Source organism: Sphingobium sp. RS1 (assembly GCF_056156825.1).
Genome location: NZ_JBLZXE010000002.1, coordinates 3,244,639 through 3,301,039, shown reverse-complemented (window position 1 = coordinate 3,301,039; position 56,401 = coordinate 3,244,639). Strand labels below are relative to the sequence as shown.

Sequence of the window (56,401 nt, the reverse complement as noted above, 5' to 3'; positions counted from 1 at the left end):
CAGTTGGGCCGCGGCACGGGTGAAGCTGCGTGCCTGCGCGACCGCCAGGAACGCCTGAAGATCGGCCATCCTGTCTCGCGCCATTACTGAATCCTTCTCACAAACTCTTGCCGATTATCGCATCTAATACAGGTAGTGGGCAATGCCTTATATCCAGCCGGTAACGAAGGCTGGCCCGCATGTGCAGCTTATGGCCGGCCTGACAGAATAGGGAGCCCGACCATGACCCTTTCTCTCATCCTGGCAGCCATGGCGGGGACGACGCCCGCCGCCACGAACAGCCATGTGACCGAGATTGTTCGCGTGGAGGACAGCGCAAGCGAGGTCGGATCGCCCGACTATTTCACCGGTGCCGTGACAATTTCCGGCCGGTTCGAGCGTCCCGGCCCGTCGCGCGTCAACGGTGCCATCGTGCGGTTCGAGCCGGGCGCGCGTACGGCCTGGCACCGGCATCCGCAGGGCCAGACGCTGATCGTGACGGAAGGAGTGGGCTGGACGCAGATATTGGGCGGTCCGGTGCTGGAGTTCCGGGCGGGCGACATATTGTGGTGCCCGCCCAACCGCGCCCATTGGCATGGCGCCACGCCGCAATCGGCCATGACCCATATCGCGGTGCAGGAACGACAGGGCGGCATGACCGCAACCTGGCTGAACCATGTGACCGACGCGGAATATCGGGCCGGGCCACAGCGGGACTGATCGCATTATATTGGAGATATATCATGCAAACACGTGAACTGGGCCGCAGCGGCCTGCAGATGTCCGCTTTGGGACTGGGCTGCATGGGCATCAGCTTCGGCTATGCGCATCGACTGGACAAGGCGGAGGGCATGGCCCTGATCCGCGCCGCCCATGACCGGGGCGTCACCTTCTTCGACACGGCCGAGGTCTATGGCCCGTTCGTCAATGAGGAGATTGTCGGCGAGGCGCTGGCGCCGGTGCGCGACAAGGTGGTGATCGCCACCAAGTTCGGCTTCGATATCGATCCGGCCACCGGCGAAAATCGCGGCATCACCAGCCGGCCGGAGCGCATCCGCGCAGCCGTGGAAGGATCGCTGAAGCGTCTGGGCGTCGAGACGATCGACCTGCTCTACCAGCATCGCGTCGATCCCGCCGTGCCGATCGAGGACGTCGCCGGCACCGTCCGCGACCTGATCGCGCAGGGCAAGGTCAAGCATTTCGGCCTGTCGGAACCGGGCGTGGACACGCTGCGCCGCGCCCATGCGGTTCAGCCGGTCACCGCCGTGCAGAATGAATATAGCCTCTGGACGCGCGGCCCCGAAAGCAACGGCATATTGGATGCCTGCGATGAACTGGGGATCGGCTTCGTACCCTACAGCCCGCTGGGCAAGGGATTCCTGACCGGCACGATGGGCAGCGACACGAAGATCGGGAACGGCGATTTCCGCGCCAGCGTGCCGCGCTTCACCCCGGAGGCGATGGCCAAGAATCAAGCGCTGGTCGACCTGCTGCGCGCCGTGGCCGAGCGCAAGGCAGCGACGCCCGCCCAGATCGCACTCGCCTGGCTGATGGCGCAGCGGCCCTATATCGTGCCGATCCCCGGCACGACCAAGCTGCACCGGCTGGAGGAGAATATCGGCGCGGCGGCGGTCGTGCTGACCGAGGCGGAGCGGCGCGAGATCGATGCGGCGGCGGCGCTGATCCCGATCGAGGGCGATCGCTATGCACCGGCCCAACTGGCGATGGTGGGCCGGGACGCCCCTGTACGCGTGGGCTGAACAAGGATGGGAGTGCGGTGGGGATCAACCGACCGCGCCCCTCTCTATCCTCATAGGTCGCAAAGCAAATCTTGTGGCGGCAGGGGTGCTGGGCCTGTTGCTTCGGTAACATAAGCCCCGCTAAAGCCGTCGGCATGACGGCCTCTGAATCCCCCCGCCACCCGCTTCATTTCAGCAATTTCCGCGCCTATCTGGTGGGGCGCCTGTGCGCCGTGCTGGCGCAGTATAGCATGATGATCGTGCTGGCCTGGCAAGCCTATAATATCGCGCGCGAGACGATGACGACGGCGGGCGCCTCCGCACAGCTCGGCCTGATCGGGCTGGCGCAGTTCCTGCCGCTCTTCTTCCTGACGCCCATCACCGGCTGGGTCGCCGATCATTATGACCGGCGGGTCATCACCCGGCTGACGCTGACGCTGCTGACGACGGCGTCGGCGCTGCTGGCCTTTGCCACCTATGAAGGCTGGGTCAGCCTGCCGCTGATCTTCGGCATCGCGGTCATCGTCGGCATCGCCCGCGCCTTCAACGGGCCGGCCTATGGCGCGCTGGCGCCCAATCTGGTGCCCCCCGCCGTGCTGCCCAACGCCATCGCCATTTCCAGCGTGGTGTGGCAGGCTGGCATGATCGCCGGGCCGGCGCTGGGCGGCTATGCCTATGCGGCAACGCCCTGGGGCGCCTATGCGCTGGCGGCGATCCTCTATGGCGTGGCGCTGGTCGCGATGCTGCTGATCGGCCCGGTGCCGCAGCCGGCGCGCGACACGAGCCGCCATCCCGTGCGCCAGATGATCGACGGTTTCACCTATGTGAAGGGCAACCGGCTGGTGCTGGCGACGATCACGCTGGACCTGTTTGCGGTGCTGCTGGCCGGGGCGACCGCGCTGCTGCCCGTCTATGCCCGCGACATATTGCATGTCGGATCGGCGGGCCTCGGCCATCTGGCCGCCGCCCCCGGTGTCGGCGCCGCGCTCACCGCGCTCTGGTTCTCCTTCCGCCCGATGAAGACCGAGGTGGGGTTGAAGATGCTGGCATCGGTCATCCTGTTCGGCCTGTCCACCATCGCCTTTGGCTGCACCGCCTTCCTGCCGCGCGACATCGCGGTGGAGGCGGGCATTGCCGCGCTGGTGGTGCTGGGCGGTGCGGACATGGTGTCGGTGTTCGTCCGTCAGTCGCTGGTGCAACTCCATACCCCCGATGCGATGCGCGGCCGCGTGTCCAGCCTGTCGCAACTGACCATCTCCGCCTCCAACGAACTGGGCGAAGCGGAATCCGGTTTCCTGGCCGCCATGGTCGGGCCGATCGCGGCGGTGATCGGCGGCGGCATCGGTGCTATCATCATCACGATCATCTGGGCGCGACTCTTTCCCGAATTGCGCCTTGCACGTAGCTTCGATCCACCCGACATCGGGCGAGCGGAAAACAGCCAGGAGAAGCCTTCATGAAAGCTGCCACGATATTAGAAACCATCGGCAATACGCCGCATGTCCGCATCAACCGGCTGTTCGGTGATGCCGAAGTGTGGGTGAAGTCGGAACGGTCCAACCCCGGCGGGTCGATCAAGGACCGCATTGCGCTGGCCATGATCGAGGCGGCCGAGGCCAGCGGCGAATTGCAGCCCGGCGGCACGATCATCGAACCGACGTCGGGCAATACCGGCGTGGGTCTGGCCATGGTCGCGGCGGTCAAGGGCTACAAGCTGATCCTCGTCATGCCCGAAAGCATGTCGATCGAGCGGCGCCGGCTGATGCTGGCCTATGGCGCCAGTTTCGACCTGACCCCGCGCGAAAAGGGCATGAAGGGCGCGATCGAGCGTGCGCTGGAACTGGTGTCGCAGACGCCGGGCAGCTGGATGCCGCAGCAGTTCGAGAACCCGGCCAATATCGACGTGCATGTCCGTACCACGGCGCAGGAAATCCTGGCCGACTTCGCCGACACGCCGATCGACGCGCTGATTACCGGCGTGGGTACGGGCGGGCATATCACCGGCGTCGCCGAAGTGCTCAAGAAGCAATGGCCTGCCTTAAAGGTCTATGCGGTCGAACCGACCCTGTCGCCGGTCATCAGCGGCGGCCAGCCCGGCCCGCACCCGATCCAGGGCATCGGCGCCGGCTTCATCCCGGCCAACCTGCACACCCAGTTGCTCGACGGCGTGATCCAGGTCGATCCGGCCGATGCCAAGGATTATGCCCGCCGCGCCGCGACGCAGGAAGGGCTGCTGGTCGGCATCTCGTCCGGCGGCACTCTGGCGGCGATCGCGCAGAAGCTGAAGGAACTGCCCGCAGGCAGCCGCGTGCTGGGCTTCAACTATGATACCGGCGAACGCTATCTGTCGGTGCCGGACTTCCTGCCGGAATAAGGCTGGACGCTTCAGAGCTTGTCGAAGCGCGCTCGGCCCCTATGACGGGACCGCGCCCTTCGACAGGCTCAGGGCGAACGGATATTGGGAAACCAGTCGCTCGTGATCCGAATGCAGTCTTCCTCCCTCGCGGGCCGGCCTGCCCTGCTATCCTGGCCTGCCCTGCTGTCCTGGATCGTCTGGGCCTTGCTGTTCGTCGGCCTGCCCATGGGTGTCGCATCATGGGAAAGCCGGCAGCGATCGGGTGATATGCCGGAGCGTTTTTCCGCCGTTGCGGCGGCGCGGATGACGCGCCCGCCCACGCCCCCTCCCGCGGTCGAGCCGGTGCAGGTCTATGCACTGGAACGGGAGCAGGCGGTCGCGTTGAACAGCGCCGTCCCCTTCTCCCGCGATCCCAATCCGGCGGCCCGACCTTTCCTCTTTTCAGGGTCCGAGACGGATCTTGCCCGCGCGGTCGATTGCCTCGCGGCGGCGGAAATCTATGAGGCGGGTGACGATGCGGTCGGCGAAGAGGCGGTGGCGCAAGTGGTGCTGAACCGGGTCCGCCACCCCGCCTTCCCCAAGACGGTGTGCGGCGTGGTGTTTCAGGGACAGGAACGCAGCACCGGTTGCCAGTTCACCTTCAGCTGCGACGGGGCGCTGGCGCGCATGCCCGGTCAGGCGGCCTGGGCACGCGCGCAGGAAATTGCGCGCGGGGCGCTGGCGGGCAAGGTCTACCGGCCGGTCGGCCATGCCACCCATTATCATACCGACTGGGTCGTACCCTATTGGAGCGATAGCCTGGACAAGATCACGGCGGTCGGCACCCACCTCTTCTTCCGCTGGCGCGGCTGGTGGGGCACACCGCCCGCCTTTCGCCAGAGCGTAGACAAGGGGGAGCCGCTCATCAGCCGGATCGCGCGCTTTTCGCCTGCGCATCAGGGTGGCCCCGATGCGCCGCTGACGCCGCCGCCGGTGCTGGCGGCAGAAGCCGCTGCCGCGCTGGCTGCGAAACCGCAGCAGGCAATCGGCGCGGATTCACTGGGCAAGACGGTGGCCGGGGTACGCCTGATCGCGATCGCGCCGGGAGCCAAGAGCTTTCTGGTCGAACTACCGGGCAGCGGCGCCGCAGACAGCTGGCCGAATATGGCGCAGACCTTTTGCGCGGGCCGCACCGAATGCCGGATCATGGCCTGGCGCCCCGGCACCGCACCCGCCCGCCTGCCGCTCAATGACGCGCAGATGGCGGCGATGAGCTTTGCCTATATCCACAATGCCGGCAGCGGGTTGCAGCGCGCGCTGTGGAATTGCGCGCAGACCCCGCGCATGGCAAAGGCCGAGTGCATGCGCCAGCGCATCCCGACCGTGGCGCCGCCCGCCGCCGCAGCCGAACCGGGCCTGTCGGGTGTCCGCCGCAAGGAACGGTTCGAGACGGTGAAGATCGCGCCGGTTTCACCGGCTACCAAGCCGGCGCCGGCCTCTGACCCCTGACCCCTGACGGTCAGCCTTCCTCTCGCGTCAGGCGCGGCAAGCGGGCGAAGCGGGCGACCAGTTCCGACTGACGACGACAATCTGTCTTTGAATAGATGGCCTTCATCTGCGTGCGGACCGTGGCCATCGCGACGCCCCGCTCCTGCGACACATCTTCCAGCGCCTTGCCCTCGCACAGGGCGACCACGATCTCCGCTTCGGCACGGGTCAGGCCGTGCAACGCCCGCAAGCGGCTGGCGAGGCTGGCGTCATGGATGCCAGGATCGGTCGCGATAAGGACGATCTGCCGCTCGTCATCGGACCAGATCGCCGAAACCGACAGCATATAGGGCAGACCGCGCGCGCGTTGAACGAACAAGGCGCCGGCCTGTGTCCCTTCCCGCGCGGCGGCCGCGCGCAGAGCGGTTTGCAGCGCGGCGTCGCTCTGGCCATCTCGGGCAAAAAGATGGCGCTGGCGCAGGAGCAGCGCATCCTGCCGCCGCAGCATGCTTTCCCCCTGCGCATTGCAATGGATAAGCCGGCCAGCCATGTTCAGCGTGAAAATGGCATGTTCGACCAGGTCGAGCGTCGCCTGAAGCGATCGTTCCTGACGGCTGGCCCGGTCAAGCCGGTGCCGGATGTCGAACATGCGGCCGATATGGTCGATACATTGCTGGACGGCCGCCCGTTCGCGATCATCGAAGGATTTTTGCGCACGGCCGCGATGCAGGCCGATATGCCCGATCGTGTCGCCGCGCTGGATCACCCCGCCGAGGCAGCGGAATGTGTCGTCCCCCATCGGCCGGGTCCATTCATTATAGATCCGGCTGCATTCATAGGTGCGTTCCGGCACCAGTGCTTCGAAATCCCAGACGCGGTTGACCGCGCAGCCATCGAGCGCCGCCCCCCACAGATCGTCATGGACGAATTCCTGCCCGTAGAGTGCCATCTGCTCATCAGAGAAATAGCCGGAATAGCTGATTTCCGACACTTGCGCCGCACCCTGCCCCCAATGGAGGACAGCGGACCGCGCGCCGACGGCCGCCGCCAGCCGCGACGCCAGCTGATCGAAGGCGGCATCGTCGGTCGCCGCGTCGTAAATTTCCTCCGTGCGGATCACAGCCCCCCTCCCCAGCGCGCAGCGCACATGCCTACCCGTCCCGTCATCGCATATCAGCGCAACGGCATGAAAGCCCGTGAAAAAGATGTCGCCTGCATCCGCCCGATAGCGGGTTCGTCGCCGCCGGCCGTCATGATATGATGTAACACAGCGAAATTCGGAGCAGCATATGGTGTCGCGGCGGGCCTTTCTGGGCAATGGTGGTGCGTTGGGGCTGGCGCTGGCCGGCAGCGCCGGTGCGGCCACACGATCCACATCATCCGGGGCCGCGTCATCCGGGGCATGGCCGGAGGATGCCCCCTTCGCCTTCCCTGCGGACATGGCCGATTTCGCCACCGCGCAGGCGGCCCTGATGCCGCTCTATAAGGTGAACCGGGATTTCGCGACCTTCGACGCGGCCTATTATGGCGCGATGACGCTGCCGGTGCAGGCGGCCTATGACGCCCGGTCGCGCTGGGTGAACCAGAATCATGCATTGTTCCTGCGCAACGCGGCGCCCGGCCATCCGCGCGATGTCGAGCTGGACAAATCGCGGGCGGCGGTTGCGAAACTGCTTGGCGCATCAACCGAGGAAATTGCGCTGGCGGGCGGCGGAACCGAGGCGCTCTATGCGCTGATCGCCAATTATGCGCTGCTGCAACCGGGCGACGCTGTGATTTATGCCGATGTCGATTATGACGAGATGCAGTTCGCCTGCGATTATCTGGAGAGGAGCCGGGGTGCGCGGATCGTGCGCTTCTCGCTGCCGGAGCCGCATACGGAGGCAAATATCCTGGCCGCCTATGAGAAAGTGCTGAAGGAGACGCCGCGCGCGAAGCTGTTGCTGCTGACGCATCTGTCGAACCGCAACGGGCTGGTCCCGCCGGTCAAGGCGATCGTGGCGATGGCGCGGGCACGCGGAGTGGACACGATCCTGGATAGCGCACAGGCGGTCGGCCACCTGCCCTTCAGCGTCGATGACACCGGCGCCGACTTCATCGGCTTTTCGCTGCATAAATGGCTCGCCGCGCCGCTGGGCACTGGGGGCATCTATATCCGCAAGAACCGGTTGCAGGATATCAGCCCCTGGCTGGGCAATCGCATCCATGGGCCGGAGGATATCCGCGCGCGCATCCCCACCGGCACGGTCGATTTCGCCGCGCGGCTGACCGTGCCACAGGCAATCGCGGTGCATGATGCGATCGGCGGCGCGGCCAAGCACCGCCACCTGTTGCGACTGCGCGACTATTGGGTGGATCGGGTCCGCGACATTGCCGGTCTGGACATATTGGTGCCCGACGAACCCGGCCGATATGGGGCCGTGACCGGATTTCGCCTGCCCGGCATGAAGGGACCGGACGATGCGAAGAAAGCGACAGCGCTTTTCCTGGAAAAATATCGGCTGCTGGTCGTGGCGAAGGCTGGCCTCGCATCCGGTCCGGTGTTGCGGGTAACCCCTGCTTTGTTCAACAGCAGCGCCGAACTGGACCGGCTGGTCGCCGCCATCCGGGCGGAGCGCCATCTCTTCGCCTGACCCCCTTCACAAACAGCGCCATAACCCCTATATCGGCGGCAATCCGGTCGTCCGCTGGCGCTATGCGCTGATGGTCGGCCGTCCCCCGGATCGCTCGGGGTCCGGCTTCGAATAGCGCGCGAAGCTGGCGGAATTGGGCGAATTCTGGTGGGTCATCAGGTGCTGACAGTGCGGATCGGACAGTCCCGGCCCGCACTTTTTTGCGTGGAATGAAGGGTGCGAATCACCCGGCATTTCATGGCGCTTCGACTGAATTTTCGCTGTGATGCGAAAAAACACGACGAACCGATACAGGCAGGAACCGCATGGCGACCAAGGCTCTCCCCCCCATCAGCAACACCGGCGCAAAGAAGCGCATCCGCAAGGTGTTCGGCGACATCCACGAAGTTGTGCAGATGCCGAACCTGATCGAGGTTCAGAGGGAGAGTTACGAACAGTTCCTGCGTTCCGACCCGTCGATCGGCTATGTATCTGGTCTGGAAAAGACGCTGCGCAGCGTCTTCCCGATCCGCGACTTTGCCGGCACCGCCGAAATGGACTTCGTCCATTACGAACTGGAAGATCCGAAGTACGACGTGGAAGAATGCCGCCAGCGCGGCATCACCTACGCCGCGCCGATGCGCGTTACGCTGCGCCTGATCGTGTTCGAAGTCGACCAGGACACCGAAACCCGCTCGGTCCTGGATATCAAGGAGCAGGACGTCTACATGGGCGACATGCCCTTGATGACGGGCAACGGCACCTTCATCGTCAACGGCACCGAGCGCGTCATCGTGTCGCAGATGCACCGCTCGCCGGGTGTCCTGTTCGACCATGACCGCGGCAAGACCCACTCGTCGGGCAAATATCTGTTCGCCGCGCGCGTCATTCCGTACCGTGGTTCGTGGCTGGACTTCGAATTCGACGCCAAGGACATCGTCAACGTCCGTATCGACCGCAAGCGCAAGCTGCCGGTCACGGCGCTGCTGTTCGCGCTGGGCCTGACGCCGGAAGAAATTCTGGGCGAATTTTATAACAAGGTCACTTTCCTGCGCGGCGAAGGCGGCTGGCAGATCCCCTACACCGCCGAAGCATGGCGCGGTCTGAAGCCGGCGTTCGACATTGTCGACGCCGCGTCGGGCGAAGTCGTGTTCGCCGCCGGCCACAAGATCAGCCCCCGCGCCGCCAACAAGGCGGAAAAGGATGGCCTCGCCACCCTGCTGATCCCGACCGAGGAAGTCTATGGCCGCTACAGCGCCTATGACCTCATCAACGAGAGCACCGGCGAAATCTACATCGAGGCTGGTGACGAAGTGTCGCCTGAGAATCTCGAAAAGCTGGACAAGGCGGGCATCGACCGCCTCGAACTGCTCGACATCGACCATGTCGGCACCGGCCCGTGGATCCGCAATACGCTCAAGGCCGACAAGGCCGAGGACCGCGACCAGGCTCTGAGCGATATCTATCGCGTCATGCGTCCCGGCGAACCGCCGACGAAGGAAACCGCCGAAGCGCTGTTCGCCGGCCTGTTCTTCGATCCGGAACGCTACGACCTGTCGGCCGTGGGCCGCGTCAAGCTGAACATGCGCCTCGACCTCGACGCCGAGGACACGGTCACCACCCTGCGTACCGAGGATATCCTCGCGGTCGTCAAGGAACTGGTGAACCTGAAGGACGGCAAGGGTGAAATCGACGATATCGATAACCTCGGCAACCGTCGCGTCCGCTCCGTTGGCGAATTGCTGGAAAACCAGTATCGCGTCGGCCTGCTGCGCATGGAACGCGCGGTGAAGGAACGCATGTCGTCCGTCGACGTGTCGACGGTGATGCCGAACGACCTCATCAACGCGAAGCCCGCCGTGGCCGCCGTGCGTGAATTCTTCGGCTCCTCGCAGCTGTCGCAGTTCATGGACCAGACCAACCCGCTGTCGGAAGTCACCCACAAGCGCCGCGTGTCGGCGCTTGGGCCGGGCGGTCTGACGCGTGAGCGCGCCGGTTTCGAAGTCCGCGACGTGCATCCGACCCATTATGGTCGTATCTGCCCGATCGAAACGCCCGAAGGCCCGAACATCGGCCTTATCAACTCGCTGGCCACCTTCAGCCGCGTCAACAAATATGGCTTCATCGAAACGCCGTACCGCAAGGTCGTGGACAATAAGGTGACGGACGACGTCGTCTATCTGTCGGCGATGGAAGAAGCCAAGCACACGATCGCGCAGGCCAACGCCGAAGTGAATGCCGACGGCAGCTTCGTGGAAGACCTGATCTCCGCGCGTGAAGCCGGCGAATTCCTGATGGCGCCCAAGGATCACATCACCCTGATGGACGTCAGCCCCAAGCAGCTGGTGTCGGTCGCGGCCTCGCTCATTCCGTTCCTGGAAAACGACGACGCCAACCGCGCGCTGATGGGATCGAACATGCAGCGTCAGGCCGTGCCTCTGGTACGGGCCGAAGCGCCGTTCGTGGGCACCGGCATGGAAGGCACGGTCGCCCGTGACTCCGGCGCCGCCGTGGCCGCCAAGCGTTCGGGCATCGTCGATCAGGTCGACGCGACCCGTATCGTCATCCGCGCGACCGGCGACATCGAAGCCGGCCAGTCGGGCGTCGACATCTACACGCTCCAGAAGTTCCAGCGTTCGAATCAGGACACCTGCATCAACCAGCGTCCGCTGGTGAAGGTGGGCGACCTGATCGAAGCCGGCGACGTCATCGCCGATGGCCCGTCGACCGAGTTCGGCGAACTGGCGCTGGGCCGCAACACGCTCGTCGCGTTCATGCCCTGGAACGGCTACAACTACGAAGACTCCATCCTGATCTCCGAGCGGATCGTGAAGGATGACGTCTTCACCTCGATCCATATCGAGGAGTTCGAGGTCATGGCCCGCGACACCAAGCTGGGGCCGGAAGACATCACCCGCGACATCCCGAACGTCGGTGAAGAAGCGCTGCGCAACCTCGACGAGGCGGGCATCGTGTATATCGGCGCGGAAGTGGAGCCAGGCGACATCCTGGTCGGCAAGATCACCCCCAAGGGTGAATCGCCGATGACCCCGGAAGAAAAGCTGCTGCGCGCGATCTTCGGTGAAAAGGCCAGCGACGTGCGCGACACGTCCCTGCGTCTGCCGCCGGGCGTGGCCGGTACGGTCGTGGAAGTCCGCGTGTTCAACCGTCACGGTATCGACAAGGACGAACGCGCCATGGCGATCGAGCGGGAGGAAATCGACCGTCTCGCCAAGGATCGTGAAGACGAACGCGCCATCCTCAACCGCGCAACCTTCAACCGCCTCCAGGAAATGCTGCTGGGCCAGACGGCTTCGGCCGCACCCAAGGGCGTCAAGAAGGGCGTGGTCATCGACGAGGCTCTGCTGGGCGAAGTCGAGCGTCACGAATGGTGGAAGTTCGCGGTCGAGGACGACAGCCGTCAGGCCCAGATCGAAGCGGTCAAGGGTCAGTATGACGAAGCCGTCAAGCTGATCGTCGAGAAGTTTGAGGATCGCGTCGACAAGCTGCAGCGTGGCGACGAACTGCCACCGGGCGTGCTGAAGATGGTCAAGGTGTTCGTCGCGGTGAAGCGCAAGCTGCAACCGGGCGACAAGATGGCCGGCCGTCACGGGAACAAGGGTGTCATTTCGCGCATCCTGCCGATCGAGGACATGCCGTTCCTGGAAGATGGCACCCATGTCGACATCGTGCTGAACCCGCTGGGCGTGCCGTCGCGCATGAACGTCGGTCAGATCTTCGAAACGCATCTGGGCTGGGCTGCCCGCGGCCTTGGCCAGCAGCTCAAGCACGCGCTGGAAGACTGGCGCGAGGCCAATCCGAACCCGCAGGCCGGCGACATGCCCGACGCGGTCAAGGAACGGCTGCTGACCTCCTATGGTGAGCGCTATGCCGAGCAGATCGAAGCCCGTACGCCCGAACAGATCATCGATCTGGCCGAGCATCTCCAGCGGGGCATCCCGATGGCAACTCCGGTGTTCGACGGTGCCCGCGAAGCGGACGTTTCGGACATGCTGGAACGGGCAGGCCTGCATAGCTCGGGTCAGTCGGACCTATTCGACGGGCGGACCGGCGACAAGTTCGACCGCAAGGTGACTGTCGGCATCATCTACATGCTGAAGCTGCATCACCTGGTCGACGACAAGATCCACGCCCGTTCGATCGGGCCGTACTCGCTCGTTACCCAGCAGCCGCTGGGTGGTAAGGCGCAGTTCGGTGGCCAGCGCTTCGGTGAAATGGAAGTGTGGGCGCTCCAGGCCTATGGCGCTGCCTACACCTTGCAGGAAATGCTGACGGTGAAGTCGGACGACGTGGTCGGCCGTACCAAGGTCTATGAAGCGATCGTCAAGGGCGACGACACGTTCGAGGCCGGTATCCCCGAAAGCTTCAACGTGCTCGTCAAGGAAATGCGCTCGCTGGGCCTCAACGTCGAACTCGCGTCCATGGACGAAGCCGAGGACGACGACGGCATGGCGCAGGCGGCGGAGTAAGGGGATCGGGCGAGATATCGATCTGGCAAGGGTAATGAAATGAAGCTTTTTCAAAACCAGTTTGTGTTCGCAATTTTGACTGTTGCTTTCTTCATTCTGGCCATGACGAACTTCATTTATCTGCTTGCTTATCCGAACGATCCCATCTCGCCTGCCCTTCGCATCGGCACCGTCATCGGTAGCTTTGTGATGTGTTGGGCCGGCATCGCCCGTTTCCGCGCTGCACAAAGCCGCTGAACAAGTTTTTACCCTCCAGAGGGACTGAAAAATGAACGAACTGACCAACTTCGCCAACCCGGTCGCCAAGCCGGAAACCTTCGACCAGATCCAGATCGGCCTTGCCTCGCCCGAGCGCATCCGCAGCTGGTCCTTCGGCGAGATCAAGAAGCCGGAAACCATCAACTACCGCACGTTCAAGCCCGAGCGTGACGGCCTGTTCTGCGCGCGCATCTTCGGTCCGATCAAGGACTATGAATGCCTGTGCGGCAAGTATAAGCGCATGAAATATAAGGGCATCGTGTGCGAAAAGTGCGGCGTCGAGGTTACTGTCTCGAAGGTTCGCCGCGAGCGCATGGGCCATATCGAACTGGCCGCCCCTGTCGCGCATATCTGGTTCCTGAAGTCGCTGCCGTCGCGCATCGGCCTGCTGCTCGACATGCAGCTCAAGCAGCTGGAGCGCGTCCTCTACTTCGAATCCTACATCGTCACCGAACCGGGCCTGACCCCGCTCGAAAAGTTCCAGCTTCTGACCGAAGACGAACTGCTCGACGCGCAGGACGAATATGGTGAAGACGCCTTCTCCGCCGGCATCGGCGCCGAGGCTGTCAAGCAGATGCTGATGGACCTCGACCTTGAGGGCGAGAAGCAGGCGCTGCTGGACGAACTGGCCGTCACCAAGTCGGAACTGAAGCCCAAGAAGATCATCAAGCGCCTGAAGGTGGTTGAAAGCTTCCTGGAATCGGGCAACCGCCCGGAATGGATGATCCTGGACGTCGTGCCGGTCATCCCGCCGGAACTGCGCCCGCTGGTGCCGCTGGACGGCGGCCGCTTCGCGACGTCGGACCTTAACGACCTGTATCGCCGCGTCATCAATCGTAACAACCGCCTGAAGCGGCTGATGGAACTGCGCGCGCCCGACATCATCGTCCGCAACGAAAAGCGCATGTTGCAGGAAGCCGTCGACGCCCTGTTCGACAATGGCCGTCGCGGCCGCGTCATCACTGGCGCCAACAAGCGTCCGCTCAAGTCGCTGTCCGACATGCTCAAGGGCAAGCAGGGCCGCTTCCGCCAGAACCTGCTCGGCAAGCGCGTCGACTATTCGGGTCGTTCGGTCATCGTGACCGGCCCGGAACTCAAGCTGCACCAGTGCGGCCTGCCCAAGAAGATGGCGCTCGAACTGTTCAAGCCGTTCATCTACGCCCGCCTCGACGCCAAGGGTCTGTCCATGACCCTGAAGCAGGCGAAGAAGTGGGTCGAAAAGGAACGCAAGGAAGTCTGGGACATCCTGGACGAGGTGATCCGCGAACATCCGGTCATGCTGAACCGCGCGCCGACGCTGCACCGCCTCGGCATCCAGGCGTTCGAACCCGTGCTGATCGAAGGCAAGGCGATCCAGCTGCACCCGCTCGTCTGCTCGGCCTTCAACGCCGACTTCGACGGTGACCAGATGGCCGTCCACGTGCCGCTCTCGCTGGAAGCCCAGCTGGAAGCGCGCGTGCTGATGATGTCGACCAACAACATCCTGTCGCCCGCTAACGGCAAGCCGATCATCGTGCCTTCGCAGGACATGGTGCTGGGCATCTATTATCTGTCGATGGAACGTCAGGGCGAGCCGGGCGAAGGCATGCTGCTGTCCGACATGCAGGAAGTGCATCAGGCGCTCTACACCAAGTCGGTGACGCTGCATTCGAAGGTCGTGAGCCGCGTGCCGCAGACCGACGAAAATGGCGAAACCTACCTGAAGCGCTATGAAACGACGCCGGGTCGCATGCTGCTGGGCGAATGCCTGCCCAAGAGCCACAAGGTGCCCTTCGACGTCGTCAACCGCCTCCTCACCAAGAAGGACGTGGGCGACGTGATCGACGAAGTCTATCGTCACACGGGTCAGAAGGACACGGTGCTGTTCGCCGACGCCATCATGGCGCTGGGCTTCCGCCACGCATTCCAGGCCGGCATCTCGTTCGGCAAGGACGACATGGTGATCCCGGATTCGAAGGAAGGCTCCGTCGCCGAAACCAAGGCGCTGGTGGCCGACTATGAGCAGCAGTATCAGGACGGTCTGATCACGCAGCAGGAAAAGTACAACAAGGTCATCGACGCCTGGAGCCGTTGCGGCGACGTGGTGGCGAACGCCATGATGGACGAAATCCGTGCGATGCCGATCGACCCGGAAACCGGTCGCCAGAAGCAGATCAACTCGATCTACATGATGGCGCACTCGGGTGCCCGTGGTTCGCAGGCCCAGATGAAGCAGCTGGCCGGTATGCGAGGCCTGATGGCCAAGCCGTCGGGCGAGATCATCGAAACGCCGATCATCTCGAACTTCAAGGAAGGTCTGACCGTCCTTGAGTACTTCAACTCCACCCACGGCGCTCGTAAGGGCCTGGCCGACACCGCGCTCAAGACGGCGAACTCGGGTTACCTGACCCGCCGTCTGGTCGACGTGTCGCAGGACTGCACCATCGTCGAGGAAGATTGCGGCACCGAAAAGGCGCTGGAGATGAAGGCCATCGTTCAGGGTGGTTCGGTCATCGCCTCGCTCGGCGAGCGTATCCTCGGCCGGACCACGGCGCAGGACATCGTCGACAGCAAGGACGGTTCGGTCATCGTGCCGATCGGCACCCTGCTGGACGAAGCGCTGGTCGCCAAGATCGAGGCCATCGGCACGCAGGCGGTGAAGATCCGCAGCCCGCTGATCTGCGAAAGCAAGATGGGCGTGTGCGGCAAGTGCTACGGCCGTGACCTCGCCCGTGGTACGCCGGTCAACATCGGTGAAGCCGTCGGCGTCATCGCGGCGCAGTCGATCGGTGAACCGGGCACGCAGCTGACCATGCGTACCTTCCACATCGGCGGCGCAGCGAACTTCAACGAAACGTCGAACCTCGAGGCTCTGGCCGACGGTACGATCGAACTGCGCGACATGCCGACCATCGTCGACAAGAATGGTCGTCGTCTGTCGCTCGCCCGTAACGGCGAAGTCGCGATCATCGACAGCGAAGGCCGCGAACGCGAAACGCACCGCCTGCCTTACGGCGCCACCATCCTGTTTGCGGATGGCGACGCGGTGAAGAAGGGCGACCGCTTTGCCGAGTGGGATCCGTTCACCATGCCGGTGATCACCGAAAAGCCCGGTATCGTTAAGTATGTCGACCTGATCGACAACAAGACGCTGACCGAGCAGACCGACGAAGCCACCGGCATCGCGCAGCGCGTCGTCATCGAACATCGCGGTGCGGCACGGACCAAGGAAGATCTTCGTCCGCGCCTCACCCTGCTGGACGACAACTCCGGCGAATCCGCCCGCTATATGCTGGCGGTGGGTGCGACCCTGTCGGTCGACGATGGTGCGCAGGTGCAGGCCGGTGACGTGCTGGCGCGTGTCAGCCGTGAAGCGGCCAAGACCCGCGACATCACCGGTGGTCTGCCGCGCGTCGCCGAACTGTTCGAAGCCCGCAAGCCCAAGGACAATGCGATCATTGCCAAGGTGTCGGGCCGCGTCCAGTTCCTCAAGGATTACAAGGCGAAGCGCAAGATCGCCATCAATCCGGAAGATGGCGGCGAGCCGGTCGAATATCTGATCCCCAAGAGCAAGGTGATCGACGTTCAGGAAGGCGACTATGTGAAGCGTGGCGACAATCTGATCGGCGGTTCGCCCGATCCGCACGACATTCTGGAAGTGCTCGGCATCGAGCCGCTGGCCGAATATCTGGTCGCCGAAATCCAGGAAGTCTATCGCTTGCAGGGCGTGAAGATCAACGACAAGCACATCGAAACGATCGTTCGTCAGATGTTGCAGAAGGTCGAGATCATCGAGTCCGGCGACACCACCCTGTTGGTGGGCGAGCAGATCGACCGCGAGGAAATGGACGAGATCAACGCCAAGCTCCAGCCGGGCTTCGCGCCCGCCGCTGGCAAGCCGGTGCTGCTCGGCATCACCAAGGCCTCGCTCCAGACCCGTTCGTTCATCTCGGCGGCCTCCTTCCAGGAAACCACCCGCGTCCTCACGGAAGCGGCGGTTCAGGGCAAGAAGGACACGCTCGTTGGCCTGAAGGAAAATGTCATCGTCGGCCGCCTGATCCCGGCGGGCACCGGCGCCGGCATGAACCGCCTGCGCGTTGCCGCTTCGTCGCGGGACGCAGCGCTGCGGGCCGCGCTGCGCGCCTCTGCCCAAGTGGACCTGATCGCGCCGAAGACGGCCGCTCAGGAACATGCCGCCGAACTGGCGCAGGGTCCGGAAGCTGCGATCGGCAACGATCCGCTGGCCGCCGTGCAGGGTGACGATTTCACCACGCAGGATATGGACTGACCCCTTTGAAAGACTGGGGGCGGCATCCTATATAGGATGTGGCTCCCAGCCCTTCCCTCCCGCAAGGGAGTGAGGATATGCCCGCCGGACGCATCCGCGTTTCGGCGGGCTTTCTTTTGTCCGCAGGCTATCATGACATGCCGCCGGACGAGAAAAAGTCGCGCATTTATATCAGAAAAGCGCTTGACCGACTCTCCATCCCCGCCTATCTGCGGCCTCCCAAGCGGGTCACCGCTCAGGATTGATGCCCGATCCTCTAATGGTAAGAGAGCGGACTCTGACTCCGTCAATCAAGGTTCGAGTCCTTGTCGGGCATCCAAATTCCAATCAAATTGGTCGCTTAATTCTTGCCCTTTCACTTTTGCCGTGCATGATCGCGGCAAATCGGGAGATGGATATGGCGACGTTTACCGGAAATCCCAACACGAACGATAATTTCGTTGGCACCGACGAAGATGATATTTTCATCTTTAAATCGAGTGACCTGAATGAATTCGATCATGTATCCGGCGGCGGCGGCTTCAATACGTTGCGTATCAGCGGATCGGGTGGCCTTTCGGGGCATTTGGCGGGCGTCAGTGGTATCAACCGTCTTGTCCTGGAAACGCCAGGCCTCGCGATACAGTTGCGCGACTCCATAATCTCCAAGACGAAGCCCTCCGGCAATTATCTGGAAGTCATCGGATCGTCCGGCGCCCATCAGGTCGATGGGCGTTTCCTGAGCGGCAATTACGCACTGGATTACACCGCAGGCAACAATGCCGGTGCGAGAGTGGATGTCATTGGCGGGGCAGGCACTGACTTTTTCCGGTTCCGCGCAGAGGATCTGGACGGTGACTGGATCGACGGCCAGGGCAACACTTCGGGCAAGGACACGTTGTTCATCACCACACCGGGCGTTCTGGTCGATCACGCCCTGCGCTATGTGCAGAATATCGAGCGGATCGTCTTGAGCGACGGCACCAATGGCCTCAAGCTCATCAATGGGCGTGGCGGCTCTTATGTCGATGTGGAAGGCGGATCAGGTAACGACAGTATCGATGCCTCCAACTATATGGGAGCAGTCAATTTCATTTCCGGCGGCGGCCTCGACACACTGATCGGCTCGGCCTCCAGAGACACTTTCACCTTTGCGGCTGAGGAACTCGACGGGGACATTGTACAGGGCAATGGCGGATTCGAAGACATTCTGATCCTGACCACGGCCGGAACCATCGCATACGACGCCTTGGCCAATGTGAAAGGGATCGAGCGCATCATTCTGGCCAATGGCGTCAATAACATCGCGCTGCATAACAATATGACGTTCGACCTGCCCAATGGCGTGATATCGATCATGGGCGGCACCGAAAGCGACACGATCGATGGATCAGCCATTTCCCGAGGAACCAGCCTGTCAATCGTCGGCAACGGCGGTGGCGACTGGATCGTCGGGGGGCGTGGCAATGACAGCATTACCTTGCTGGCTGACGCACATAATATCGTCGATGGCGGCGACGGCGTGGACACGCTGACCATCCAGAACACGGCAGCGCCCATGAACGGCGCCACTCTTCTGACAGACGTCTCTGCCGTAGAGAATATCATCATCCGCGGGTCCGACACCGTTACATTGCACAATGATAATTTCGACGGCATCGCCATGGCGCGAATCGCTGTCACCGCGCAGAATGTCGACGGGTCCGGTCTGACCGCCGATCATTGGGTCGACTTCACCGTCGCCTATGATGGTACCGTCCGCGGCGGCGCAGGCAATGATATGTTCCGCGTCGCCTATTTTGGCGTAGGCATCGATGGCTTCGTCACCCCGACCATCTACGGCAATGGCGGCGCCGATACGCTTTATGTGACCGCTTCCAATGCCACCATCAATGCCAATCATCTGGCCAATGTGCGGGGCATCGAAACCTTCATCCTCGCAGGCGGCAACAACAGCCTGACCCTGAGCGACGCCATATTCCGCGATGTCGGCGGGCGGCAGATCACCGTAATGGGCAATGCCGGGAACGACATTATCGATGGATCGGCCCTGTCCTCACTTAATTCCATCCAGGTAACGTCGCATATCGGGCTGGACACGCTGATCGGCGGCGCGGGCAACGACATCTTTCATTTCATGGCGGAAAAGCTGGATGGCGATACAGTCATCGGCAATGGCGGCTATGACACGCTGTCGATCGGCACCGCCGGCACCGTCACCGCAGATGCGCTGCGCAATGTCAGCGGGGTCGAGCGGATCATGCTGGCGGTCGGGCAGAACAGCATCGCCTTGACCGATGCCAATGTGGTCGGCCTCGGCAACAGTCGCATGGAGATATGGAGCCAGTTCGGGAGCGACAGCGTGGATGCCTCCGCTTTGAGCCGCAGCTATGGCATCGATACCCGCAGCGGCAATGGAGAGGACAGCCTGACCGGTGGCGCAGGCACCGACATTTTCCGTTTCGCCATCTCCGAATTGAACAGCGGCGACAGCGTTTCGGGCGGCGGCTGGGCAGACCAGTTGATCCTGAGCGGCAGCGGCAGCCTGGACGGGGACGACCTGTCGGGGGTGCGCGGCGTCGAAACCTTCATCCTGTCCGGTGGGCCGGCGCAGATCATACTGACCGACAGCCTGTTTCGCGACATCGGCGGCGGCCGGATTACCATACAGGGCAGCAGCAACGCGGACAGGATCGATGGCAGCAGCCTGAGCGCGGGCCATTCCATCCTGGCGGTGGGCGGCAACGACATCGACCATATCATCGGTGGTGCGGGCAACGACCGGCTTCAGGGCGGCGCCGGCGCCGATATTTTGACCGGCGGTGGCGGCCGCGACCAGTTCGTCTGGAACGCTGCCAGCGAGGGCGGCGACAGCATCCTGGATTTCGTCGTCGGGCAGGACCAGTTGATGTTCAACGCTGCAGCCTTCGGTGTGAACGGGGCCGCCCTGGACGTCCGCTCCACTGATGCAGCGGGCGACCTGAGCACGACCGACCTGCTGGTCTATGACGGCATATTGGATGATGCTGCTGCCGTGCGCACCTTGCTTGGCGACAATGACAGCATTGTCGACGCCGGGATGTTCGTCGTCGCACGCGATGCGGACGATCACAGCGTCCTTTACTATACCGCCAGCGCGGACGGCAGCGCCGCCGATGCCACGGTCCATATGATCGCCGACCTGGGTTCGATCGCGCCGGCCAGCCTGGGCCTCAGCGACTTCCTGATCGGCTGATCCACCACGCGGCGGCCGCCTGGTTCAGCCGGCCGCCGACAGTTGCACCGCCACAGCCTCCGCCACCTTGATGCCGTCGATCGCGGCGGAGAGGATCCCGCCGGCATAGCCCGCCCCCTCCCCGGCCGGATAGAGGCCGGCGACGTTGAGGCTCTGGAAATCCTTGCCGCGGGTGATGCGGATCGGGGAAGAGGTGCGCGTCTCCACTCCGGTCATCACCGCGTCGGGATGGTCATAATGGGCGATCTGCCGGCCAAAGGCGGGCAGCGCCTCATGGAAAGCCTCGATCACATAGTCGGGCAGGCAGAGCGACAGGTCGGTCGGGGTCACGCCCGGCTTGTAGGAGGGCACGACCTCGCCAAGCTGGGTCGAAGGTCTGCGCGCGAGGAAGTCCCCGACGGTCTGGCCCGGCGCCCGGTAGGAAGAGCCGCCCGCCTGATAGGCGAGGCTTTCCCAATGGCGCTGGAGCGCGATGCCGGCCAGAGGCCCATCCGGATAATCCTTCGCCGGGTCGATGCCGACCACCAGCCCGGAATTGGCGTTGAATTCGGCGCGGCTATATTGGCTCATGCCGTTGGTGACGACGCGCCCTTCCTCCGATGTGGCGGCGACGACCCGGCCGCCAGGGCACATGCAGAAACTGTAGACGGTGCGGCCATTGGCGCAATGATGGGCGAGGCTGTAGGCCGCCGCACCCAGATCGGGATGGCCGGCGCAATTGCCATAGCGGGCGCGATCGACCCAGCTTTGCGGATGTTCGATCCGCACGCCGATGGAAAAGGGCTTGGCTTCGATATGGACGCCGCGCGCGTGCAGCATCTCGAAGGTCGGGCGGGCGCTATGGCCGACCGCCAGCACGACATGGTCGCTTTCGATCACGCTGCCGTCATGCAGCACGATGCCGCGCAGTTTCTGCGTGCCATCCCCCTGTCGTTCCAGCACCAGATCGTCGACGCGATGCTGCCAGCGATATTCGCCGCCCAGCGCCTCGATCTGCTTGCGCATCGCCTCCACCATGGAAACGAGGCGGAAGGTGCCGATATGGGGATGCGCTTCCCAGAGGATATCGTCCGGCGCGCCGGCCGCAACGAACTCCTCCAGCACCTTGCGCCCCAGGAAGCGCGGGTCCTTCACCCGGCAATAGAGCTTGCCGTCGGAGAAGGTGCCCGCCCCGCCCTCTCCGAACTGGACATTGCTGTCCGGGTTCAGTTCGGCCCGACGCCACAGGCCCCAGGTATCCTTGGTCCGTTCGCGCACCACCTTGCCGCGATCGAGGATGATGGGTTTGAACCCCATCTGGGCAAGGATCAGGCCCGCGAACAGGCCACAGGGCCCGGCGCCGATCACGACGGGGCGCTGGCCCTGCCAGCCATCGGGCGCATGGGTGACGAATTTATAGCTGGTGTCCGGGGTCGGGCGGACATCATGATCGTCGGCGAAACGGGCCAGCACGGCCGCCTCGTCTACGACGTCAACATCCATCGTATAGACCAGCAGGATGGCGGAACGGCGGCGGGCGTCATTGCCACGCCGGACAAGGCTATGCCCGCGCAGCTCATGCGGTTCCAGGCCAAGACGGGCGCAAATGGCGGCGGGCATCGCCTCGGCCGGATGGTCGAGGGGCAGTTTCAGGCCGGAAAGACGGATCATGGCTGCGCCATAGTCTTTCGCGGCCTGAAAATAAACTAGGCCCGCCGCATCCGCCCGAACAGCCATTCGCCGGCCAGTGCCACGATCATGCTGAGACCGGTCAGCGGAAAGAGCAGGCCGAGGCCGAGCATCAATCCCCCGACCATGCGCCCGATGCCCGGCGGTGCCGGCGGCGGCGTGGCAAAGCGGCGCTTCCACCAGAGGATCGGCGCAGTCAGGCAAAGCGCCAGCAAACAAAGGCAACCCGCCAGCATCAGCAGTCGGTTCGCTTCGCCATATTGCTGGCCCTGATGGGTGGCGACTCCCCATTCGACCGCCCTTGCTCCGCGCCCGAACTGGCGCCAGTCGACATCCTGCACCACCGCGCCGGTGCCCGCATCGATGGTGATGGCGCGGGCATCGTCGGCGCGGGCGGTCAGCGCCGTCACGAGATAAGGCGCACCGGGGCTGGCCGGCAAAAACAGCTGGTAGCCAGCGGCAAGGCCATGGCGCGCCGCGATCCGCGCAACGGCATCGACGCCAATGTCGCCCATGCTGCTGGTCGGTGCGTCGCCCTCCCGCAGGGTCCAGGGCAAGGCCTGTTTTGCGGGCGGCGCCCAGGGATTGACCTTCATGGCCGGGCGGCCCGCACCATTGGCGGCGATGATTGCACGTAGTCCGCCGCCCCAGACATCAGTCCAGGGCATGCCGGTCACCGCCAGGAACAGGATCACGCCGGCCGACAGGAAGCCGAGCGTGCCATGAACATCGCGCCAGAAAAGCCGCCCACCGGCCCGGCCCCGGATCGCCAGCGCCGGGCTGCCGTGCCGGGGCCAACGGAGGTAAAGGCCAGTGATGCAGAGCAGGATCGCCCAGCCCGCCGCCACCTCCACCAGCCGGTTGCCGATCGGGCCTGTCAGGGCAAGGCTGTGCAGGTCGCGCACCGTCTGCATGACGCCACCATCGCACATCTGGCCCAGCACGCGCCCGTCATATGGGTTGATGAACGTCGCTGTCGTCCCGCTCGTCACGCGCCAGCTTTCGTCGCTCCGGGCAGGCACCAGCAACTGGGTCGCCGGCGCTCCACTCCCCTGTACTGCGGCGATGACGCGAGAGGGCGACAACGGACGGGCATCCGGCGGCGCGGCAATCCGCACCGGGTAGAACCACGCCTCCAGTTCCGGCTTGTAGAGATAGAGGGCACCGGTCACCGCCATCAGCGCCAGCACCGGCAGGACGATGAGGCCAGCATAGAAATGCCAGCGCCACATTGCCCGATACAGGGCGCCCTCCATCAGAAACGCACCCGTACGCCGGCATAGACGGCGCGACGTTCGACCGGGTAGAAGATCGCGCGACTGGCTGGCGCAAGCGCAGCGTAGTTCACGACCGCGCTGATATCGCCAATGGCGCGCTCGTCCGTCAGGTTACGGGCGTCGAGGAACAGCGTGATGCCATCGCGCACCTGCGCCTGCGCGCCGAGGTTAAGCAGCGCATAGCTGCCGACCCGCTTGCTATTGGCATAATCGACCCAGGCACCCTGCGGCAGCCATTCGACCGCCGGCGAGACGCTGAGCCGATCCGTGCCCAGCTTCAGTTCCGCGCGATAGAAATGGCGCGGCACCACCGGCAGGCGGTTGTCGCCAAATTGGACGTCATTGCGGAATCGGAAATCGCTATATTGATAGACCTGTCGGAGACTGGCCCATGGCGTCAGGGTCAGGTCCAGCCCGACCTCCAGCCCCTGATGCCGGGTGCGGCCGGCATTGAAGGTGGCGGCCGGGATAGTGCCCGCGACCACGCTATATTGCAGCATCTCGCCCTGTATGTCGGCACGATAAAGGCTGATGTCCCAGGCGGCGATGCCCCGCCGGCCACGCGTACCGATCTCCGCCGTCCATGCCTTTTGCAGGCTGACCGGGGTGAAACCCGGCGCGCCGCCGACCGGCGTCTGGCTGAGTTCGCCAAAGCCCGGCATTTCGATCGAACGGCTGTAGTTGGCGTAGAATTGCAGACTTTCGGCCGGTTGATAAAGCAGGCCCAGCCTGGGCGCGAAACTGTCGAAGCTGGCTTCGCCGCTGCGCGCCGGGACAAGGCGATTGACGATAGTCCGTTCTCCATGGCTGTAGAGGCCGCCGGCGATCAGCCAGAGATTCGCCACCGGCGCGATCCGCGCTTCGCCATAGCTGTTGATGGTCTGCGCCTTTTGCAGTGCATGAGCGGTCAGCGCACCGGGCCTGCCGTTCAGATTGACGAACTGGCGCGCGTGCGTGCGGCCGAAGCGGGCCTGACTGCCCAGCGTCAGCGCCACCGGCATGCCAGCAAGATCGCCCGTCAGGTCGAGGCTGGCGAAGACTCCGCGATCCTCCGAGTTCTGATCGATCAACTGGTAGATGGGGTGGGATAGCGCCTTGGCATTATAAAAAAGACCGAAGGCCAGCCTGCCATGGACAAGGTCGACCGTCGTGCGGTTCTGGAGCCGGATCGAATCGATGTCGCGGGCCTGATCGCCCGTGAAATTGCCTTTGCCGGGATTGGTCAGCGCGTCCGCCTCGCTCAGCGCCCCGGCGAGGTTCTGGCGGATCGTCTGCGCGCTGGCGTAAAAGCGGGTTTCGACGCCTTCCCCCAGTGTCAGCCCGACATTGCCGTTGAGGCGCAGCGCCTTGCGGTCACCATGGGCGCGGTCGCTGTCGGACCGGTCGCCTGAGACAGCGAGATAGACATCTCCGCGATCGTCCGCATGACCATAGGCGATCTTGCCGCGCAACGTATCGAAGCTGCCGCCGTCGAGGCGGACCTCCGCGCCCGGCATGCTGCGCCCGGTCGGCGTCACCGCGTTGATCGCCCCGCCCAGCGTCGATCCGCCGAAGCGTAGCGCATTGCCGCCGCGATAGACCTCCAGATGCTGAAAGACCTGCGGGTCCAATTCCTGAAAATCGCCATTATCGTCGGCGCTGTTGATGGGGATGCCGTCCTGCAACAGGGTGAGGCCGCGCATATGATAGCCGCGCGACAGGCCGGAGCCACGGATGGAAATGCGCACCTCCTGCCCGAAGCGCGGCTGGGTATAGACGCCGGGAGAAAAGGCCAGCGCATCGCGCAGCGAGACGGCCGCCTTGTTCGCGAAGTCGTCGGCGGCGACGACATCGACGCCGCCGGGGGTCTGCTGGACGCGTGCGGCCGCTTCCTCGACAATTGGGCTGGCGGTGACGATAATAGCACTTTGTTCGGCCTCCTCGGCGAAGGCGGGAGCGGCGGACAGGGCAAGGGTCAGGGCGCACAGCGGCAGGCTGTGCGCGACAGGGTGATGACGCATGGATGGAATGACTTTCTGAAAGACAAGGCGCAATCGCTTCGCCTCGAAAGGCTGCGATCTGCTCAGATTTGCCCTACCTCCGTTCGCCCTGAGCCTGTCGAAGGGCAGTCCTTGTCCGCAAGGTCGCGAAGAAGAACGAGGCTTCGACAGGCTCGGCCCGAACGGACCTGGGAGCTTGTGACGTTCAGAAAGTGGCGGGCGGCCCCAGCGATGGTGGCGGTGGCGCGGCCAAGCGTGCGATCAGCCCCGTCTTGAGCGCGAAGGCGATCGGCCCGAACGCCAGTTGCCAGGCCGGCAGCGGCAGGTCGGCTACGATCAGCGGGGGCACCACCGGTTGCACCGAAGCCGCGAAGGGGCAATGCTGCTGCCCGGTCATGCCATCGTCGGAATGATGGCCATCCTTGTCCGGCGCAGTGCCGCGCGGCACGACGACATTGACCGGACCGGTCCCGGTACAAAGCGTCACCACGACGCCCCGTTCGGTGCGCACCGGCATGAAGCCGGACGGTGCGATCAACTGGATGGCGAGCACGAGCAGAGCCAGCGCCGCCAGCAGCGCGCGCGCCTTCTCCGACTGTCTGATCGCCCCCATCATGCCGCAGCCGTAGCGGCGGCAGCCTGCCCTGTCACCCAGACAAAAGGTCCAAGTGATCGCCGCACTCACCTTGACGTAAACGTAAAGTCTATTTACATCTCCTGCCATGAACACGCGCAGCAGCATCGCCGGCATCGAACTGCCCGACCATAGCGAACGGCAGAGCTATACGATCACCGACCTGTCCGAGGAGTTCGGGGTCACTGCCCGCGCGCTGCGTTTCTATGAGGATGAAGGGCTGATCTCGCCGGAACGGCAGGGGTTGGCTCGCATCTATTCGCGCCGCGACCGTGCCCGCCTTGCCTGGATATTGCGTGGCAAGCGGGTGGGGTTCAGCCTGACCGAAATTCGCGAGATGATCGACCTGTATGACGCGGACGAGGCGCATGAAGCGCAGCGCCGCGTCACGGTGGACAAGTGCAAGGCGCGAATCGATCTGCTGACCCGTCAGAAGGACGATATCGACGCTGCGATCGCCGAACTGGCCAGCTTCGTGGCAACCATCGAACAGAAATAATCCCCTGCCCCGTCGCCGGGGTACCAGAATATATATCAGGAGAAGATCATGCCCAGCTATGCCGCCCCCGTCCGCGACACCCGTTTCGTACTGGACCATATCGTCGGGCTGGATCGCTATGCCAACCTGCCCGGTTTCGAAAATGCCACGCCCGATCTGGTCGAGGCGATCCTGACCGAAGGCGGCAAGATGGCGGCCGAAGTCCTGTTCCCACTGAACGCGGTGGGTGACAAGGAAGGCTGCACCCGCCACCCCGATGGCAGCGTGACCACCCCGACCGGCTTCAAGGCCGCGTTCGACCAGTTCGTCGCCGGTGGCTGGACCACGATCCATGGTCCGGTGGAATTTGGCGGTCAGGGCCTGCCCACCGTGCTGGCAACGGCGGTGGACGAATATGTGCTGTCGGCCAATCAGGCGTTCGAAATGTATCATGGCCTGACCGCCGGCGCGGTCGCGGCGCTGATCGCCAAGGGCAGCGACGAGCTGCAACAGCGTTACATCCCCAAGATGGTGTCGGGCGAATGGACCGGTACGATGAACCTGACTGAGCCGCATTGCGGCACGGATCTCGGCCTCATCAAGACCAAGGCGGTGCCGCAGGCCGATGGCAGCTACAGCATCACCGGCACGAAGATCTTCATTTCGGCGGGCGAGCATGACCTGTCGGAAAATATCATCCACCTCGTCCTGGCCAAGACGCCCGATGCGCCGGAAGGCAGCAAGGGCATTTCGCTGTTCGTGGTGCCGAAATATTTCGTGGGCGACGATGGCGTACCGGGCGACCGCAACGCCGTGTCCTGCGGATCGATCGAGCACAAGATGGGCATTCATGGCAACGCCACCTGCGTCATGAATTATGACGGCGCGACCGGCTGGATCGTGGGCGAGGAGAATAAGGGTCTGGCCGCGATGTTCATCATGATGAACGCGGCGCGGCTGGGCGTGGGCCTGCAAGGGCTGGCGCAGTCCGAAATCGCGTTCCAGAACGCCGTCCATTATGCGAAGGATCGCCGTCAGGGCCGCGCGCTGACCGGCCCCAAGGAGCCGAACGAAAAGGCCGACACGCTGTTCGTCCATCCCGACGTACGCCGCATGCTGATGGAGGCCAAGTCCATCACCGAAGGACTGCGCGCCCTCATCCTGTGGACGGCCTTGCAGGTCGACCTCGCCCATCATGCCGCCACCGAGGAAGAGCGTCAGGCGGCGGACGACATGCTCCAGCTCCTGACCCCGGTGGTGAAGGGCTATGGCACCGACAAGGGTTTCGACGTCGCCGTCGCCTGCCAGCAGGTATTTGGCGGCCATGGCTATATCTGGGAAAATGGCGTGGAGCAGTATGTCCGCGACGCGCGCATCGCCCAGATTTACGAAGGCACCAATGGCGTGCAGGCGATGGACCTTGTCGGCCGCAAGCTGCCGATGAACGGCGGACGCGCGCTCCAGGCCTTCCTGAAGATGGTGGGCGAGGACGTCGCGACCGCCAAGACTGACGAGAAACTGGCGCCGATCGCCGAGGCGCTGGAAAAGGCCAGCGGCCAGTTGGGCGCGGCGACCATGTGGCTGATGCAGAATGCGATGAAGAACCCCGAACATGCCGGGGCCGGCGCGCATCATTATATGCACATCCTTGGCATCGTCGCGACGGGCCTGATGTGGCTGCGCATGGGCAAGGCCGCCACCGCGCTGATCGCGGCGGGCGAAGGCGACGCCAAATATCTGGAAGCCAAGCTGGTGACCGCGCGCTTCTTTGCCGAGCGGATCATGCCCGATGCGGGATCGCTGCGGCGGAAGATCGAGGGCGGCGCGGACGCGCTGATGGCGCTCGATCCGGACATGTTCCTGGCCGCCTGATCGGGCCAGCCAGATTGCAGGTGCGAGGGGCGGTCCGTTGGGCCGCCCTTTTCGCATCCGGATTATGCCGCGAGCGGCAGCTCTTCTTCGGCCGGAACCGGGGTCACATCGTCGGCGACAGGCGCCTTGGTCTTGTTGAGCGCGGCAATGTAACGCTCGGCAGAGACGACGTCGCGGCGATAGGAGAAATAGAGCGAAAGCAGGGAAAACATCACGGTGCCTTTGTTGCAATTTGCTGCGTTGCAGCATCGCAGCCTATCTGGGCTTCTGCGGGTGCTTTCGCAAATGCAATGCGGGCGAGGGCGATTGCAGGAAATGTATCTTCCTCGCCCTGTACAGGCCAGCGGTGATGAACGCTGGAAAATCAACATCCGTTTTCCCTGAGCCTGTCGAAGGGCGTCACTGCTCCGGAAGGCGAGACTTTCAAAAAGGAGCGGGGCTTCGACAGGCTCAGCCCGAACGGATGTGGGGAACCAGGCAATTTGGAAGACACCCGGCTCTCCCTTCGAATGCACTGGATGGCGGCGGCTATCTAGCAATCGTTCGGACACGCCACTAGCATTCCGACATGAGCAATCCGTCACCCGCAGCCGCCACCGCCCCCTCTTCCTCCCGCACGCTGGGCCTTGCCGCCTGCATCGCGCTTGTGATGGGCAATATGATCGGTTCTGGCGTGTTCCTGCTGCCTGCATCGCTCGCGCCGTTCGGCTGGGACGCGGTGGCGGGGTGGGTGTTCACCATCGCCGGGTCGCTGGTGCTGGCCTTCGTCATCGCCCGGCTGACCGTAGCCATGCCGGACGCCAATGCGTCGCAGATGATCGCGCGCGCCTATGGACCGCTGGCGGGCTTTGCGATCGGGTGGATCTACTGGATCTCGATCATCATCACCAATGTCACCATTGCCGTGGCGGCGACCGCGAACCTCAGCAGCATCCTGCCGGCGCTGACAAAGCCCGGTCTTGGCGCGCTCTGCTCCATCGCCTTCCTCTGGGCGATGACCGGCATCAACCTGATCGGCGCGCGGGCGGCGGGCATGACACAGATCGCCACCACTTGCATCAAGCTGATCCCGATCGCAGTCGTGCTGATATTGCTGGCCATCATCCTGGGCAATGGCAGCGCGCAGGTCGAACCCTTTCCAGCGCGGGGCCTCACAGGCGCGGGCATCACCGCATCGGCGGCATTGACGCTCTGGGCGCTGCTCGGTTTCGAATCGGCAAGCGTGGCGGCGGACAAGGTGCGCGATCCCGCGCGCACCATCCCGCGCGCGACGTTGATCGGCACGGCGGCGACCGGCCTTATCTATCTGGTCGTCTGTTCCGGCATCGCCCTGACGCTGCCGGCGGCGGAGACGCAAACCGGCTCCCCCTTCGGCGCCTTCGTCAGCCATTACTGGTCACCGGGGCCGGCCCGCTTCATCGCGATTTTCGTGGTCGTCAGTTGCCTCGGCGCGCTCAATGGCTGGACGCTGTTGCAGGGCGAAGTGCCGCTGGCGATGGCACGCGCGGGCGAACTGCCCCGCTGGTTGGCTGTCACGGATGCAAAGGGTACGCCAGTACGCGGACTGGTCCTGTCCACCCTGCTCGCCAGCCTGATGCTGGTGGCGAACAGTTTGCAGGGGTTGGTGGCGCTGTTCACCGCCATGGCGCTGCTGGCGACGTCGGCGACCCTGTGGCTCTATGTCGGCTGCGCGCTGGCAAGCTTGCGATTCCGGCTGGTGGTGCCGGCCGCGATCATCGGCCTTGGTTATGCACTCTGGACGCTATGGGGCGCGGGTGTGGAAGCCAGCGGATCGAGCATCCTGCTGATGCTGGCGGGCCTGCCCTTCTACTGGTGGGCGCGGCGGGGAGGTAAGGCGTTATAAATCATCCGTTCGGTTCGAGCCTGTCGAGAACTGTTCTCGATACGCCTTCTCGACTTCGCTCGAAGGCTACTCGAACCGAACGGATTTTTTAGGGAAACTTAATCCCCCCACATTTCCTTGAGCTTGGAGAAGAAGCCGGTCGATTGCGGGCATTCTTCGCCGGTTTCCGTCTCGCGGAAGGCTTCCAGCAATTCCTTCTGCTTGGCGGTCAGCTTGGTCGGCGTTTCCACCTCGATCTGGATGACCAGATCGCCCTGCCCGCGCCCGTTCAGCACCGGCATACCGCCGCCGCGCTGCTTGAGTTGCTTGCCCGACTGGATGCCGCTCGGGATCTTGATCTCGTGCCGGATGCCATCAAGGCCCGGTACTTCGATCACCCCGCCCAGCGCCGCCGTGGTGAAGCTGACCGGCGCACGGCAGAACAGCGTGGTGCCGTCGCGTTCGAAGATCGCGTGCCGCTTTACATGCAGGAAGATGTAGAGGTCGCCCGCCGGCGCACCGCGCGCGCCAGCCTCGCCCTCGCCCGACAGGCGGATGCGGGTGCCTTCATCGACGCCGGCCGGAATATTGACCGACAGGCTCTTGGGCTTGTCCACGCGCCCTTCGCCCCGGCAGGAGCGGCAGGGGCTTTCGATCACCTGGCCCGCGCCATGGCAGGCCGGACAGGTGCGTTCGACCACGAAGAAGCCCTGCTGCGCCCGCACCTGACCATGACCATGGCAGGTGCCGCAGGTCTTGACCCCGGTGCCGGGCTGCGCGCCCGATCCTTCGCAACTGTCGCAGGCCGCCGACACATCGATCGCAATCTCGGTCTTCTTGCCATGATAGGCTTCGTCGAGCGTGATCTCCATGTCGTAGCGCAGGTCGGCGCCGCGCCGGTTGGCCTGACGCCCGCCGCCGCCCTGCCCGCCGAAACCGGACTGGCCGAAAATCGTCTCGAAAATATCGCCAAGGTCGGAAAAGCCGCCCGCGCCGCCACGGAAACCGCCGCCGCCCCCGCCACCCTGCTGTTGCTGGGTGTAGGCAGCATGGCCGAACCGGTCATAGGCCGCGCGCTTCTGCGGATCTTTCAGGCACTCATAGGCCTCGGACACGGATTTGAACTTGGCTTCGCTGTCGGTGCAGCCCCCGGTCCGGTCCGGGTGATATTTCATTGCCAGCTTGCGATAGGCGCTCTTGATCTGCGCGCCATCGGCGGTGCGCTCGATTTCGAGCAGCTCGTAATAATCAACTTCGGTGGTCATAGAGGCCCCCGCCTGCGCCGCCCATCACCCCGAACAAAAGCAGGGTAACGGGCGGCGGGCATAGTTTTACGCCTTGTTGTTTTCGTCGACTTCCGAGAATTCGGCGTCGACGACATCGTCATCGGCCTTGGGCGCATCGGCACCCGGAGCCGCCGCTTCCGACTGCTCCTTCTCGTAGATCGCCTGACCGAGCTTCATGGCGACCGTGGCGAGTTCCTGCGCCTTGGTCTTCATGGCTTCGGCGTCGCCGCCCTCGATGGCGCTCTTGGTCGCGGCGATCGCGGTTTCGATCTCGCCCTTCAGCGAGGCGTCGACCTTGTCACCATGTTCGGCCAGTTGCGCTTCGGTCGTGTGGACCAGGCTTTCGGCGTTGTTCTTGGCTTCGGCCGCTTCGCGACGCTTCTTGTCGTCCTCGGCAAAGCGTTCGGCATCCTTGACCATCTGATCGATGTCCGAGTCGCTAAGGCCACCCGACGCCTGGATGCGGATCTGCTGTTCCTTGCCGGTGCCCTTGTCCTTGGCGGACACGTTGACGAGGCCGTTGGCGTCGATGTCGAAGGTGACTTCGATCTGCGGCACGCCGCGCGGTGCGGGCGGGATGCCGAGCAGGTCGAACTGGCCGAGGATCTTGTTGTCCGCCGCCATTTCACGCTCGCCCTGGAACACGCGGATCGTCACCGCCTGCTGATTGTCGTCGGCGGTCGAATAGACTTGGCTCTTCTTGGCGGGGATGGTGGTGTTGCGGTCGATCATGCGGGTGAACACGCCACCCAGCGTTTCGATGCCCAGCGACAGCGGGGTCACGTCGAGCAGCAGCACGTCCTTGACGTCGCCCTGCAACACGCCGGCCTGAATTGCGGCGCCCATGGCCACGACTTCGTCCGGGTTCACGCCGGTATGCGGTTCCTTGCCGAAGAATTCCTTCACGGCTTCGCGCACCTTGGGCATGCGGGTCATGCCGCCGACCAGAACGACTTCGCTGATCTCGCTGGCCGAAACCCCGGCGTCCGCCATCGCCTTCTTGCACGGTTCCATCGTGCGCTTGATGAGGTCGGCGACAAGGCGTTCCAGATCGGCGCGGGTGATGGTCTTCACTAGATGCTTGGGACCATTCTGGTCGGCGGTGATGAAGGGCAGGTTGACTTCGGTCGTCTGGGCCGAGGACAGCTCGATCTTCGCCTTTTCAGCGGCTTCCTTCAGACGCTGGAGGGCCAGCTTGTCCTTGGTCAGGTCGATGCTTTCCGCCTTCTTGAAGTCGGCGGCCAGATATTCCACCAGCTTGGCGTCGAAATCTTCGCCGCCCAGGAAGGTGTCGCCGTTGGTCGACTTCACTTCGAACACGCCGTCGCCGATTTCGAGGATCGAAATGTCGAAGGTGCCGCCGCCAAGGTCATAGACGGCAATGGTCTTGCCGTCCTGCTTGTCGAGGCCATAGGCCAGCGCCGCCGCGGTCGGCTCGTTGATGATGCGCAGCACTTCCAGGCCGGCGATCTGGCCGGCATCCTTGGTCGCCTGACGCTGGGCGTCGTTGAAGTAAGCGGGAACGGTGATGACCGCCTGCGTCACGGTTTCGCCGAGATAGGATTCGGCGGTTTCCTTCATCTTCTGAAGGATGAAGGCGCTGATCTGCGACGGGCTGTAATCCTCGCCACCGGCCTTGACCCAGGCGTCGCCGTTCGGGCCCTTCGCGATGTCATAGGGGACGAGTTCCATGTCCTTCTTGGTCAACGGATCGTCGAAGCGGCGGCCGATCAGGCGCTTCACCGCGAAAATCGTGTTGTCCGGATTGGTGACCGCCTGGCGCTTGGCCGGCTGACCGATCAGACGCTCGCCATCCTTGGCGAAGGCGACGATCGAAGGGGTGGTCCGTGCCCCTTCCGCATTTTCGATGACCTTGGGCTTGCCGCCGTCCATCACAGCGATGCAGCTGTTGGTGGTGCCAAGGTCAATACCGATTACTTTTGCCATCTCTTCCTCTTGTAACCCCAAAATACTCAGCGGTTGACGGCCCATACCTCACTAAAGCGCCAAGGCAAGGCCGGTTTGCAGGAGGGATATAGGCGCGGTTGCGCTTGGCACAAGACGCTGGGACGATTAGCGTCGGGATCGACCGGAAACGAGACAAGTTATGGAGTGTCGGATGCACGCGCGCTTTGCCCTTTTTACCCCCCTTGCATCGCTTCTGGCGCCCCTTGCCCTCAGCGCCTGCGGCGACCCCGCGCCATCCTATATCGACCAGGCCTGGGTCCGGCTGTCGCCCAACAAGGATATGCCTGCGGCCGGCTATTTCGTCGTGCATGGCGGCGATGCGGGCGTGCAGCTGCGCGGCGTGCTGACCGACTATGCGCTCAAGGTCGAGATGCACGAGACGATCAGCAAGGATGGCATGACCACGATGGAGCGGGTCGAAAGCGCCGATGTGCCGCCCAAGGGGCAGGTCGCCTTCGCGCCGGGCGGCAAGCATCTGATGATCTGGGGCATCAATGACACGGCGATCAGCCGGGGCAAGATGCAGTTCACTTTCCTGATGGGCAATGGCGACCGGTTGCTGGTGGACGCGGTGATCCGCAAGCCGGAAGCGGCTGGCACGCCCAAGCCCGCCGACAACGCGGCACCCAGCACGCCTCAACATTGACCAGCCGCGCGCTGACGCAGCAGGAGGCGGCACTGGCCCGGACCATGTTCGGGTCGGCGATCGACTATGGCCGGGTGCGGGTGCATGACCGCAAATGGTGGCCGTTCCAGCCCAAGGGCGTGACCATGGCGCCTGACGGCGACCTGTGGTTCCACCCGGACGGCGGCCTGTTCTGCGCCGATTTCTGTGACAGCCCGCTGCACATACAGGGGCATTTTATCCATGAGATGACCCATGTGTGGCAAGCACAGCGATCGGGCAAATATTGGCTACCGCTGATGCGCCACCCCTTTTGCCGCTACGGCTATGATGTCGTGCCGGGCAAGCCGTTCGCGCGCTATGGCATCGAGCAGCAGGCGGAAATCGTGCGCCATGCATTTTTGCTGCGGCAGGGCGTCGCGGTGGCGGGCAAGCCGGGGGTGGATGTGTATGAGGCGCTGCTGCCGTTTTGAGGGTGAGCAGGGCTGATTTGGGTGGTTAGCGGAACGTCGGTTATCAGCCAAAATTGGGGTAAAGCTGACACTGGCATTTGCCGAACTGCTGTGGCAATCAAAACCCCATGTTCATGCGTGGCAATCGAACTTTCTGGATTTTGAACACAGCGCTTCTGGCCGCTACGGCGGTGGCCGTCCAGTATCGCCCGCTAGCCATCTTAAGCGTTATACTCATCGCGGCAGGAACTGCGTATTGGATCGTAGGTGGTATTTTGAACCGATCGCGTTTTCATGCGGTATTGGGAAGCGGATGGTTGGAGGGTGAAATCGGAATATATGCAACGTTCGCGTTGTGGGGAGGGGTTGCAATAGCTGTCGTCTGGACGGAGGCGGCGCAGACCATGCCCTTGTTCGGTTTCATAAAAGCATTAGTGATACCCGGCGCAGTAGGGATGATAGTATCGCAACTTCCGCTTACGAGAATGTTTGGCCAGGGGTATTAACGTCGGATTTGGTCGCTTCCAGATCCGAATGTCCGTTCACCCTGAGCCTGTCGAAGCCTGTCCTGAGCGACGCCGCAGGCGGCGTCGAAGGGGGCCGCGCTTTTCTTCCAACATAAGCCCAAAAGAAAGAGCAGGGCTTCGACAAGCTCAGCCCGAACGGATGTGGGGCGTCCGAGCAGGATCGAAGAAAGCCACTCCCTCCTCACCACGCCCCTGCCAGCATCCCCTCCAGCAGCCCCGCGAAGTCCAAGCCGTCGGCGCGGGCGGCGATGGCGGACAGGCAGTCCTGATCGTCGCGACCGGGACGGCCGGGACCGGTCATGTTGGGCTTCATGTTGAGGTCGAACAGCTTGTAGTCGCCGCCCGCATCCGCGCGGCAATCGATGCGGATGACGGCGCGCGCGCCGACCAGCGCCGCCGCCCGGACGCAGGCCTCCAGCATCGCCTGTACGATGGGGGACGCCAGTTCCGCTGCGTCGATCGCCACGCTGTTGGCGGTCACGGCGACGTCGCCATTATAGGGGGCCACGCCGTCCTTCTGGTTGAAGCGGCGCACGGGGCGCAGTGCGCGATAGGCGCCGTCGACCGGCGGCATCACCGTCACCGTGACCTCCTCCCCGGCCAGATATTCCTCGACGATCAGCGTGTCGCCGAACTTCGCGTCGGCAATCAGGCCGGTTGCCGCCGCCAGCAGCGCTGCCAGATCGGCGACTCGCGTGACGCCCTGGCTGCCCCGCCCGCGCACTGGCTTGACGATCAGCGGGAAGGTCAGGCCAGCCTCGGCCAATGCCGTCTCCACATCGGCCAGCGCCCGGACGCCAGGACGCGCCGCCTGCGCCATCAGGAAGGAGCGCGCGACCGGCAGGCCCGCCGCCGCCAGCATCCGGTTGGTGGCGAACTTGTCGTCATAGCGCTGCATCAGTGTCGGTAGCTGCCCGACGATCCGTACCTGTCCCAGCACCGCCTCCAGCGGATGCCCTTCGAACAACACGCTGTTCGCCCACAGAATCGTCGCGCCCGCGGCGATCGCCTCTGCGATGCCTTCGGCCGTATCCGGGAAGACCCAGTCGAGTGGCCGGGCCGGATCGGGGTCGGCCACCGGGGTCAGCACGACATGCCCCTGCCCGCGCAGGACGAAGCCGATATCCGCGCCGCCATCGGAATAGCCGCCGGGCTTGGCATCCTTGCGCAGACCATCGATCACCGGCGGGGGCAGCGCCTGATAGAGGATGGCGATCATGTCCTGCTGCTGCGTCATACTGTCTGCAAATCCCTGAAACGAAAAAGGGGGTCAGCCCTGCGGCCAACCCCCTTCATCAATCATGCCTGGAAACCCAAAGCCTTAATATACGCGCGCCTTCGGCTTCACATATTCGGCTTCGTCGGTCATCGTATAGTCGTGGACCGGACGATAATCGAGCGTCACCTTGCCGCCCGAGCCACCCCAGCCTTCGAACCAGCTGATCGTGTGCTTCATCCAGTTTTCGTCGTCGCGGTTCGGGAAATCCTCATGCGCATGGGCGCCGCGCGATTCCTTGCGGGCTTCGGCGCCTTCCATCGTGCAGATGGCCTGGCTCATCAGGTTGTCGAGTTCCAGCGTCTCGATGAGGTCGGTGTTCCAGATCAGCGAACGGTCGCTGACCTTCACATCCTGAAGCCGCTTGTTGACCGCCTGCATCTGGGTGACGCCTTCGGCCAGCAGCGCGCTGTCGCGGAACACGGCGGCATGCTTCTGCATGGTGCGCTGCATGTCCATGCGGATGTCCGCCGTCGGCGTGCTGCCCTTCGCATTGCGATAATGGTCGAGGCGGCTGAGCGCCAGATCGGCGGCATCGGCCGGCAGCGCCTTGTGCGGGGCGTTGGGCTTGAGGTTGTCCTTGAGGAACAGGCCGGTGGCGCGGCCGAACACGACAAGGTCGATCAGCGAATTGGAGCCAAGGCGGTTCGCGCCATGGACCGACACGCAGGCCGCTTCGCCGACCGCGAACAGGCCCTTGACGATGACTTCCGGATCGTCGCCGACCTTGGTCACCACCTGCCCGTGATAGTTACAGGGAATGCCGCCCATATTGTAATGGACGGTCGGCGTCACCGGCAGCGGCTGGCGGGTCAGGTCGACACCGGCAAAGATCTTGCCGCTTTCGGTGATGCCCGGCAGGCGTTCGGCCAGCACCTTGGGATCGATATGGTCGAGGTGCAGGAAGATATGATCCTTATGCTCGCCGACACCGCGCCCTTCGCGCATTTCCATCGCCATAGACCGCGACACGACGTCGCGCGACGCCAGATCCTTCGCCGACGGGGCATAGCGTTCCATGAAACGCTCGCCTTCGGAGTTGGTCAGGTAGCCGCCCTCGCCACGCGCGCCTTCGGTGATGAGCACGCCCGCGCCATAGATGCCGGTCGGGTGGAACTGAACAAACTCCAGATCCTGCAGCGGCAGGCCCGCGCGCAGCACCATGCCGCCGCCGTCGCCGGTGCAGCTATGGGCCGAGGTGGCGGAGAAATAGGCGCGACCATAGCCGCCCGTCGCCAGCACGACCGCATGACTGCGGAAGCGGTGGATGCTGCCATCTTCCATACAGATGGCGATGACGCCACGGCACTCGCCATTTTCCATGATGAGGTCGATGGCGAAATATTCGATGTAGAAGTCGGCATCATACTTCAGGCTCTGCTGATACAGAGCGTGCAGCATGGCGTGACCGGTACGGTCTGCCGCGGCACAGGTGCGCTGCACCGGCGGGCCGGCGCCCATATTCTGCATATGGCCGCCGAAAGGACGCTGATAGATCGTCCCATCCTCGTTGCGGCTGAACGGCACGCCGGCATGTTCCAGCTCGATCACGGCGGCGGGCGCTTCGCGCACCATATATTCGATCGCGTCCTGGTCACCCAGCCAGTCCGACCCCTTGACGGTGTCGTACATGTGCCAGGTCCAGTGGTCGGGGCTGTTGTTGCCCAGCGAGGCGGCGATGCCGCCCTGCGCCGCGACGGTATGGCTGCGGGTCGGGAACAGCTTGGTGATGCAGGCGGTCTTGAGGCCCGCTTCGGCGCTACCCATGGTCGCGCGCAGGCCCGAGCCGCCAGCGCCCACCACGACGGTGTCGTAGGTGTGGTCGATGATCTTATAGGCTTCGGTCATTACTTGACGATCCCGATGAAGGCGATCTTGGCGATCGCGAAGACGCCCGCGGCGGCACCGCCAAAGGCATAGAAGTTGAGCAGCAGCATGGAGAAGAAGGCCAGACCCTTGTCATGGACATAATCCTCCAGCATCACCTGCATGCCGAGGCGCAGATGCATGAAGATGCTGACCACCATCAGCATCAGCGGCACCGCGACCAGCGGATTGTGAATCCAGCTGACGACGCTTTCATAGTCGAGGCCGGGCAGGCTGATGAGGCTGAACAGCAGCCACAGCACCAGCAGCAGGTTGCCGACCGCGCTGTAGCGCTGCGCCAGCCAGTGATGCGCGCCATGCTTGGCCGAGCCAAGACCACGGACGCGGCCGATTCCGGTTCCGGTACCCATCAGAATTTCCCCAGGCAGATCGCGGCCCAGAAGGCCAGCGTGGCGAGCGTGGACAGGACAAAGGTCAGCACCGACCACAGCTTGTTGTTCTTCAGCTCATAGCCCGCGCCCATATCGAGCACGAAGTGGCGAAGGCCGGAGAAGAGGTGCTGGAAGAAGAACCAGGACAGGCCCGCCATCACCAGATAACCGATCGGCGACGTCGCGCATGCGACGAAGGTCGCATAGGCTTCCGGTCCGGTCGCAGCGGCCATCAGCCACCAGATGAGGCCCAGTGCGCCGGCGGTCGCCAGACCGTTGCCCGTCACGCGGTGCATGATGGAGACGGCCATGGCCGGCCCCCATTTCCAGATCGTCAAATGCGGCGAGAGTGGCCGGCTGGTGGAACGCGCCATGTCTACCCTAGTCCTTAGATACTTGTCCCTGAGTCCGCTCCCCTTAGGAGCGAAGCGCCACAAGGGCAAGCCGCGGAAGGCTACAGAAAGTTGCTGACGCTTTTCCACGAAAGGACAGCAGGCATAAGAAGTGATTAACCAACCCACGCTAATGATCGAACGCGAACCGATCACGTCATCAGCAAGGGCCGTTCCCTCATGCCGTCCAGTCTTTCTCCCGCCACCATTGCACCGGACTATATGGCGGACGTCGACCCCACCGGCGCGATCGCCAGCGCCGCGCGCGAGGTCGGCGAACTGATCGAGAAGGATCTGGGCAGCGTCGGCGCTGTTTTTTTCGCGACCTATATGCGTGAAACCGGACTTCAGGACCGGCTGGGCCGCACCATCATCAACCGGATCGAGCAGGAAGCCGATCGCTATGTCCGTGAAAAACTGCTGCATTTTGCGGAAGGACGCTGGGCACAATCGGCCGCCGACTGCGTGCGCCATGCCCGCAAGCATGATGTATCGATACGGGCGGTGATGACGGCCGTAGCCGCCGCGAATGAACGGGTTACCGATCTGATCTGGGAATGTTGCCATGATGACGAGGCCCGTTGCCGCAAGCTGCTGGGCATGATGGTGCATATCGCGATGATCGATTCGGGCTTCATGAGCAATGTCCTGTCTTCCGACCAGGCCGAGGCGCAGCGCGCCGAGCGCCAGCGCTACGGCACCTTGTTCGAACAGCGGATCGTCGGCGAGATCGACGGCGCGTCGAAGCTGGGCGAATCGCTGCGCGAACAGGCCAAGGATGCGTCGGCAGCCACCCGTGGCATGCTGGGCAAGGCGTCCGAAGTCGCCGCCGCTGCCGAACAATCCGCACTTGCCATGCGCGAAGCCGCCCGCACATCCGCCGGCCTGATCCGCGCAATCGAGGATGCCCGCACCGAAGTCGAAAGCTCCGCCGAAGTCGCGCGCCGCGCTTCGACCCAGTCGGGCGACGCCGTGGCCATGTCGGCCACCCTGTCCGAACATGCCAAATCGATCGAATCGATCCTGGGCCTGATCCGCGACATTGCCGGGCAAACCAATTTGCTCGCCCTCAACGCCACGATCGAAGCCGCCCGCGCCGGCGATGCCGGCCGTGGCTTCGCCGTCGTCGCACAGGAGGTGAAGAGCCTCGCCAACCAGACCGCTCGTGCCACCGACGAGATTGCCAGCAAGATCGCCGATATCCAGGCATCGACTCGCCAGTCTGTCGAGACGAACGAGCGCATTCGCGACACGGTGGGCGAAGTGCAGGCCAGCGCCGAACGCATCCGGCACGCCATGGACGCTCAGGCACAGACCGTGACCATGATTACTGCTGCCGTGGATGAAACCGCGCTGGCCGCCGATTCGATGTCGACGACCATTTCGGCGATCCGCCAGGACACCGAAGTCGTGGCATCGGAAATCGACCAGCTGGAACGCGGCTTCGTCAGCGTCGAGGGCAAGCTCGCCAGCCTGCGCCATGCCTCGTCCGACTTCGGGCGACAGGTGGCCTGACGCTTCCCCTGCCCCCGCCGCTGGTCTAAAGGCGGCGGGATGAACGATGTCGCAAACGCAGCCCAAAGCTGGAAAGTCACCCTGCCCTGCACCCGCGCCGAAGCCGAGGCGCTGGATGGAGAAATCGCTGCTTTCGCGATGATGGAGCATCCGCCGGTGCTGATGACCAGCGAGGCGGAACCGGACGACGAAAACGCCTGGCAACTCGACGCCTATTTCGAAGGCAAGCCCAGCCCCGCGGCGATCAAACTGCTGCGCACGCTGGTACCCAGCGCCGCGCGCGTGAAGCCGGTCGTGGAAGCCCTGCCGGACGAAGATTGGGTGACGCTGAGCCAGCAGGGGCTGGAGCCGGTGACCGCCGGCCGCTTCCATGTCCGCAACATCGCCAACGACCCCGAACTTCCGGGCCATGTCAATCTGCTGATCGAGGCGGGCCGCGCCTTTGGCACCGGCCAGCATGAAACGACCGCCGGCTGCCTTGCCATGCTCGACCGGATGCGCCGGGTCGGCATGCGGTTCCGCCATGTTGCCGATATCGGCACCGGCACCGGCCTGCTCGCATTCGCCGCGCTACATCTGTGGCCCCGCGCCCATGCGATCGCGTCGGATATCGACGCCGTCGCGGTGGAAATCACCGCCGACAACGCGCGGACCAATGGCGTGAAGCTGGGCGACGGACCGGGCCGACTGGCGCTGGTGACGGCGGCCGGCGGCAATCATCCCGCGCTGATCGGCCGGGCACCCTACGACCTGCTGATCGCCAATATCCTGGCCGGGCCGCTGATCGAACTGGCGCCCGCTTTGTGCGCGCTGGTCGAGGAAGGTGGCAGCATCGTGCTCGCCGGTCTACTTAACGAACAGGCCGATGCGGTGATCGCCGCCTATCGCGCGCAGGGCATGCGCCTGGCCGAGCGCAGCGACCGGGGCGACTGGCCAACGCTGCGCCTGCGCAAGCGGCCGGTCATCGGCTGGAAACGGCCCCGGCGTATCGATAGTGCCGCGCGTGGCGAAGCGCCCGGTTTCGGCAGCATCTGAAGGAATAGAGCATGAGCATCACCCGCACCGTCATCGTCCAGGACATCGCCGGCGCGCCGTTCGAGCATGTCCTGGTGGCAGACAGCACCGCAACGCCGCGCCCCGGCATCCTGCTCTTCCCCAATGTACTGGGCACCAAGGAAGCCGATTTCGCCTATGCCGAGAAGGTCGCGGCGCTGGGCTATACGGTGCTGGTCGCGGATATGTTCGGGCAAGGCAAGCGCACCACGCGGGCCGACGCCAATCCGGCGCTCTACATGAATGAACTGAACGCCGACCGCGCGCTGCTGCGTGATCGGGTGATTGCGGCCCATGCCCTGCTCAAGGGGCTGGAAACGGTCGACGCTACGCAGACCGCGGCGATCGGCTTTTGCTTCGGCGGCAAATGCGTGCTCGACCTTGCCCGCTCCGGCGCGGACATATCCGGCGGCGTCAGCTTCCACGGCGTCTATGAAGCCCCGCCCTTCCCCAATGCGACGATCGGCGCGAAGCTGCTCATCTGCCATGGCTGGGACGACCCGATCGCCCCGCCCGAAGCCACGGTCGGACTGGCGAAGGAACTGACTCAAGCGGGCTGCGACTGGCAAATCCACGCCTATGGCCATACCGGCCACGCCTTCACCGACGAAGCGGTCAACATGCCGGAAAAGGGGCTGGCCTACAGCCCGGACGCCGACCGCCGCAGCTTCCGCGCGATGAAGGATTTTCTGAGCGACCTGTTCAGCTGAACCCGATCGTCAGCGCGTGGGGATACGCCGCGCGCTGGCGACATGATGGGCGTGGGTAATCGCCACGGCAAGCGCATCGGACGCATCCGGCCCGGCGATCTTTGCGCCGGGCAGCAGGCGTTGCACCATGGCATGCACCTGATCCTTCGATGCATTGCCGACGCCCACGACCGATTTCTTGACCAGACGGGCAGCATATTCGCCCACTTCCATGCCCGCTCGCGAGGCGTTGAGCAGGATGACGCCGCGCGCCTGCCCCAGTTTCAGCGTCGATTGCGGGTTCACATTGACGAACACCTCCTCGACCGCCGCGCCATCGGGCTTATGCTCAAGGATGAGGTCGGTCAGCGCAAGATCGAGCGCCAGCAGCCGCGTCGCCAGCGACATGGCGCTGTCGGTCTTGATCTGGCCATTGCCGATATGGGTCAGCCGATTACCGTCCGCGGCAATCAGCCCCCAGCCGGTAGTGCCAAGGCCAGGATCAAGGCCGAGAAGAATCATAAGGAAAATATCCGTTCGCTTCGAGCGAAGTCGAGAAGCATTGCGCTTGCCGTGCCTCGACTATGCTCGACACGAACGGAAGCAGGCATGTCAGCCCAGCTTCTCCATCACTTCGTCGGAGACTTCATAATTGCCCCAGACGGTCTGGACGTCGTCATCATCTTCCAGCGTGTCGACCAGCTTCATCAGCGTGGCGGCGTTGCTTTCGTCAACTTCGACAGTGGTGGTGGGCTTCCACGCCAGCTTCGCGCCGTCGGCCGCGCCCAGCGTGACTTCCAGCGCCTTGGCGACTTCGTGGAGCGCGTCCATCGCGGTCCAGATTTCATGCTCGTCCTCATTGGACGACACATCCTCCGCACCCGCTTCCAGCGCTGCTTCGAAAATGGCTTCGGCGTCGCCCGCGCTGGCGGGATAAGTGATGAGGCCAAGGCGATCGAAACCATGGCTCACCGCACCCGACGCGCCCAGATTGCCGCCATTCTTGGAAAAGGCGGTGCGCACGTTGGTCGCGGTGCGGTTGCGATTGTCGGTCAGCGCTTCGACGATGATGGCGGTGCCGCCGGGGCCATAGCCCTCATAGCGCACTTCTTCGTAATTTTCGGTGTCGCCCTTGCTCGCCTTGTCGATGGCGCGCTGGATATTGTCCTTGGGCATGGACTGCGCCTTGGCGGCGTTGACCGCCAGACGCAGGCGCGGGTTCATGTCCACATCGGGCATGCCCATCTTGGCCGCGACGGTGATTTCGCGGCTCAGCTTGGAGAACATCGAGGAGCGCTTCTTGTCCTGCGCGCCCTTGCGATGCATGATATTCTTGAATTTGGAATGGCCTGCCATGGTCCTGAATTCTTATCTGCCGTTGAAATATGATGGGCGCCCTTACACCAGCGCCCGCCCAAAGGGCAACCGCCAGCGCAAAAACGCCGCCCTCCGCCGGACTTTGCAGGATCAGTAGAGGATCGCGGTGCCCGAAGCCGACACCATCAGCATCGACCCGTTGGAGCCGATCACCTCATAGTCGAGGTCCACGCCGACCACGGCATTGGCGCCCATCGTCGCAGCGCGCGTGCGCATTTCGCTGATCGCCTGTTCGCGGGCGCGTTGCAGCACATCCTCATAAGCGCCCGATCGCCCGCCCACGATATCGCGGACGCTGGCGAACAGGTCGCGGAACAGGTTGGCACCCACGATCACCTCGCCGGTGACAATGCCGAGATATTCCTTCGCCGGTCGCCCTTCCAGACGGCTGGTAGTGCTGACGATGATCTCGGACATGAGCGCTTCTCCTCTTCTGAAAGCGATTATAGCGAACTAAGATGATTCTACCTTGGGCGGGAGATAAACATGAACAAGAAAGAGGCCAGTTTCTTTCGGACCCTGTCAGAAGACGTATTTCAAGCGCTGCAACGCCTTACCGATAAATCTAATGAATCAGACCGCCGCAATGCTTTGAGGACGATCATATCTGCAACTGAAGGCCTCACTTGGATTTGCCGCACACACGTACAATCCATCGCTGAGGATATGGAAACCATCTCTCCAATCGAGCGCATAGCGCTATCTGAAGTAGCTGTTTCTGTGAGTGAAACTGGAAGGCTCAGCAGGCAAGTCAAACACCTCAGCATGATTGCCGCCATCCGCCTGACCACCAATGTCGCACAGTCTATTTCACCCAACATTCATATAGATTTTGGTAGAATTGAATGGGAAAATTTGAAGTGCGCCATCAAGGTTAGGAACAGGGTAACCCACCCTAAAATTAGTACTGATCTCATGGTGTCCGATCAGGACATTGAGATCGCAAAATCAGGATTTTTCTGGTTCGCAACCTTTGCGGCCGATGTGATGGAAGCAATCACCAAAGAATATTCTATTTACGTTAAGGGGGTCGCCGATGTGGTTGATGACCTCATCAAGGGCGACCCCGAAACGCTTGCAATGTACCGCAAAGCGGTAGCCGAAAGCGAAGATTAACGCTTATTCCATTCCCAGCGCGGACAGATAGGTCTGGAGGATCGCTTCCATTTCCTGCCGGTCATGCGGCTGCATTTTCCGCAGGCGAATGATCTGGCGCATGATCTTGCCGTCATAGCCGGTCGCCTTGGCTTCCAGATAGACGTCCTTGATATCGTCGCCAATGCCCTTCTTTTCCTCTTCCAGCCGCTCGATGCGCTCGATGAAAAGACGTAGCTGATCGGCTGCGACGTTGCCCTCGCTCATGGGAATCTCCGTATCGTTGTGAAAATGTGAATCAGGTTGGCGGACGCCTCTAATGATTGTCCGCGTTCTTCGCCACACTCTCCTGCATCTTTGCGATCTGCTGAGGCGTGGCTTCGCCCTGATGCCGTTCCTTCCACTCCGCAAAGGGCATGCCGTGGATGATTTCGCGCGCCTGATCGCTCGTCAAACCCCCGTCCGCCTCCGCAATCCAGTCGGCCAGGCAGTTGCGGCAAAAGCCGGCGCTGCCCATCAGGTCGACATTCTGAACGTCCGTCCGGTACTGCAAATGCGCGACCAGTCGGCGGAAGGCGGTTGCAGCAACGTCATCCGTGAGTATGCTGTCGGTCATCGGCGCGAGAAACCCTTTCGCTGAAACTACATCATCCTGTCGTGCAGCATGGATAACGCATAACCCCGCCCCGGCAAACCGGGAGCGATCATGACGCTCAGGAGAAGACATGACGAAGTTACCGCCCCGCTCTCGCAAGGTTCGCATCCTGGCGACCCTTGGTCCTGCGAGCGACACGCCCGAGATGATCCGGGCGCTGTTCGTCGCCGGGGCCGATGCCTTCCGCATCAATATGAGCCATGGCGCGCATGAGGATCATGCCGCGCGCATCGCCAGCATCCGCGCGCTGGAGAAGGAATTTGCCCGCCCGACCACCATATTGGGCGACCTGCAAGGGCCAAAGCTGCGCGTCGGCACGTTCGAGAAGGGGCTGGCGATCCTGGAAACCGGCGCGAAATTCGTGTTGGACCGGGACGAGACGCCGGGCGACGCCCGCCGCGTCAACCTGCCCCATCCCGAAATCTATGCCGCCCTTGTGCCTGAAACACGGCTGTTGCTGGACGATGGCAAGCTGGTGCTGCGGGTGAAGACCGTGGCTGACGACCGGATCGAGACTGTCGTGGAAGTCGGCGGCACCCTGTCCAACCGCAAGGGCGTCAACGTCCCCGACGTGGTGGTGCCGGTACCGGCCCTGACCGACAAGGACCGGCGCGACCTCAGCTTCGCCGTCGAGCAAGGCTGCGACTGGATTGCTTTGAGCTTCGTGCAGCGGCCCGAGGATCTGGCCGAGGCGCGCAAGCTGATGGGTGGCTATGGCGCATTGATGGCCAAGATCGAGAAGCCGTCGGCCGTGCAGCGGCTGGAGGAGATTATCGAACTGGCCGATGGCGTGATGGTGGCGCGTGGCGACCTGGGCGTGGAATTGCCGCCACAGGCCGTGCCCCCGCTCCAGAAGCAGATCGTCGCCACGGCGCGGCGCATGGGACGCCCGGTCGTAGTCGCGACCCAGATGCTCGAATCGATGATCAAGTCCCCCTCGCCGACCCGCGCCGAAGTGTCGGACGTGGCGACCGCAGTCTATGACGGGGCCGACGCGATCATGTTGTCGGCGGAGACGGCGGCGGGCGACTGGCCGGTCGAGGCGGTCGCGATGATGGACAGCATCGCCCATAGCGTCGAGCGCGATCCCGGCTATTTCGGCCGGCTGCACTATACCGAAACGCGCCCGGACCCGACCACGGCGGACGCGCTGGCCGAAAGCGCCGGCAATATCGTCGATGTCGTGGGCGCCAGCGCCATCACCTGCTTCACCTCGTCGGGCAGCACTGTGCGCCGCGTGGCCCGCGAACGGCCCTCCGCGCCGATTCTGGCGCTGACGCCGCGATCGGACACGGCGCGCAAGCTCGGCCTCACATGGGGCGTCCATGCGATCCGCACCAAGGATATCGGCAATTTCGAGGAAATGATCGGCAAGGCTCGCCGCATGGCATTGCGGCACGACATGGCCGAAAAGGGCGGCAAGATCGTCGTGCTGGCCGGCGTCCCCTTCGGCACGCCGGGGTCGACCAATGTGCTACATGTCGCAGCGGTGCGCGGCGACGAACTCAAGGGTCGCGACGAAGGCTGAACGATCACAACACTCCTCCGTTCGCTTCGAGCGAAGTCGAGAAGTGGGAGCACTACGCTGCCTCGTTTCTCGACACGCTCGAAACGAACGGAGGATGGATGATCCGATTCGCGCGAATCGCCTTCTCCGTTCATCCCGGACAAACGCAGAAAAGCGCCCGATCCACGACCGGGCGCTTTTCTGTGTACAAGACCTGCCCCCGAAGGGGCAGCATCCGCTATTAGCCCTGGCGGGCCTTGAAGCGGCGGTTGGTCTTGTTGATGACGTAGGTGCGGCCGCGACGACGGATCACGCGGTTGTCCCGGTGGCGTCCCTTGAGCGACTTGAGCGAGTTGCGGATCTTCATGGCTAGGCCCTTGATGGAATCTGAATTTGTTCGAAAATCGAAGCGCAGCCCCTATGGGCCGAACGGGGCAAAGTCAAGGGCGACAGCCGCTCTTTTGACTCTGTTCATCCTCCATGCAGCAAGTTCATGGCTTCACGCGTTGGAGGGGTTTATGCCCCCGGCACCGTCTATAGGACGATATAATAAGCCGAATGCCCGTTGGAGTTGAACCCATGTCGAAGCGCCTTCTTTTCCTCGCCGCCGTCGCCCTTCCCCTCGGCGCGTGCGCAACGGCCGCCCCGCGCGTGGAAGTGACGCGATTCCATATCGACAACCCGGCCCGGTCCGGAACCCTCGCGGTCGAGGAAATGCCCGGCAATCCGGACATCAGCCTGGAATTTCGCACCTATGCCGGGGCCGTGTCGCAGGAATTTCAGAGGGTCGGCTTCACCGCGGCGGAGGGCGCGCAGAGCGACTATGTCGCGCTGGTCAGCTTTAGCCGCACCTTCCGCCCGTCCGGCCCCGATCGCAGCAGCGACAAGCCGGTCAGCGTCGGCATGAGCGGCGGGATCGGCAGCGGCAGCGGTCGTCGGGGCGGTACATTTGGTGGCCTGGGCCTCGGCGTCGGCATCAACCTGTCGGGCAAGCCCAAGGATATCGTGACTACCGAACTGCATGTGCAGATTCGCCGTCGGTCCGATTCGGCCGCCATCTGGGAAGGACGCGCCTCGACTCAGGCGAAGCAGGGATCGCCCGCCGCCCAGCCCGCCGCAGCGGCGCAGAAACTGGCCGCATCGCTGATCGGGGGCTATCCCGGTGAATCGGGGCGCACTATAACCGTCAAATGACCATCAGCATCTCCAGCGGCTTCGACAGCGGCAATATTCGCACCCTTTCCATCGCGGATTCTCCCGCCGGCGTCCGCGCCGAGCTGGAGATCGTGACGGACCATCAGAGCGACTTTTATCAATGGTTCCATTTTCGCGTCGCCAATGCGGCAGGACGCGCCGTGGAACTGGCCATCGTCAATTGCGGCCAGTCGGCCTATCCCGACGGCTGGGCCGGCTATAGCGCCCGCGTCAGCGAAGACCGCGAAAACTGGCTGCTGGCCGACACCAGCTATGCCAGGGGCACGCTGACCATCCGGCTGGAGCCGGACAGCAATGCCGTCTGGGTCGCCTATTTTGCGCCCTATTCGATGGAGCGCCATCACGACCTGATCGCCTGGGCCGCCAGCCAGCCCGGCGTCGAGCATCGCGAACTGGGCTTGACGCTGGACGGCCAGCCGCTCGACCTGCTGACCATCGGCGACGGTCCCAAGCAGGTGTGGCTCTATGCCCGCCAGCATCCGGGCGAATCGATGGCGGAATGGTGGATGGAAGGCGCACTGGAGCGGCTGACTGACGAGGAAGACGCCGTCGCGCGTCTGCTACGGCAGAAGGCGACGATCCACCTCGTCCCGAACATGAACCCGGACGGCAGCCGTCGCGGCCATCTGCGAACCAATGCGGTGGGCGTGAACCTGAACCGCGAATGGCATGAGCCGACCGCCGACAAAAGCCCCGAAGTACTGATGGTTCGCGACGCGATGGACGCGACCGGCGTGGACTTCGCCATGGACGTGCATGGCGATGAGGCCATTCCCGCCGTGTTCATCGCCGGGTTCGAGGGCATTCCGTCGATCACCGACAAGCAGATCCAGCTTTACCATCGCTATCGCGACACGCTGGCCGCGCGCACGCCCGATTTCCAGACGCGACTCGGCTATCCGGTCGCCGGCGCGGGCAAGGCGAACCTGTCCATGTCCACCAACCAGGTGGCCGAGCGGTTCGGCGCGGTAGCGATGACGCTGGAAATGCCGTTCAAGGACAATGACGACCTGCCCGACGCCGATTTCGGCTGGTCCCCCGCCCGATCCATCCAGCTGGGCAAGGATTGCCTGGCCGTGCTGGCGGAGATGATCGAAGATATTTGAATCTGAGGCAAACCGCCTTCCACCACCTCCGTTCGCCCTGAGCCTGTCGAAGGGCGAACGGAGGTGGGTGGCGCGCGTCACTGCCAGTCGAAGGGCAACGGCGCTTCCCGAAAGGCGAAGCGGTCGAGATGGTCGGCAACCACCTTCTTGAACATCTCGACATCCGCGTCGGGGTTCGGTTCCAGTACGACCACCAGCGCGTCCGGCTGGGCGGTCATGCGGATCGGCCCCATCGGGAAGGCAATCTCGCCCTGTTCGGGGTCGAAATTGACCTCGAACTTGTGGCTCCAATGTTTGCAAAGCTGCTGAAGGTAGCGGCTGCCGTTGGTGGTCGGGACAGTTGCGGTCAGGGTCATGTTCAGAGCCTTTCGATCTTGGTGACGGCTTCGTCGATCAGGGCGGCGACGTCGAACATGGTCTGGTTATCCGCCCCTTCCTTTTCAAGGCGTTGCTGGATCGCGAAGCGCAAATTGTGCATCGCGCGGCGCACCGGCCCGCCATCGACCCGCTCGGCCTTCTGCGCCAGTGACGCCAGCCGCTCCAGCGCCAGGTCGAGCGCCGCCTTGCGCTCCTCGATCTGCGCACGACCCGCGTCGGTGATGGCGAAGCGCTTGCGGCTGCCTTCGCTCGGTTCTTCGGCGATCAGGTCCATGTCCGACAACAGGGTCAGCGTGGGATAGACAACGCCGGGGCTGGGCGCATAGGCCTCGCCCGACAGCGCCTCGATCGCGCGGATCAGTTCATAGCCATGGCGGGGTTCGTCCGCGATCAGCTTCAGCAGGATCAGCCGCAGCGTCTCATTGTCGAACAGGCGCCGGCGACCACCGCCGCCGCGCCCGCCCCGACCGCCGCCGCGCGGGCCTTCCTCGCCAAAGGGATCGCCACCACCGAACGGGCCACCATGGCCCCGGCCAAAGCCGCCGGGGAAAGCGAAGCGGCCCATACCAGCTGAGTGCCCATGCAGGCCGCGATGATGGCCGCCATGGCGACCGTGGAAATTGCGGGGGTTACGCATCATTTGCTCTTTCATATATGTCATGATGCTTTGCGATATATCTTAAAAATTCCCATCGTCAAGAGTTACGATACATCTTAGTTGTATCAAAATATCTCAGAGGTTGGAAAAATCGATCGGCGCGTGCCGGTCCAATGTGCGGCTCTGATCTTCCAGCGGATATTTGAGGCCGCTCGCGCAGTTGAACAGCACCGCCCGCTCGTCCCGGCCGATCAACCCTTCATCCAGCGCGCGTTGATAGGCGGCCAGCGTCGCCCCGCCCTCCGGGCAGAGCAGCAGCCCATCGTCGCGCGCGACATCGCGCACCGCCGCCGCGATCGCCGCGTCCGACACCGCCAGTGCCGCGCCGCCGCTGTCCCGCACCGCGCGCAGGATCAGGAAATCGCCGACCGCCTTAGGCACCCGAATACCCATCGCGATGGTCTGCGCATCCTCCCAGCGCTCGGCAAATTCCACGCCCTGCTCGAAGGCGCGGACCATCGGCGCGCAGCCTTCGGCCTGCACCGCGAACATCTTGGGGCGTTTGGAACCGATGAAGCCGATCTTCTCAAGTTCGTCGAACGCCTTCCACATGCCGATCAGGCCGGTGCCGCCGCCGGTGGGATAGAAGATCGCGTCGGGCAGTTCCCAGCCCAACTGCTCGGCCAGTTCGAGGCCCATCGTCTTCTTGCCCTCGATCCGATAAGGCTCTTTCAGTGTCGAGAAGTCGAACCAGCCGCGTTCCTTGACGCCCTGCCCCACGATCGCCCCGCAATCGTCGATATAACCGTTGACACGATAGACCCGCGCGCCCTGCGCCGCGATCTCGCGCACATTCACTTCGGGCGTGTCGGCCGGGCAGAAGATCACCGATTCCATGCCCGCAACCGCCGCATAGGCAGCCAGTGCCGCGCCGGCATTGCCGTTGGTCGGCATCGCCACCCGGGTCACGCCCAGTTCCTTGGCCATCGACACAGCCATAACGAGGCCGCGCGCCTTGAAGGAGGCGGTCGGCAACCGCCCTTCATCCTTGGCGAGCAGATGCGCGCCACCAAGTCGCGCTGCCGTGCGCGGCAGCGGGATCAGCGGCGTCGCATTTTCGCCAAGGTTCACGATGTTTGATGTCTGCCGCACCGGCAGCAACTCACGCCAGCGCCACAAGTCCATTGGCCGCGCGGCCAGCGCTTCCTTGGTCAGCGTGGCCCGCACGCCATCCAGATCATAGCGCGCCAGCAGCGGCTTCCCCGCCGCCGACAGCCCATGCAGCCGATCCGCCTCATAATGCTCGCCAGTCAGCGAACATTCGAGATGGGTGACGAAGGTCGGACGGTCGGTGGTGAGGTTGAGGTCGTGGCGCATGAAAATCCCGTTCGTTCCAAGCCTGTCTTTTTCCCGTCCCTCTCAAAAGAAGGAACAGGGCTTCGACAGGCTCAGCCCGAACGGGTTGAGAAGGTTAGTCCGGCTTCTTTGCCACGCTGACCATGGCAGGACGCAGCAGGCGGTCCTTGATCATGTAGCCGGCCTGCATTTCCATGATGATCGTGCCCGGCGCGGCGTCGGCCGACGGGACTTCCATCATCGCCTGATGCTTGTTGGGGTCGAGCGGCTGGCCGACCGACTCCAGCTTGGTAATGCCGTTGCGGCCGAACACGCTGTCCAGTTCGCGGCCGGTGGCTTCCAGACCGACGACCAGGCTCTTGAACTTGTCGTCCTCGCGCAGGTCGGCGGGGATGGTCGCCAGCGCGCGGCTGAGATTGTCGGCCACCGACAGGATATCGCGGGCGAAGGCGGTCGATGCATAGGCGCGCGCATCGGCCAGCTCCTTTTCCAGCCGGCGGCGCACATTCTGCGTGTCGGCATGGGCGTAGAGAATATCCTGCTTGGCGGTGGCGAGTTCCGCCTCCAGCGCGGCGATCTTCTCGGCCGCGGCATCGCCGGCGGGCGCAGCGTCTTCCGGCAGCGCGTCCACGACTTCGGTGTTTTCGATATTGTCTGTGTTCTCGGTCATCTCATCAATCTCGACAGCGTCTGTGCAGTGAAGTCCACCATGGGGATCACCCGCGCATAGTTCAAGCGCGTGGGGCCGATCACGCCGACCACGCCGACGACCCGGCCGTCCGCGCCACGGTAGGGGGCGGCTATGACGGAAGACCCCGACAGGGAAAAGAGCTTGTTTTCCGAGCCGATGAAGATTTTGGTCGCGCTGCCCGCCAATGCGCCGCGCAGCAGGTCCAATATTTCCTGCTTGCCTTCCAGCTGCTCCAGCAATTGCCGCGCCCGTTCCAGGTCGGCAGCGGCGCTGTCGTCCAGCAGGTGCGACTGGCCACGCACGATCAGCACCGGCCGGTCGTCGGCATCATGCGACCAGATGGCCAGCCCCCGCGCCGCCAGGTCGCGCGCGCTATGGTCGAGCGCGTGCCGCTCCGCCTCCATCTCCCGCGCCAGCGCCTCGCCCGCCTGCCGCAAGGTGAGGCCGCCAAAGCGCGCCGACATGAAATTGGCCGCTTCGTTGAGCGCAATCGGGCTGACGCCTTCGGGAAGGTCCAGCACGCGGTTCTCGACCGACCCGTCCTGCCCGACCAGCACCGCGAGCGCCTGCCGCGCATTGAGCGGCACGAAGCCGAACTGGCGGAGCACCGGCTCCCGCTTGGGCACCATGACGATACCGGCGCAGGCGGACAGTCCGGAAAGCGTCGCGGTGGCGGCGGACAGCGCTTCCTCGATCGGTCCGCTTTCATATACGCCCGCTTCGATCGCGCGGCGCTCTTCCGGAGACGGCTCAGCCGCCTGCATCATGCCATCGACGAACAGGCGCAGCCCCGTCTCGGTCGGCATCCGCCCGGCGGAGGTATGCGGCGCGGCAAGCAGGCCCAGTTCCTCCAGATCCTGCATGACATTGCGGATCGACGCCGGCGACAGGCTCAGCGAAGCCATCTTGCTGATGGTGCGCGATCCCACCGGCATGCCGGTGCCCAGATAGCTTTCAACCACCAGGCGAAAGACATCGCGCGCGCGATCATTCAGTTCGGATATGGGCGTGACCGACATGCGCCTTATCTAGGCAAGACGGCGGACAGGCTCAAGGCCGCAGGCACAATCAGGGTGCGACCGCTTTCGGGTTTAGCATATGCTGCACGTCCAGGATCTTGGGCACCGACGCGATCGCCACGCGCAGCTTGCCATAGCGCGGGTCCATGCAGCCCGACTGGAAATCCAGCCGCGTCGGCTGCTGCCCCGGCCGGCTCCATTCGACGCTGTAGCCCGGCATGTCCGTAGCGAAGCGGGTGCAGCTTTTCTGGTCGATCTTCTGTACCGTGCCGGCCGCGGGCCGATGCGGCGCCAGCGTCGCCAGCAGCTTGCGATATTGCACCCGGCTGATGGTGAAACGGGTCGGCCCCGGCACCGATGTAAAGCGTTCCGGCGTCAGCAGGCCCGCGCCATCGGGCGACACCTGCACCGTATAGGCCGGACAGGCGCCGAAGCAGCGCCCGGCGGTGAAGCGGATCACATCGCCCGGCGCCTTGGGCGGCTCCAGCCCTTCCTGCTCTGCCATGCACCCGGTCAATGCGAACAGCCCGGCGGCGACCCAGATTTTTATCGTCATAACCCCTCATATCGTCCAATTTGCGCTCTGGACACTGGCAAGTCGCCCCGCCGACCGCTAAGCGGCGCTTTAAGTGCGCCTTTCGGCGCATTGGCGGCATCTGCTGCCCATCGAACGCTTCGGAGTAGAAATTATGCGTCCTTCCGGCCGCGCGCCCGACCAGATGCGCGACATCACCATGGAACCCGGCTTCACCATCCACGCGGAAGGGTCTTGCCTCATCAGCTTCGGCGATACGCGCGTGCTGTGCACCGCGTCGATCGAGGAAAAGGTGCCGCCGTTCCTGCGCGGCAAGGGATCGGGCTGGGTTACGGCCGAATATGGCATGCTGCCCCGCGCCACCCATACTCGCGGCAGCCGTGAAGCGGCCAAGGGCAAGCAGTCGGGACGCACCCAGGAAATCCAGCGCCTGATCGGCCGCTCGCTGCGCACGGTCGTGGACCTGAAGAAGCTGGGCGAACGCCAGATCGTGATCGATTGCGACGTGATCCAGGCCGATGGCGGCACCCGCACCGCCGCGATTTCCGGCAGTTGGGTCGCGCTCCGCATCGCCGTCGACAAGCTGCTGGCATCGGGCGCGCTGACGCAAGACCCGATCATCCAGAAGGTCGCGGCGATCAGCTGCGGCATCTATAACGGCACCCCGGTCCTCGACCTCGATTATGCCGAGGACAGCAATGCCGAAACCGACGCCAACCTGATCCTGACCGGCGACGGCAAGTTCGCCGAAGTGCAGGCGACGGCCGAGGGTGCGGCCTATGACGAGGAAGAACTGCTCCGCCTGCTCCGCCTCGCCCGCATCGGCTGCGCCAAGATCTTTGCTGCGCAGGATGTGGCGACGGGACGGTAAAACACTAACGTCACCCCGGGCTTGACCCGGGGTCCCGCTTTCTTTTGACTGGCGCAAAGAAGAAGCGGGATCCCGGCGCAAGGCCGGGATGACGAATATATAATAAGGGTAGAAAATGAGCGACGATTTCGGACAGGAACAGGCGATCCGCAAGCTGAAGCCGGGCAAGCTGGTGATCGCCAGCCATAATCCCGGCAAGGTGCGGGAAATCGCCGCCCTGCTCGGCCCATTCGGGATCGAGCCGATTTCCGCCGCGTCGCTCGACCTGCCCGAACCGGAGGAGACCGGCACCACCTTCATCGCCAATGCGGAACTGAAGGCGATGCAGGCGGCCGACCTTTCCGGCCTCCCCGCGCTCGCCGACGACAGCGGCCTGTGCGTGGAAGCGCTGGGCGGTGATCCCGGCCTGTTTTCCGCGCGCTGGGCCGGACCGACCAAGGATTTCGACATGGCGATGCAGTTGGTGTGGGACGGCGTGCAGGCCAAGGGGCCGGACGCCAGCCACAGCGCCCACTTCATCTGCGCCCTCGCCCTCGCCTGGCCCGACGGCCATGTCGAAGCGTTCGAAGGGCGGATCGACGGCACTCTGGTCTGGCCGCCACGCGGTCAGAACGGCTTTGGCTATGACGCCATGTTCCAGCCGCTAGGCCACACCATCAGCTTCGGCGAGATGGACCCGGACGCCAAGCACGCCATGAGCCACCGCGCCAAGGCGTTCGAGCAACTGGTCGCGGCGGTCATCTAAGAACGCAGGATAACTTCAAGTCGGATCGTCATTGCGAGCGCAGCGCAGCAATGACGGCGCGGGTCAACCCTAACTCGCCGGCACCGGCTTCAGCTTCGCCTGCCCGATATGCCAGCGCAACTGGGCGAGCGTGGCGCCGTCCACATCATTGACGCGACGCAGGACATAATCGCCCACGAAGCGCTGGCGCGTCCCATCCTGTAGCTGGGAATCGACCGTCACCGGCACCGTCTGGTAGATGGAGCCCGCGCCGGCATCCCCCGGCTCCAGCTTGCCGATCGTCACGCGGGTCGAGCGGGTGCCGGCAAAACCGGACTGGAACTGGTCGAAACTCTGACCCGGCCGGCCATCCTCGCCCCATTGCGCCCAGGCAGTGCCATAGTCGCGCGCGTTGAGCGCCGAATAATAAAGCTGCACCACCGCGACGGCCGCCGCGATGCTCCTGGGCGCGGGATCGCATCCCTGCATCGGTTCGCCCTTGCCGTCGAACAAGGCGCAACTGCGGGCAATTTCATCCTCGATCATGGCGCAGCTATTGGCGGCGTTGCAAGGTGGCCGGGTCGCGGGTGAGACATTGCGACAGATGGCGACGCGCTTCGCCGCTGCCGCTGCGCCGATATCGGCGGCGCAGGACAAGGGCTCCGCACTGGTGCTGTCAGCCACCTGCGCAGCATCGGGCATCGGAGTTTCAGAGACACTATTATTGCCCGGCATTTTCACTTCAGGGGCAGATACATTGCCGTCCGCAACCTCGCCTGCCTTTTGCTCCGGCCGGGACGGCGCCTCACAGGCACTGAGCGCCAGCAACGCGCAGCCCGAAATGATCCATGCATATGGCTTGCGGCGCATGCTCTTCTCCTCTGGCGGTCCTGCCTGCTCAATGCCCGCCACCGGGAGAAATATCCATCGCTGCCTATGGGCCGACGCTGGCGACCTGCGTTTGCGCCATCGGCGCTGGATCGGCCGGGTCGAGCGGCCCCTTGCCAAATTCATTCCCCGCCGGGAAATAGCGGCAGACCAGATAATCGGCATTCGCCCCTTCCCCCAGCGCGCAGCCGATCTTGCGCGTACCCCGCCAG

The 56,401-nt window shown here is 63.8% G+C and carries 52 protein-coding genes and 1 tRNA gene (2 of these 53 running past the window's edge); 26 read left to right on the top strand and 27 right to left on the bottom strand.

Annotated elements, in window-relative coordinates; genetic code table 11:
* Positions 1–84, bottom strand: partial view of a LysR family transcriptional regulator gene (locus ACNHGR_RS17910; RefSeq protein ID WP_475287815.1) — the beginning only. 810 nt of this gene lie to the left of the window's left edge; 84 of the gene's 894 nt are visible here — the first part of the coding sequence; it begins with the start codon at positions 82–84; its stop codon lies off the left edge, out of view.
* 138 nt (positions 85–222) lie between these two features.
* Here ACNHGR_RS17910 and ACNHGR_RS17905 point away from each other — a divergent pair, with 138 nt between their 5' ends.
* The 5 genes from ACNHGR_RS17905 to ACNHGR_RS17885 all read left to right on the top strand — a co-directional run bounded on the left by ACNHGR_RS17905 (position 223) and on the right by ACNHGR_RS17885 (position 5,562).
* Positions 223–699 carry a (R)-mandelonitrile lyase gene (locus ACNHGR_RS17905; protein WP_475287814.1) on the top strand — a complete coding sequence of 159 codons (477 nt, stop codon included), beginning with the start codon at positions 223–225 and terminating at the stop codon, positions 697–699.
* 23 nt (positions 700–722) lie between these two features.
* Positions 723–1,739, top strand: a complete 1,017-nt coding sequence (locus ACNHGR_RS17900; RefSeq protein ID WP_475287812.1) for an aldo/keto reductase — start codon at positions 723–725, stop codon at positions 1,737–1,739.
* A gap of 134 nt (positions 1,740–1,873) precedes the next feature.
* Positions 1,874–3,178, top strand: a complete 1,305-nt coding sequence (locus ACNHGR_RS17895; protein ID WP_475287810.1) for an MFS transporter — start codon at positions 1,874–1,876, stop codon at positions 3,176–3,178.
* Entirely contained in the window at positions 3,175–4,092 is a 918-nt protein-coding gene (gene cysK, locus ACNHGR_RS17890; protein ID WP_184270014.1) for a cysteine synthase A, read from the top strand. The genes ACNHGR_RS17895 and cysK overlap by 4 nt, the downstream gene beginning before the upstream one ends.
* 111 nt (positions 4,093–4,203) lie before the next feature.
* Positions 4,204–5,562 (top strand): cell wall hydrolase, encoded by a 1,359-nt coding sequence (locus ACNHGR_RS17885; RefSeq protein WP_475287807.1) that lies wholly within the window; start codon positions 4,204–4,206, stop codon positions 5,560–5,562.
* Positions 5,563–5,572: 10 nt separating this feature from the next.
* Here the strand turns inward: ACNHGR_RS17885 and ACNHGR_RS17880 are convergent, their stop codons facing one another.
* Positions 5,573–6,661, bottom strand: coding sequence for a helix-turn-helix transcriptional regulator (locus ACNHGR_RS17880; RefSeq protein WP_475287805.1), 1,089 nt, complete (start codon positions 6,659–6,661; stop codon positions 5,573–5,575).
* Between the two features lie 169 nt (positions 6,662–6,830).
* On the opposite strand from ACNHGR_RS17880, the gene ACNHGR_RS17875 reads away from it, so the two are divergent.
* The 7 genes from ACNHGR_RS17875 (at position 6,831) to ACNHGR_RS17845 (ending at position 20,382) form a co-directional block, all read left to right on the top strand.
* Positions 6,831–8,174, top strand: coding sequence for an aminotransferase class V-fold PLP-dependent enzyme (locus ACNHGR_RS17875; RefSeq protein ID WP_475287804.1), 1,344 nt, complete (start codon positions 6,831–6,833; stop codon positions 8,172–8,174).
* Between the two features lie 305 nt (positions 8,175–8,479).
* Positions 8,480–12,643, top strand: coding sequence for a DNA-directed RNA polymerase subunit beta (gene rpoB, locus ACNHGR_RS17870; RefSeq protein ID WP_184270008.1), 4,164 nt, complete (start codon positions 8,480–8,482; stop codon positions 12,641–12,643).
* Between the two features lie 39 nt (positions 12,644–12,682).
* On the top strand, positions 12,683–12,880 hold the full coding sequence (locus ACNHGR_RS17865) for a hypothetical protein (protein ID WP_475287803.1): 198 nt from the start codon (positions 12,683–12,685) through the stop codon (positions 12,878–12,880).
* Positions 12,881–12,911: 31 nt separating this feature from the next.
* The gene (gene rpoC / locus ACNHGR_RS17860; protein WP_475287801.1) at positions 12,912–17,168 is read left to right on the top strand and encodes a DNA-directed RNA polymerase subunit beta'; all 4,257 of its coding nucleotides are present in this window, start codon (positions 12,912–12,914) and stop codon (positions 17,166–17,168) included.
* A gap of 77 nt (positions 17,169–17,245) precedes the next feature.
* Positions 17,246–17,413 carry a hypothetical protein gene (locus ACNHGR_RS17855; protein WP_475287800.1) on the top strand — a complete coding sequence of 56 codons (168 nt, stop codon included), beginning with the start codon at positions 17,246–17,248 and terminating at the stop codon, positions 17,411–17,413.
* Positions 17,414–17,487, top strand: a tRNA-Gln gene (locus ACNHGR_RS17850). It begins immediately after the preceding gene.
* Between the two features lie 78 nt (positions 17,488–17,565).
* A complete protein-coding gene (locus tag ACNHGR_RS17845; protein WP_475287798.1) occupies positions 17,566–20,382 on the top strand; it encodes a hypothetical protein in 2,817 nt (938 codons plus the stop codon).
* Positions 20,383–20,406: 24 nt separating this feature from the next.
* Here the strand turns inward: ACNHGR_RS17845 and ACNHGR_RS17840 are convergent, their stop codons facing one another.
* From ACNHGR_RS17840 to ACNHGR_RS17825, 4 genes are all read right to left on the bottom strand, one after another.
* Complete coding sequence (locus tag ACNHGR_RS17840; RefSeq protein WP_475287797.1) at positions 20,407–22,032, bottom strand: NAD(P)/FAD-dependent oxidoreductase; 1,626 nt, start codon at positions 22,030–22,032, stop codon at positions 20,407–20,409.
* A 35-nt stretch (positions 22,033–22,067) separates the two neighbouring features.
* The gene (locus tag ACNHGR_RS17835; protein ID WP_475287795.1) at positions 22,068–23,306 is read right to left on the bottom strand and encodes a PepSY-associated TM helix domain-containing protein; all 1,239 of its coding nucleotides are present in this window, start codon (positions 23,304–23,306) and stop codon (positions 22,068–22,070) included.
* Positions 23,306–25,327, bottom strand: coding sequence for a TonB-dependent receptor family protein (locus tag ACNHGR_RS17830; protein WP_475287793.1), 2,022 nt, complete (start codon positions 25,325–25,327; stop codon positions 23,306–23,308). The genes ACNHGR_RS17835 and ACNHGR_RS17830 overlap by 1 nt, the downstream gene beginning before the upstream one ends.
* 184 nt (positions 25,328–25,511) lie before the next feature.
* Positions 25,512–25,922 carry a DUF2946 family protein gene (locus tag ACNHGR_RS17825; protein ID WP_184269974.1) on the bottom strand — a complete coding sequence of 137 codons (411 nt, stop codon included), beginning with the start codon at positions 25,920–25,922 and terminating at the stop codon, positions 25,512–25,514.
* A 106-nt stretch (positions 25,923–26,028) separates the two neighbouring features.
* Here ACNHGR_RS17825 and ACNHGR_RS17820 point away from each other — a divergent pair, with 106 nt between their 5' ends.
* Together ACNHGR_RS17820 and ACNHGR_RS17815 are read left to right on the top strand one after the other, a co-directional pair.
* A complete protein-coding gene (locus ACNHGR_RS17820; protein WP_184269972.1) occupies positions 26,029–26,439 on the top strand; it encodes a MerR family transcriptional regulator in 411 nt (136 codons plus the stop codon).
* A gap of 48 nt (positions 26,440–26,487) precedes the next feature.
* Entirely contained in the window at positions 26,488–28,290 is a 1,803-nt protein-coding gene (locus ACNHGR_RS17815) for an acyl-CoA dehydrogenase C-terminal domain-containing protein (RefSeq protein ID WP_475287790.1), read from the top strand.
* A 62-nt stretch (positions 28,291–28,352) separates the two neighbouring features.
* On the opposite strand, the gene ACNHGR_RS17810 is transcribed toward ACNHGR_RS17815, so the two are convergent.
* A complete protein-coding gene (locus tag ACNHGR_RS17810) occupies positions 28,353–28,502 on the bottom strand; it encodes a hypothetical protein (RefSeq protein WP_184269968.1) in 150 nt (49 codons plus the stop codon).
* Positions 28,503–28,858: 356 nt separating this feature from the next.
* Between ACNHGR_RS17810 and ACNHGR_RS17805 the strand changes: the two genes are divergently transcribed.
* Complete coding sequence (locus ACNHGR_RS17805) at positions 28,859–30,154, top strand: amino acid permease (protein WP_475287789.1); 1,296 nt, start codon at positions 28,859–28,861, stop codon at positions 30,152–30,154.
* 98 nt (positions 30,155–30,252) lie between these two features.
* On the opposite strand, the gene dnaJ is transcribed toward ACNHGR_RS17805, so the two are convergent.
* A complete protein-coding gene (dnaJ, locus tag ACNHGR_RS17800) occupies positions 30,253–31,398 on the bottom strand; it encodes a molecular chaperone DnaJ (RefSeq protein WP_475287787.1) in 1,146 nt (381 codons plus the stop codon).
* Positions 31,399–31,464: 66 nt separating this feature from the next.
* Complete coding sequence (dnaK, locus tag ACNHGR_RS17795; RefSeq protein ID WP_475287785.1) at positions 31,465–33,366, bottom strand: molecular chaperone DnaK; 1,902 nt, start codon at positions 33,364–33,366, stop codon at positions 31,465–31,467.
* 172 nt (positions 33,367–33,538) lie between these two features.
* Here dnaK and ACNHGR_RS17790 point away from each other — a divergent pair, with 172 nt between their 5' ends.
* Both ACNHGR_RS17790 and ACNHGR_RS17785 read left to right on the top strand, forming a co-directional pair.
* Positions 33,539–34,033, top strand: a complete 495-nt coding sequence (locus tag ACNHGR_RS17790; RefSeq protein ID WP_475287783.1) for a copper chaperone PCu(A)C — start codon at positions 33,539–33,541, stop codon at positions 34,031–34,033.
* Entirely contained in the window at positions 34,030–34,485 is a 456-nt protein-coding gene (locus tag ACNHGR_RS17785) for a vgr related protein (protein ID WP_475287781.1), read from the top strand. The genes ACNHGR_RS17790 and ACNHGR_RS17785 overlap by 4 nt, the downstream gene beginning before the upstream one ends.
* Positions 34,486–35,172: 687 nt before the next feature.
* Here ACNHGR_RS17785 and ACNHGR_RS17780 read toward each other — a convergent pair.
* The 4 genes from ACNHGR_RS17780 to sdhC form a co-directional block, all read right to left on the bottom strand.
* Entirely contained in the window at positions 35,173–36,228 is a 1,056-nt protein-coding gene (locus ACNHGR_RS17780) for a D-alanine--D-alanine ligase family protein (protein ID WP_475287780.1), read from the bottom strand.
* A gap of 84 nt (positions 36,229–36,312) precedes the next feature.
* Positions 36,313–38,115, bottom strand: a complete 1,803-nt coding sequence (gene sdhA / locus ACNHGR_RS17775) for a succinate dehydrogenase flavoprotein subunit (protein ID WP_184269951.1) — start codon at positions 38,113–38,115, stop codon at positions 36,313–36,315.
* On the bottom strand, positions 38,115–38,504 hold the full coding sequence (gene sdhD, locus ACNHGR_RS17770) for a succinate dehydrogenase, hydrophobic membrane anchor protein (protein ID WP_184269949.1): 390 nt from the start codon (positions 38,502–38,504) through the stop codon (positions 38,115–38,117). Before sdhD ends, sdhA begins: the two co-directional genes overlap by 1 nt.
* Positions 38,504–38,899 carry a succinate dehydrogenase, cytochrome b556 subunit gene (gene sdhC, locus ACNHGR_RS17765; RefSeq protein ID WP_184269947.1) on the bottom strand — a complete coding sequence of 132 codons (396 nt, stop codon included), beginning with the start codon at positions 38,897–38,899 and terminating at the stop codon, positions 38,504–38,506. The genes sdhD and sdhC overlap by 1 nt, the downstream gene beginning before the upstream one ends.
* A gap of 198 nt (positions 38,900–39,097) precedes the next feature.
* On the opposite strand from sdhC, the gene ACNHGR_RS17760 reads away from it, so the two are divergent.
* Genes ACNHGR_RS17760 through ACNHGR_RS17750 form a run of 3 tightly spaced genes read left to right on the top strand, consistent with a single transcriptional unit; the run spans position 39,098 to position 42,195 of the window.
* Positions 39,098–40,432 (top strand): methyl-accepting chemotaxis protein, encoded by a 1,335-nt coding sequence (locus tag ACNHGR_RS17760; RefSeq protein ID WP_184269945.1) that lies wholly within the window; start codon positions 39,098–39,100, stop codon positions 40,430–40,432.
* 39 nt (positions 40,433–40,471) lie between these two features.
* Entirely contained in the window at positions 40,472–41,467 is a 996-nt protein-coding gene (locus ACNHGR_RS17755) for a 50S ribosomal protein L11 methyltransferase (RefSeq protein ID WP_475287777.1), read from the top strand.
* 11 nt (positions 41,468–41,478) lie between these two features.
* Positions 41,479–42,195: a dienelactone hydrolase family protein gene (locus tag ACNHGR_RS17750; RefSeq protein ID WP_475287776.1), complete on the top strand. Its 717-nt coding sequence runs from the start codon at positions 41,479–41,481 to the stop codon at positions 42,193–42,195.
* A gap of 9 nt (positions 42,196–42,204) precedes the next feature.
* Here ACNHGR_RS17750 and ruvC read toward each other — a convergent pair whose 3' ends face one another.
* The 3 genes from ruvC to ACNHGR_RS17735 form a co-directional block, all read right to left on the bottom strand.
* Positions 42,205–42,696 carry a crossover junction endodeoxyribonuclease RuvC gene (gene ruvC / locus ACNHGR_RS17745; protein ID WP_184269938.1) on the bottom strand — a complete coding sequence of 164 codons (492 nt, stop codon included), beginning with the start codon at positions 42,694–42,696 and terminating at the stop codon, positions 42,205–42,207.
* A gap of 90 nt (positions 42,697–42,786) precedes the next feature.
* Positions 42,787–43,530: a YebC/PmpR family DNA-binding transcriptional regulator gene (locus ACNHGR_RS17740; protein WP_475287774.1), complete on the bottom strand. Its 744-nt coding sequence runs from the start codon at positions 43,528–43,530 to the stop codon at positions 42,787–42,789.
* A 111-nt stretch (positions 43,531–43,641) separates the two neighbouring features.
* On the bottom strand, positions 43,642–43,968 hold the full coding sequence (locus ACNHGR_RS17735; protein WP_475287772.1) for a heavy metal-binding domain-containing protein: 327 nt from the start codon (positions 43,966–43,968) through the stop codon (positions 43,642–43,644).
* Between the two features lie 69 nt (positions 43,969–44,037).
* Between ACNHGR_RS17735 and ACNHGR_RS17730 the strand changes: the two genes are divergently transcribed.
* Entirely contained in the window at positions 44,038–44,667 is a 630-nt protein-coding gene (locus ACNHGR_RS17730; protein WP_475287770.1) for a hypothetical protein, read from the top strand.
* Between the two features lie 3 nt (positions 44,668–44,670).
* Here ACNHGR_RS17730 and ACNHGR_RS17725 read toward each other — a convergent pair whose 3' ends face one another.
* Together ACNHGR_RS17725 and ACNHGR_RS17720 are read right to left on the bottom strand one after the other, a co-directional pair.
* Positions 44,671–44,913 carry a DUF2312 domain-containing protein gene (locus ACNHGR_RS17725; RefSeq protein ID WP_298395694.1) on the bottom strand — a complete coding sequence of 81 codons (243 nt, stop codon included), beginning with the start codon at positions 44,911–44,913 and terminating at the stop codon, positions 44,671–44,673.
* A 49-nt stretch (positions 44,914–44,962) separates the two neighbouring features.
* Positions 44,963–45,262: a DUF1244 domain-containing protein gene (locus ACNHGR_RS17720; protein WP_475287769.1), complete on the bottom strand. Its 300-nt coding sequence runs from the start codon at positions 45,260–45,262 to the stop codon at positions 44,963–44,965.
* Between the two features lie 109 nt (positions 45,263–45,371).
* On the opposite strand from ACNHGR_RS17720, the gene pyk reads away from it, so the two are divergent.
* The gene (pyk, locus tag ACNHGR_RS17715; RefSeq protein ID WP_184269927.1) at positions 45,372–46,829 is read left to right on the top strand and encodes a pyruvate kinase; all 1,458 of its coding nucleotides are present in this window, start codon (positions 45,372–45,374) and stop codon (positions 46,827–46,829) included.
* A gap of 220 nt (positions 46,830–47,049) precedes the next feature.
* Here pyk and ykgO read toward each other — a convergent pair whose 3' ends face one another.
* A complete protein-coding gene (ykgO, locus tag ACNHGR_RS17710; RefSeq protein WP_004210176.1) occupies positions 47,050–47,175 on the bottom strand; it encodes a type B 50S ribosomal protein L36 in 126 nt (41 codons plus the stop codon).
* Between the two features lie 212 nt (positions 47,176–47,387).
* Here ykgO and ACNHGR_RS17705 point away from each other — a divergent pair, with 212 nt between their 5' ends.
* Both ACNHGR_RS17705 and ACNHGR_RS17700 read left to right on the top strand, forming a co-directional pair.
* Positions 47,388–48,002 (top strand): hypothetical protein, encoded by a 615-nt coding sequence (locus tag ACNHGR_RS17705; protein WP_475287768.1) that lies wholly within the window; start codon positions 47,388–47,390, stop codon positions 48,000–48,002.
* Positions 47,999–49,129, top strand: coding sequence for a M14 family metallopeptidase (locus ACNHGR_RS17700; protein ID WP_475287767.1), 1,131 nt, complete (start codon positions 47,999–48,001; stop codon positions 49,127–49,129). Before ACNHGR_RS17705 ends, ACNHGR_RS17700 begins: the two co-directional genes overlap by 4 nt.
* A 77-nt stretch (positions 49,130–49,206) precedes the next feature.
* Here ACNHGR_RS17700 and ACNHGR_RS17695 read toward each other — a convergent pair whose 3' ends face one another.
* From ACNHGR_RS17695 to ACNHGR_RS17670, 6 genes are all read right to left on the bottom strand, one after another.
* Positions 49,207–49,485, bottom strand: a complete 279-nt coding sequence (locus tag ACNHGR_RS17695) for a DUF2218 domain-containing protein (protein ID WP_475287765.1) — start codon at positions 49,483–49,485, stop codon at positions 49,207–49,209.
* A gap of 2 nt (positions 49,486–49,487) precedes the next feature.
* Positions 49,488–50,147, bottom strand: coding sequence for a PadR family transcriptional regulator (locus tag ACNHGR_RS17690; RefSeq protein ID WP_475287764.1), 660 nt, complete (start codon positions 50,145–50,147; stop codon positions 49,488–49,490).
* Positions 50,148–50,240: 93 nt separating this feature from the next.
* Positions 50,241–51,482, bottom strand: coding sequence for a threonine synthase (locus ACNHGR_RS17685; protein WP_475287763.1), 1,242 nt, complete (start codon positions 51,480–51,482; stop codon positions 50,241–50,243).
* Between the two features lie 94 nt (positions 51,483–51,576).
* A complete protein-coding gene (gene grpE, locus ACNHGR_RS17680; protein ID WP_475287761.1) occupies positions 51,577–52,131 on the bottom strand; it encodes a nucleotide exchange factor GrpE in 555 nt (184 codons plus the stop codon).
* Positions 52,128–53,171, bottom strand: a complete 1,044-nt coding sequence (gene hrcA, locus ACNHGR_RS17675; protein WP_475287760.1) for a heat-inducible transcriptional repressor HrcA — start codon at positions 53,169–53,171, stop codon at positions 52,128–52,130. The genes grpE and hrcA overlap by 4 nt, the downstream gene beginning before the upstream one ends.
* A gap of 49 nt (positions 53,172–53,220) precedes the next feature.
* On the bottom strand, positions 53,221–53,727 hold the full coding sequence (locus ACNHGR_RS17670; protein ID WP_184269913.1) for a DUF6438 domain-containing protein: 507 nt from the start codon (positions 53,725–53,727) through the stop codon (positions 53,221–53,223).
* Between the two features lie 133 nt (positions 53,728–53,860).
* Between ACNHGR_RS17670 and rph the strand changes: the two genes are divergently transcribed.
* Both rph and rdgB read left to right on the top strand, forming a co-directional pair.
* Positions 53,861–54,577 (top strand): ribonuclease PH, encoded by a 717-nt coding sequence (gene rph / locus ACNHGR_RS17665; RefSeq protein WP_056683703.1) that lies wholly within the window; start codon positions 53,861–53,863, stop codon positions 54,575–54,577.
* Between the two features lie 115 nt (positions 54,578–54,692).
* Positions 54,693–55,322, top strand: a complete 630-nt coding sequence (gene rdgB / locus ACNHGR_RS17660; RefSeq protein ID WP_475287759.1) for an RdgB/HAM1 family non-canonical purine NTP pyrophosphatase — start codon at positions 54,693–54,695, stop codon at positions 55,320–55,322.
* A 69-nt stretch (positions 55,323–55,391) separates the two neighbouring features.
* On the opposite strand, the gene ACNHGR_RS17655 is transcribed toward rdgB, so the two are convergent.
* Positions 55,392–56,171: a hypothetical protein gene (locus ACNHGR_RS17655; protein ID WP_475287757.1), complete on the bottom strand. Its 780-nt coding sequence runs from the start codon at positions 56,169–56,171 to the stop codon at positions 55,392–55,394.
* A 64-nt stretch (positions 56,172–56,235) separates the two neighbouring features.
* Positions 56,236–56,401, bottom strand: the 3' portion of a protein-coding gene (locus tag ACNHGR_RS17650; RefSeq protein ID WP_475287756.1) for a CAP domain-containing protein. The gene runs 506 nt beyond the window's last position; only the last 166 of its 672 coding nucleotides appear in the window; its start codon lies off the right edge, out of view; it ends in the stop codon at positions 56,236–56,238.

Bases quoted from the DNA above. Each gene is read 5' to 3' on its own strand.
- rph (WP_056683703.1), top strand. From the start codon at position 53,861: ATGCGTCCTTCCGGCCGCGCGCCCGACCAGATGCGCGACATCACCATG.
- ACNHGR_RS17780 (WP_475287780.1), bottom strand. From the start codon at position 36,228: ATGACGCAGCAGCAGGACATGATCGCCATCCTCTATCAGGCGCTGCCC.
- ACNHGR_RS17845 (WP_475287798.1), top strand. From the start codon at position 17,566: ATGGCGACGTTTACCGGAAATCCCAACACGAACGATAATTTCGTTGGC.
- ACNHGR_RS17655 (WP_475287757.1), bottom strand. From the start codon at position 56,171: ATGCGCCGCAAGCCATATGCATGGATCATTTCGGGCTGCGCGTTGCTG.
- ACNHGR_RS17760 (WP_184269945.1), top strand. From the start codon at position 39,098: ATGCCGTCCAGTCTTTCTCCCGCCACCATTGCACCGGACTATATGGCG.
- ACNHGR_RS17720 (WP_475287769.1), bottom strand. From the start codon at position 45,262: ATGACCGACAGCATACTCACGGATGACGTTGCTGCAACCGCCTTCCGC.
- ACNHGR_RS17895 (WP_475287810.1), top strand. From the start codon at position 1,874: ATGACGGCCTCTGAATCCCCCCGCCACCCGCTTCATTTCAGCAATTTC.
- cysK (WP_184270014.1), top strand. From the start codon at position 3,175: ATGAAAGCTGCCACGATATTAGAAACCATCGGCAATACGCCGCATGTC.
- dnaK (WP_475287785.1), bottom strand. From the start codon at position 33,366: ATGGCAAAAGTAATCGGTATTGACCTTGGCACCACCAACAGCTGCATC.
- ACNHGR_RS17900 (WP_475287812.1), top strand. From the start codon at position 723: ATGCAAACACGTGAACTGGGCCGCAGCGGCCTGCAGATGTCCGCTTTG.
- ACNHGR_RS17825 (WP_184269974.1), bottom strand. From the start codon at position 25,922: ATGATGGGGGCGATCAGACAGTCGGAGAAGGCGCGCGCGCTGCTGGCG.
- ACNHGR_RS17700 (WP_475287767.1), top strand. From the start codon at position 47,999: ATGACCATCAGCATCTCCAGCGGCTTCGACAGCGGCAATATTCGCACC.
- ACNHGR_RS17790 (WP_475287783.1), top strand. From the start codon at position 33,539: ATGCACGCGCGCTTTGCCCTTTTTACCCCCCTTGCATCGCTTCTGGCG.
- hrcA (WP_475287760.1), bottom strand. From the start codon at position 53,171: ATGTCGGTCACGCCCATATCCGAACTGAATGATCGCGCGCGCGATGTC.
- ACNHGR_RS17670 (WP_184269913.1), bottom strand. From the start codon at position 53,727: ATGACGATAAAAATCTGGGTCGCCGCCGGGCTGTTCGCATTGACCGGG.
- ACNHGR_RS17805 (WP_475287789.1), top strand. From the start codon at position 28,859: ATGAGCAATCCGTCACCCGCAGCCGCCACCGCCCCCTCTTCCTCCCGC.
- ACNHGR_RS17690 (WP_475287764.1), bottom strand. From the start codon at position 50,147: ATGATGCGTAACCCCCGCAATTTCCACGGTCGCCATGGCGGCCATCAT.
- rpoC (WP_475287801.1), top strand. From the start codon at position 12,912: ATGAACGAACTGACCAACTTCGCCAACCCGGTCGCCAAGCCGGAAACC.
- dnaJ (WP_475287787.1), bottom strand. From the start codon at position 31,398: ATGACCACCGAAGTTGATTATTACGAGCTGCTCGAAATCGAGCGCACC.
- ACNHGR_RS17730 (WP_475287770.1), top strand. From the start codon at position 44,038: ATGAACAAGAAAGAGGCCAGTTTCTTTCGGACCCTGTCAGAAGACGTA.
- rpoB (WP_184270008.1), top strand. From the start codon at position 8,480: ATGGCGACCAAGGCTCTCCCCCCCATCAGCAACACCGGCGCAAAGAAG.
- ACNHGR_RS17865 (WP_475287803.1), top strand. From the start codon at position 12,683: ATGAAGCTTTTTCAAAACCAGTTTGTGTTCGCAATTTTGACTGTTGCT.
- ruvC (WP_184269938.1), bottom strand. From the start codon at position 42,696: ATGATTCTTCTCGGCCTTGATCCTGGCCTTGGCACTACCGGCTGGGGG.
- ACNHGR_RS17875 (WP_475287804.1), top strand. From the start codon at position 6,831: ATGGTGTCGCGGCGGGCCTTTCTGGGCAATGGTGGTGCGTTGGGGCTG.
- ACNHGR_RS17750 (WP_475287776.1), top strand. From the start codon at position 41,479: ATGAGCATCACCCGCACCGTCATCGTCCAGGACATCGCCGGCGCGCCG.
- pyk (WP_184269927.1), top strand. From the start codon at position 45,372: ATGACGAAGTTACCGCCCCGCTCTCGCAAGGTTCGCATCCTGGCGACC.
- grpE (WP_475287761.1), bottom strand. From the start codon at position 52,131: ATGACCGAGAACACAGACAATATCGAAAACACCGAAGTCGTGGACGCG.
- ACNHGR_RS17685 (WP_475287763.1), bottom strand. From the start codon at position 51,482: ATGCGCCACGACCTCAACCTCACCACCGACCGTCCGACCTTCGTCACC.
- ACNHGR_RS17695 (WP_475287765.1), bottom strand. From the start codon at position 49,485: ATGACCCTGACCGCAACTGTCCCGACCACCAACGGCAGCCGCTACCTT.
- ykgO (WP_004210176.1), bottom strand. From the start codon at position 47,175: ATGAAGATCCGCAACTCGCTCAAGTCGCTCAAGGGACGCCACCGGGAC.
- ACNHGR_RS17885 (WP_475287807.1), top strand. From the start codon at position 4,204: ATGCAGTCTTCCTCCCTCGCGGGCCGGCCTGCCCTGCTATCCTGGCCT.
- ACNHGR_RS17755 (WP_475287777.1), top strand. From the start codon at position 40,472: ATGAACGATGTCGCAAACGCAGCCCAAAGCTGGAAAGTCACCCTGCCC.
- ACNHGR_RS17740 (WP_475287774.1), bottom strand. From the start codon at position 43,530: ATGGCAGGCCATTCCAAATTCAAGAATATCATGCATCGCAAGGGCGCG.
- ACNHGR_RS17835 (WP_475287795.1), bottom strand. From the start codon at position 23,306: ATGGAGGGCGCCCTGTATCGGGCAATGTGGCGCTGGCATTTCTATGCT.
- ACNHGR_RS17735 (WP_475287772.1), bottom strand. From the start codon at position 43,968: ATGTCCGAGATCATCGTCAGCACTACCAGCCGTCTGGAAGGGCGACCG.
- sdhD (WP_184269949.1), bottom strand. From the start codon at position 38,504: ATGGGTACCGGAACCGGAATCGGCCGCGTCCGTGGTCTTGGCTCGGCC.
- ACNHGR_RS17810 (WP_184269968.1), bottom strand. From the start codon at position 28,502: ATGTTTTCCCTGCTTTCGCTCTATTTCTCCTATCGCCGCGACGTCGTC.
- ACNHGR_RS17815 (WP_475287790.1), top strand. From the start codon at position 26,488: ATGCCCAGCTATGCCGCCCCCGTCCGCGACACCCGTTTCGTACTGGAC.
- ACNHGR_RS17725 (WP_298395694.1), bottom strand. From the start codon at position 44,913: ATGAGCGAGGGCAACGTCGCAGCCGATCAGCTACGTCTTTTCATCGAG.
- ACNHGR_RS17840 (WP_475287797.1), bottom strand. From the start codon at position 22,032: ATGATCCGTCTTTCCGGCCTGAAACTGCCCCTCGACCATCCGGCCGAG.
- ACNHGR_RS17830 (WP_475287793.1), bottom strand. From the start codon at position 25,327: ATGCGTCATCACCCTGTCGCGCACAGCCTGCCGCTGTGCGCCCTGACC.
- ACNHGR_RS17905 (WP_475287814.1), top strand. From the start codon at position 223: ATGACCCTTTCTCTCATCCTGGCAGCCATGGCGGGGACGACGCCCGCC.
- rdgB (WP_475287759.1), top strand. From the start codon at position 54,693: ATGAGCGACGATTTCGGACAGGAACAGGCGATCCGCAAGCTGAAGCCG.
- sdhC (WP_184269947.1), bottom strand. From the start codon at position 38,899: ATGGCGCGTTCCACCAGCCGGCCACTCTCGCCGCATTTGACGATCTGG.
- ACNHGR_RS17820 (WP_184269972.1), top strand. From the start codon at position 26,029: ATGAACACGCGCAGCAGCATCGCCGGCATCGAACTGCCCGACCATAGC.
- sdhA (WP_184269951.1), bottom strand. From the start codon at position 38,115: ATGACCGAAGCCTATAAGATCATCGACCACACCTACGACACCGTCGTG.
- ACNHGR_RS17855 (WP_475287800.1), top strand. From the start codon at position 17,246: ATGCCCGCCGGACGCATCCGCGTTTCGGCGGGCTTTCTTTTGTCCGCA.
- ACNHGR_RS17705 (WP_475287768.1), top strand. From the start codon at position 47,388: ATGTCGAAGCGCCTTCTTTTCCTCGCCGCCGTCGCCCTTCCCCTCGGC.